57 protein-coding genes and 2 riboswitches (1 of these 59 only partly in view) are annotated in these 55,611 nt (G+C 68.2%); of the genes, 31 read left to right on the plus strand and 26 right to left on the minus strand.

The genetic code is table 11. The features are described from left to right. Positions 1-87: 87 nt before the first annotated feature. The 6 genes from VF592_RS00465 to proS form a co-directional block, all read right to left on the minus strand. Positions 88-1,908 carry a M2 family metallopeptidase gene (locus VF592_RS00465; RefSeq protein WP_331003626.1) on the minus strand — a complete coding sequence of 607 codons (1,821 nt, stop codon included), beginning with the start codon at positions 1,906-1,908 and terminating at the stop codon, positions 88-90. Between the two features lie 58 nt (positions 1,909-1,966). Then, positions 1,967-2,728, minus strand: coding sequence for an alpha/beta fold hydrolase (locus VF592_RS00470; protein ID WP_331003627.1), 762 nt, complete (start codon positions 2,726-2,728; stop codon positions 1,967-1,969). Between the two features lie 4 nt (positions 2,729-2,732). Then, positions 2,733-3,761: an aspartate-semialdehyde dehydrogenase gene (locus VF592_RS00475; protein ID WP_331003689.1), complete on the minus strand. Its 1,029-nt coding sequence runs from the start codon at positions 3,759-3,761 to the stop codon at positions 2,733-2,735. 52 nt (positions 3,762-3,813) lie between these two features. Continuing rightward, positions 3,814-6,051, minus strand: a complete 2,238-nt coding sequence (locus VF592_RS00480) for a S9 family peptidase (protein ID WP_331003628.1) — start codon at positions 6,049-6,051, stop codon at positions 3,814-3,816. 87 nt (positions 6,052-6,138) lie between these two features. Beyond that, positions 6,139-6,927 carry a polyphosphate kinase gene (locus VF592_RS00485; RefSeq protein ID WP_331003629.1) on the minus strand — a complete coding sequence of 263 codons (789 nt, stop codon included), beginning with the start codon at positions 6,925-6,927 and terminating at the stop codon, positions 6,139-6,141. A 28-nt stretch (positions 6,928-6,955) separates the two neighbouring features. Beyond that, entirely contained in the window at positions 6,956-8,488 is a 1,533-nt protein-coding gene (gene proS, locus VF592_RS00490) for a proline--tRNA ligase (protein WP_331003630.1), read from the minus strand. Positions 8,489-8,567: 79 nt separating this feature from the next. Between proS and VF592_RS00495 the strand changes: the two genes are divergently transcribed. The 4 genes from VF592_RS00495 to VF592_RS00510 are packed head-to-tail and all read left to right on the plus strand — an operon-like array spanning position 8,568 to position 12,358. Further along, on the plus strand, positions 8,568-9,473 hold the full coding sequence (locus VF592_RS00495; RefSeq protein ID WP_331003631.1) for a DMT family transporter: 906 nt from the start codon (positions 8,568-8,570) through the stop codon (positions 9,471-9,473). 32 nt (positions 9,474-9,505) lie between these two features. After that, entirely contained in the window at positions 9,506-11,260 is a 1,755-nt protein-coding gene (locus tag VF592_RS00500; RefSeq protein WP_331003632.1) for a DUF885 domain-containing protein, read from the plus strand. Next, positions 11,244-12,011: an FRG domain-containing protein gene (locus VF592_RS00505; protein WP_331003633.1), complete on the plus strand. Its 768-nt coding sequence runs from the start codon at positions 11,244-11,246 to the stop codon at positions 12,009-12,011. The genes VF592_RS00500 and VF592_RS00505 overlap by 17 nt, the downstream gene beginning before the upstream one ends. Further along, complete coding sequence (locus VF592_RS00510; RefSeq protein WP_331003634.1) at positions 12,008-12,358, plus strand: hypothetical protein; 351 nt, start codon at positions 12,008-12,010, stop codon at positions 12,356-12,358. Before VF592_RS00505 ends, VF592_RS00510 begins: the two co-directional genes overlap by 4 nt. A 2-nt stretch (positions 12,359-12,360) precedes the next feature. Here VF592_RS00510 and gcvPB read toward each other — a convergent pair whose 3' ends face one another. The 5 genes from gcvPB to VF592_RS00535 all read right to left on the minus strand — a co-directional run bounded on the left by gcvPB (position 12,361) and on the right by VF592_RS00535 (position 17,825). Further along, on the minus strand, positions 12,361-13,935 hold the full coding sequence (gene gcvPB / locus VF592_RS00515; protein WP_331003635.1) for an aminomethyl-transferring glycine dehydrogenase subunit GcvPB: 1,575 nt from the start codon (positions 13,933-13,935) through the stop codon (positions 12,361-12,363). After that, on the minus strand, positions 13,932-15,290 hold the full coding sequence (gene gcvPA, locus VF592_RS00520) for an aminomethyl-transferring glycine dehydrogenase subunit GcvPA (protein ID WP_331003636.1): 1,359 nt from the start codon (positions 15,288-15,290) through the stop codon (positions 13,932-13,934). The genes gcvPB and gcvPA overlap by 4 nt, the downstream gene beginning before the upstream one ends. A gap of 17 nt (positions 15,291-15,307) precedes the next feature. Then, positions 15,308-15,679 (minus strand): glycine cleavage system protein GcvH, encoded by a 372-nt coding sequence (gene gcvH / locus VF592_RS00525; RefSeq protein WP_331003637.1) that lies wholly within the window; start codon positions 15,677-15,679, stop codon positions 15,308-15,310. Further along, positions 15,676-16,863 (minus strand): glycine cleavage system aminomethyltransferase GcvT, encoded by a 1,188-nt coding sequence (gcvT, locus tag VF592_RS00530; RefSeq protein ID WP_331003638.1) that lies wholly within the window; start codon positions 16,861-16,863, stop codon positions 15,676-15,678. Before gcvT ends, gcvH begins: the two co-directional genes overlap by 4 nt. A 54-nt stretch (positions 16,864-16,917) precedes the next feature. Next, positions 16,918-17,019, minus strand: a riboswitch (glycine riboswitch). Beyond that, positions 17,020-17,109: riboswitch (glycine riboswitch) on the minus strand. Positions 17,110-17,183: 74 nt separating this feature from the next. Beyond that, positions 17,184-17,825, minus strand: a complete 642-nt coding sequence (locus VF592_RS00535) for a hypothetical protein (protein WP_331003639.1) — start codon at positions 17,823-17,825, stop codon at positions 17,184-17,186. A gap of 97 nt (positions 17,826-17,922) precedes the next feature. Between VF592_RS00535 and ispH the strand changes: the two genes are divergently transcribed. The 3 genes from ispH to rnhA are packed head-to-tail and all read left to right on the plus strand — an operon-like array spanning position 17,923 to position 20,275. Continuing rightward, entirely contained in the window at positions 17,923-18,870 is a 948-nt protein-coding gene (gene ispH, locus VF592_RS00540) for a 4-hydroxy-3-methylbut-2-enyl diphosphate reductase (RefSeq protein ID WP_414714113.1), read from the plus strand. Next, positions 18,870-19,820, plus strand: coding sequence for a homoserine kinase (thrB, locus tag VF592_RS00545; protein WP_331003640.1), 951 nt, complete (start codon positions 18,870-18,872; stop codon positions 19,818-19,820). The genes ispH and thrB overlap by 1 nt, the downstream gene beginning before the upstream one ends. Next, positions 19,817-20,275 (plus strand): ribonuclease HI, encoded by a 459-nt coding sequence (gene rnhA / locus VF592_RS00550; RefSeq protein WP_331003641.1) that lies wholly within the window; start codon positions 19,817-19,819, stop codon positions 20,273-20,275. The genes thrB and rnhA overlap by 4 nt, the downstream gene beginning before the upstream one ends. Here the strand turns inward: rnhA and VF592_RS00555 are convergent. After that, a complete protein-coding gene (locus VF592_RS00555; RefSeq protein WP_331003642.1) occupies positions 20,254-21,330 on the minus strand; it encodes an FAD-binding oxidoreductase in 1,077 nt (358 codons plus the stop codon). The genes rnhA and VF592_RS00555 overlap by 22 nt on opposite strands. Beyond that, positions 21,327-22,262, minus strand: coding sequence for an alpha/beta hydrolase (locus VF592_RS00560; RefSeq protein ID WP_331003691.1), 936 nt, complete (start codon positions 22,260-22,262; stop codon positions 21,327-21,329). The genes VF592_RS00555 and VF592_RS00560 overlap by 4 nt, the downstream gene beginning before the upstream one ends. Before the next feature lie 51 nt (positions 22,263-22,313). Between VF592_RS00560 and VF592_RS00565 the strand changes: the two genes are divergently transcribed. From VF592_RS00565 to VF592_RS00600, 8 genes are read left to right on the plus strand one after another with little or no spacing between them, the layout of a single operon-like run. Continuing rightward, positions 22,314-22,790 carry an A24 family peptidase gene (locus tag VF592_RS00565; RefSeq protein ID WP_331003643.1) on the plus strand — a complete coding sequence of 159 codons (477 nt, stop codon included), beginning with the start codon at positions 22,314-22,316 and terminating at the stop codon, positions 22,788-22,790. A gap of 42 nt (positions 22,791-22,832) precedes the next feature. Further along, positions 22,833-23,882, plus strand: a complete 1,050-nt coding sequence (gene cpaB, locus VF592_RS00570; RefSeq protein WP_331003644.1) for a Flp pilus assembly protein CpaB — start codon at positions 22,833-22,835, stop codon at positions 23,880-23,882. 1 nt (position 23,883) lies between these two features. Beyond that, positions 23,884-25,440, plus strand: coding sequence for a type II and III secretion system protein family protein (locus VF592_RS00575; RefSeq protein WP_331003645.1), 1,557 nt, complete (start codon positions 23,884-23,886; stop codon positions 25,438-25,440). 27 nt (positions 25,441-25,467) lie between these two features. Further along, positions 25,468-26,100: a CpaD family pilus assembly protein gene (locus VF592_RS00580; protein WP_331003646.1), complete on the plus strand. Its 633-nt coding sequence runs from the start codon at positions 25,468-25,470 to the stop codon at positions 26,098-26,100. After that, positions 26,097-27,386, plus strand: a complete 1,290-nt coding sequence (locus tag VF592_RS00585; protein WP_331003647.1) for a pilus assembly protein CpaE — start codon at positions 26,097-26,099, stop codon at positions 27,384-27,386. Before VF592_RS00580 ends, VF592_RS00585 begins: the two co-directional genes overlap by 4 nt. A 55-nt stretch (positions 27,387-27,441) precedes the next feature. After that, positions 27,442-28,416: a type II secretion system F family protein gene (locus VF592_RS00590; protein WP_331003648.1), complete on the plus strand. Its 975-nt coding sequence runs from the start codon at positions 27,442-27,444 to the stop codon at positions 28,414-28,416. A gap of 12 nt (positions 28,417-28,428) precedes the next feature. Further along, positions 28,429-29,427 (plus strand): type II secretion system F family protein, encoded by a 999-nt coding sequence (locus tag VF592_RS00595; protein WP_331003649.1) that lies wholly within the window; start codon positions 28,429-28,431, stop codon positions 29,425-29,427. 53 nt (positions 29,428-29,480) lie between these two features. Then, on the plus strand, positions 29,481-30,059 hold the full coding sequence (locus tag VF592_RS00600) for a hypothetical protein (RefSeq protein WP_331003650.1): 579 nt from the start codon (positions 29,481-29,483) through the stop codon (positions 30,057-30,059). On the opposite strand, the gene VF592_RS00605 is transcribed toward VF592_RS00600, so the two are convergent. From VF592_RS00605 to VF592_RS00625, 5 genes are all read right to left on the minus strand, one after another. Continuing rightward, positions 30,056-30,583, minus strand: coding sequence for a DUF1254 domain-containing protein (locus tag VF592_RS00605; protein ID WP_331003651.1), 528 nt, complete (start codon positions 30,581-30,583; stop codon positions 30,056-30,058). The genes VF592_RS00600 and VF592_RS00605 overlap by 4 nt on opposite strands. After that, positions 30,580-31,155, minus strand: a complete 576-nt coding sequence (locus VF592_RS00610) for a DUF1214 domain-containing protein (protein WP_331003652.1) — start codon at positions 31,153-31,155, stop codon at positions 30,580-30,582. The genes VF592_RS00605 and VF592_RS00610 overlap by 4 nt, the downstream gene beginning before the upstream one ends. Before the next feature lie 10 nt (positions 31,156-31,165). Further along, positions 31,166-33,826, minus strand: coding sequence for a pyruvate, phosphate dikinase (ppdK, locus tag VF592_RS00615; RefSeq protein ID WP_331003653.1), 2,661 nt, complete (start codon positions 33,824-33,826; stop codon positions 31,166-31,168). Between the two features lie 66 nt (positions 33,827-33,892). Beyond that, positions 33,893-36,436, minus strand: coding sequence for a glycine--tRNA ligase subunit beta (gene glyS, locus VF592_RS00620; protein ID WP_331003654.1), 2,544 nt, complete (start codon positions 36,434-36,436; stop codon positions 33,893-33,895). A 200-nt stretch (positions 36,437-36,636) separates the two neighbouring features. Continuing rightward, positions 36,637-37,512 carry a glycine--tRNA ligase subunit alpha gene (locus VF592_RS00625; protein WP_331003692.1) on the minus strand — a complete coding sequence of 292 codons (876 nt, stop codon included), beginning with the start codon at positions 37,510-37,512 and terminating at the stop codon, positions 36,637-36,639. A 154-nt stretch (positions 37,513-37,666) separates the two neighbouring features. Between VF592_RS00625 and VF592_RS00630 the strand changes: the two genes are divergently transcribed. The 8 genes from VF592_RS00630 to VF592_RS00665 all read left to right on the plus strand — a co-directional run bounded on the left by VF592_RS00630 (position 37,667) and on the right by VF592_RS00665 (position 42,597). Next, positions 37,667-37,870, plus strand: a complete 204-nt coding sequence (locus tag VF592_RS00630; protein WP_331003655.1) for a helix-turn-helix transcriptional regulator — start codon at positions 37,667-37,669, stop codon at positions 37,868-37,870. Beyond that, on the plus strand, positions 37,860-38,264 hold the full coding sequence (locus VF592_RS00635; protein WP_331003656.1) for a hypothetical protein: 405 nt from the start codon (positions 37,860-37,862) through the stop codon (positions 38,262-38,264). The genes VF592_RS00630 and VF592_RS00635 overlap by 11 nt, the downstream gene beginning before the upstream one ends. 34 nt (positions 38,265-38,298) lie before the next feature. Further along, the gene (locus VF592_RS00640) at positions 38,299-39,207 is read left to right on the plus strand and encodes a TraB/GumN family protein (RefSeq protein ID WP_331003657.1); all 909 of its coding nucleotides are present in this window, start codon (positions 38,299-38,301) and stop codon (positions 39,205-39,207) included. A gap of 118 nt (positions 39,208-39,325) precedes the next feature. Next, positions 39,326-40,000: a 50S ribosomal protein L25/general stress protein Ctc gene (locus VF592_RS00645; RefSeq protein WP_331003658.1), complete on the plus strand. Its 675-nt coding sequence runs from the start codon at positions 39,326-39,328 to the stop codon at positions 39,998-40,000. Between the two features lie 90 nt (positions 40,001-40,090). Continuing rightward, positions 40,091-40,660 (plus strand): aminoacyl-tRNA hydrolase, encoded by a 570-nt coding sequence (gene pth, locus VF592_RS00650; protein ID WP_331003659.1) that lies wholly within the window; start codon positions 40,091-40,093, stop codon positions 40,658-40,660. 160 nt (positions 40,661-40,820) lie between these two features. Continuing rightward, on the plus strand, positions 40,821-41,021 hold the full coding sequence (locus VF592_RS00655; RefSeq protein WP_331003660.1) for a hypothetical protein: 201 nt from the start codon (positions 40,821-40,823) through the stop codon (positions 41,019-41,021). A gap of 540 nt (positions 41,022-41,561) precedes the next feature. Beyond that, entirely contained in the window at positions 41,562-41,951 is a 390-nt protein-coding gene (locus VF592_RS00660; RefSeq protein WP_331003661.1) for a hypothetical protein, read from the plus strand. A gap of 40 nt (positions 41,952-41,991) precedes the next feature. Beyond that, entirely contained in the window at positions 41,992-42,597 is a 606-nt protein-coding gene (locus VF592_RS00665) for a TIGR02466 family protein (protein WP_331003662.1), read from the plus strand. On the opposite strand, the gene VF592_RS00670 is transcribed toward VF592_RS00665, so the two are convergent. Beyond that, the gene (locus VF592_RS00670; protein ID WP_331003663.1) at positions 42,581-43,189 is read right to left on the minus strand and encodes a phosphatase PAP2 family protein; all 609 of its coding nucleotides are present in this window, start codon (positions 43,187-43,189) and stop codon (positions 42,581-42,583) included. The two genes, VF592_RS00665 and VF592_RS00670, sit on opposite strands and share 17 nt — an antisense overlap. 123 nt (positions 43,190-43,312) lie before the next feature. Between VF592_RS00670 and ychF the strand changes: the two genes are divergently transcribed. The 5 genes from ychF (at position 43,313) to VF592_RS00695 (ending at position 48,113) form a co-directional block, all read left to right on the plus strand. Next, positions 43,313-44,413, plus strand: coding sequence for a redox-regulated ATPase YchF (gene ychF / locus VF592_RS00675; protein WP_331003664.1), 1,101 nt, complete (start codon positions 43,313-43,315; stop codon positions 44,411-44,413). Between the two features lie 105 nt (positions 44,414-44,518). Next, entirely contained in the window at positions 44,519-44,830 is a 312-nt protein-coding gene (locus VF592_RS00680) for a hypothetical protein (protein WP_331003665.1), read from the plus strand. A gap of 48 nt (positions 44,831-44,878) precedes the next feature. Further along, positions 44,879-46,309 carry a hypothetical protein gene (locus VF592_RS00685; RefSeq protein WP_331003666.1) on the plus strand — a complete coding sequence of 477 codons (1,431 nt, stop codon included), beginning with the start codon at positions 44,879-44,881 and terminating at the stop codon, positions 46,307-46,309. Positions 46,310-46,372: 63 nt separating this feature from the next. After that, entirely contained in the window at positions 46,373-47,596 is a 1,224-nt protein-coding gene (locus VF592_RS00690; protein WP_331003667.1) for an ectonucleotide pyrophosphatase/phosphodiesterase, read from the plus strand. 25 nt (positions 47,597-47,621) lie between these two features. Then, positions 47,622-48,113, plus strand: a complete 492-nt coding sequence (locus VF592_RS00695) for a MaoC family dehydratase (protein ID WP_331003668.1) — start codon at positions 47,622-47,624, stop codon at positions 48,111-48,113. 84 nt (positions 48,114-48,197) lie between these two features. Here the strand turns inward: VF592_RS00695 and VF592_RS00700 are convergent, their stop codons facing one another. The 5 genes from VF592_RS00700 to petA all read right to left on the minus strand — a co-directional run bounded on the left by VF592_RS00700 (position 48,198) and on the right by petA (position 52,301). Beyond that, the gene (locus tag VF592_RS00700) at positions 48,198-48,812 is read right to left on the minus strand and encodes a hypothetical protein (protein WP_331003669.1); all 615 of its coding nucleotides are present in this window, start codon (positions 48,810-48,812) and stop codon (positions 48,198-48,200) included. A 78-nt stretch (positions 48,813-48,890) separates the two neighbouring features. Beyond that, a complete protein-coding gene (locus VF592_RS00705) occupies positions 48,891-49,427 on the minus strand; it encodes an adenine phosphoribosyltransferase (RefSeq protein ID WP_331003670.1) in 537 nt (178 codons plus the stop codon). A gap of 112 nt (positions 49,428-49,539) precedes the next feature. Beyond that, positions 49,540-50,382 carry a cytochrome c1 gene (locus VF592_RS00710; protein WP_331003671.1) on the minus strand — a complete coding sequence of 281 codons (843 nt, stop codon included), beginning with the start codon at positions 50,380-50,382 and terminating at the stop codon, positions 49,540-49,542. 33 nt (positions 50,383-50,415) lie between these two features. Next, complete coding sequence (locus tag VF592_RS00715) at positions 50,416-51,702, minus strand: cytochrome b/b6 (RefSeq protein ID WP_331003672.1); 1,287 nt, start codon at positions 51,700-51,702, stop codon at positions 50,416-50,418. Positions 51,703-51,713: 11 nt separating this feature from the next. Next, positions 51,714-52,301 (minus strand): ubiquinol-cytochrome c reductase iron-sulfur subunit, encoded by a 588-nt coding sequence (petA, locus tag VF592_RS00720; protein WP_414714115.1) that lies wholly within the window; start codon positions 52,299-52,301, stop codon positions 51,714-51,716. Between the two features lie 165 nt (positions 52,302-52,466). Here petA and VF592_RS00725 point away from each other — a divergent pair, with 165 nt between their 5' ends. Genes VF592_RS00725 through VF592_RS00735 form a run of 3 tightly spaced genes read left to right on the plus strand, consistent with a single transcriptional unit; the run spans position 52,467 to position 54,385 of the window. Then, the gene (locus VF592_RS00725; RefSeq protein WP_331003673.1) at positions 52,467-52,925 is read left to right on the plus strand and encodes a tRNA (cytidine(34)-2'-O)-methyltransferase; all 459 of its coding nucleotides are present in this window, start codon (positions 52,467-52,469) and stop codon (positions 52,923-52,925) included. 27 nt (positions 52,926-52,952) lie between these two features. Further along, a complete protein-coding gene (hemF, locus tag VF592_RS00730; protein ID WP_331003674.1) occupies positions 52,953-53,807 on the plus strand; it encodes an oxygen-dependent coproporphyrinogen oxidase in 855 nt (284 codons plus the stop codon). Further along, on the plus strand, positions 53,798-54,385 hold the full coding sequence (locus VF592_RS00735; protein WP_331003675.1) for a GNAT family N-acetyltransferase: 588 nt from the start codon (positions 53,798-53,800) through the stop codon (positions 54,383-54,385). The genes hemF and VF592_RS00735 overlap by 10 nt, the downstream gene beginning before the upstream one ends. On the opposite strand, the gene VF592_RS00740 is transcribed toward VF592_RS00735, so the two are convergent. Together VF592_RS00740 and VF592_RS00745 are read right to left on the minus strand one after the other, a co-directional pair. Next, complete coding sequence (locus VF592_RS00740; RefSeq protein WP_331003676.1) at positions 54,382-55,107, minus strand: hypothetical protein; 726 nt, start codon at positions 55,105-55,107, stop codon at positions 54,382-54,384. The genes VF592_RS00735 and VF592_RS00740 overlap by 4 nt on opposite strands. Then, a protein-coding gene (locus VF592_RS00745) for a hypothetical protein (protein ID WP_331003677.1) crosses the window boundary here: on the minus strand, positions 55,107-55,611 show its 3' portion. 374 nt of this gene lie beyond the right edge of the window; 505 of the gene's 879 nt are visible here — the last part of the coding sequence; its start codon lies off the right edge, out of view; the stop codon is at positions 55,107-55,109. The genes VF592_RS00740 and VF592_RS00745 overlap by 1 nt, the downstream gene beginning before the upstream one ends.

The following is a 55,611-nucleotide window of genomic DNA, read 5'->3' on the forward strand; positions in this document are numbered from 1 at the left end:
GGGCATGATCCCGACCGGCGGCCCGACCGCTTCGAGCACTCCTTGCCCACCCGCCTCGCCCGGTCACCCCCGCGCGGCGGCAGGCCCTCACCACCCAGTCGGCTTGCCCTTGTTCTGCTGGTCCAGCCACGTCTTGAGCGGCGCGAAATAGGCCGCCATCGCCTTGCCCGACATCTGCCGTGTGCCCGTGAACGCCTCCAGCGCATCGGGCCAGGGCTTGGACTGACCCATCCTCAGCATCGCGTCGAGCCGCTGTCCGACCTTCTTGTCGCCGTAGAAGCTGCACCGATGAAGCGGCCCCGTCCACCCGGCCTGCCGACAAGCCGCCTCGTAGAACTGGAACTGCAGAACGCGCGCGAGGAAGTAACGCGCATAGGGCGTACCGGCCGGGATATGGTATTTCGCGCCCGGATCGAACCGCGTCTCGTCGCGCGCGACCGGCGCCGCGACACCCTGATAGCGCAGCCGGAGCGCGTCCCAGCCGGCCTGATAGTCCGTCGGCTTGATCGCGCCCGAATAGACGCCCCAGCGCCACTTATCCATCATCAGCCCGAACGGCAGGAACGCGATCTTGTCCAAGCCCTGGCGCAGCAGCAGGCCGATATCCTTGTCGGCGCTCGGCACGCGCGCGGCGTCGAGCAGGTCGATGCGCACCAGGTAATCGGGCGTGATCGACAGCGCGACGAAGTCCCCGATCGCTTCGTGGAAGCCGTCGTTCGCGCCGTTCTTGTACAGGAAAGGCTGCCGGTTATAGGCCCGTTGATAGTAGTTATGACCCAGTTCGTGATGGATCGTCACGAAGTCGTCGGCATTGACCTTGGTGCACATCTTGATGCGCAGATCCTCGACATTGTCGATGTTCCAGGCCGATGCGTGGCAGATCACCTCGCGGTCGGCGGGTTTCACGATCTGCGACCGGGTCCAGAAGCTGGCGGGCAACGGCGCGAAGCCCAGCGACGAGTAGAAGCCCTCGCCCGCGCGGACCATCTTGACCGGGTCGTACCCCTTGGCGACCAGCAACTCGCCCGTATCGAACCCCAGATCGCCCGCGCCCGCCGGCGCCACGATATCGTAGATGTTGCCCCATTCCTGCGCCCACATATTGCCGAGCAGGTCGGCGCGGATCGGGCCGGACCTGGCCTGGACGGCCTCACCATATTTGTCGCTCAATTTGGTCCGCACATAGGTGTGGAGCGACTTGTAGAGCGGTTCCAGATCGGCCCAGATCGCGTCGACGGCCCGCTCGAACTCGGCGGGCGGCATGTCGTACCCCGCCCGCCACATCGCGCCCGTGTCGGGGAAGCCCAGCTCGCGCGCGCCCTCGTTCATCAGCCCGGCCGACTTGGCGTAATCGGCCCGCAGCGGCACGCCGACATTGTCGTGCCAGCTCGTCCACATCTCTTTCAGCTTAACGGGGTCGCGCAACTCGCCCATCGCCGCCTCGATGTCGGACCCGTTGACCGGCTTGCCGTCCAGCGTGCCCTTGCCCTTACCATAGGTCGACGTCATCCGCGTGCCGATGGTCGCGAGCTCGCCCGCCGCGCCGGGGCGCGACGGCGCCGGGCTGGTGATGCCCCCGCGCAGGATCTCCAGCTTGCGCCGGGTGTCGGCCGACAGGCCCGGTGTTCTGAGATGCCGCGCGGCCTCCAGACCATAGCGCACCGACACTTCCAGGATCGCCCCGCCCGACTTGGCCGCGAGCGCATCGGTATCGTCGGTGAGGTAGGTGGCGTTCACCCACGCCACCCGCGCCGAGTCGACCGACATGTCGGCCAGCGTCTTCTCGGCCTGCGCGACGAACGCGTCGGCGGCGGCCGGGGTCATGGCGGCGGGAGCGGCCTGAGGCCGGGCGAAAGCCGGGGTGGCGATCGCGCAGGCGAGGGCGAGGAGCGACGTGGCGCGGATCATCGGGGTAGACTTTCTACAGGATTGTTCCCGGCCCGTTCTCGCGAACCCGCGCCGCCTGTCAAGCCGCCAGAAAGTCCGCCATCGCCCGTCCCAGCTCGAGCTTCACCACCGCGCTCATATGGCCGCCCGGCACCTCGACATGGCGGGCGTCGGGCAGGATGTCGGCAAGCGCCGCCGCCGATCCGTTGTCGAAATCCTCGATCCCGCAAAGGACGAGCGCGGGTTGCGCGACCCGCTCCAGCACGTCGCGCGGCGTGTCGGTGAAGGTATCGAGGATGCCGAGCAGCGCGACCGGGTCGCCGCCCGTCGTCTTCAGGAACGCCTCGGCCAGCCATTCGGGCGACCCGCGTTCGTGCTTGCCCAGATCGGTCAGGATATGACGGAAATGCCCCGCGCGCCGTCCGGTGTCGAGCAGCCCCTCCAGCCCCATGCCGGAGAATATCACGCGCCGCGGCGTCGCCCCCGTCGCCAGCATCCGCGACACCGTCCGCGCGCCCAGCGAATAGCCGCCCAGATCATAATCGGTCAGCCCGAGATACGCGACGAGCGCATGCCCGTCGCGCGTCAACGCGTCGGGCGGATAGGCGGCGGCCCCGTGCGGCTTGTCGCTTTCGCCATGCGCCCGCAGATCGGGCATGATCACCCGGAAACCCCGACCCGCGATCGCGGCGGCGTGGCCGTAGCGGATCCAGTTCGTCCGGGCGTCGGAGAAATAACCGTGGAGCAACACGACCGGCCGGCCCTCGCCCAGCTCCCGCCAGGCGATCCGCACCCCGTCATAACTGTCGAAGAAGCGGGTCTCGCCAGGCTCGGCGGTCATGGCCTCACGCCGCCTTCTGCAGATGGCGTCGCCCGAGCAATTCGGCGATCTGCACCGCGTTGAGCGCGGCGCCCTTGCGCAGATTGTCGCTCACGCACCACAGCGACAGTCCGTTCTCGACCGTCGGGTCCTCGCGCACGCGGCTGATATAGGTCGCGAACTCGCCCACGCACTCGACGGGCGTGATGTAGCCGCCGTCCTCGCGCTTGTCGTAGAGCATGACGCCGGGCGCCTCGCGCAGGATGCGCTGCGCGTCCGCGGCGGAGATCTCGTCCTCGAACTCGATGTTGATCGCCTCCGAATGGCCGACGAACACCGGCACGCGGACACAGGTCGCGCTGACCTTGATCTTCGGGCCCATGATCTTCTTGGTCTCGACCACCATCTTCCATTCCTCCTTGGTCGACCCGTCGTCGAGGAAGCTGTCGATATGCGGGATGACGTTGAAGGCGATCTGCTTGGTGAACTTGGTCGGGGTGGCGGGGTCGCCGACGAAGATGTTGCGGCTCTGCTCGAACAGCTCGTCCATGCCCGACTTGCCGGCGCCCGACACCGACTGATAGGTCGCGACCACCACCCGCTTGATCCGCGCGAAATCATGGAGGGGCTTGAGCGCGACGACCATCTGCGCGGTCGAGCAATTGGGGTTGGCGATGATGTTGCGCACCCGGTAACCCTCGATCGCGTCGGGGTTCACCTCGGGCACGATCAGCGGCACGTCGGGGTCCATGCGATAGAGCGACGAATTGTCGATCACCGTGCAACCGGCCTCGGCGAAGCGCGGCGCGTACAGCTTGGTCGCCTCCGATCCGATCGCGAACAGCGCCATGTCCCAGCCGGCGGGATCGAAATGCTCGATATTCCTGACGGTCAGCATCCGGCCCGTGTCGCCATATTCCATCTGCTCGCCCTGCGAGCGCGAGGAGGCGAGCACCGCGATCTCGTCGGCCGGGAATTCACGTTCGGCGAGGATGTTGACCATCTCGCGCCCGACACTCCCGGTCGCGCCCGCGACCACGATCCTGTAACCCATCATGCTTCTCCGTTCGGCGCGGGACCTAGGCGGCGGCCCCGCCGCGCGCAACCTACCCGGCGGGCCTGTCCTTCACCTCGCGGTTGAGGAAGCGCAGGATCGTGCCCCATAGATGCTCGCCCACGCCCGGCCCACCGACGCGGTGCGTCTGACCGGGATAGAGCATCATCTCGAACGGCACCGCCCCCGCCTGCATCCGCGCGGCGAAGGCGGTCGTGTTGTCCAGGAACACATTGTCGTCGGCCATCCCGTGGATCACGAGCAGCGGATCGCGGATCTTGGCGACATCGGCCAGCGCGTTCGATTTCGCATAGGCCGCGGCGTCGGTCCGCGGGTCGCCCATGTAACGCTCGGTATAATGGGTGTCGTACAGCCTCCAATCGGTGACCGGCGCCCCCGCCACCGCCGCCGCATAGACGCCCGGATCGGCCTGGAGCATCTTGAGCGACATATAGCCGCCATAGGACCAGCCATAGGTGGCGATCTTGGACGCCTCCACAAAGGGCAGCGTTTTCAGATACCGCGCCCCGGCAAGCTGATCGGCGACCTCGACGCTGCCCATCGCGCGGTAGAGCTGGTCCTCGAACGCCTTGCCGCGGTTGTACGAGCCGCGATTGTCGATCTGGAACCAGATCCATCCCCGATCCACCAGATATTGCGGCAACGCGCCGCGCCAGCCGCGCGTGACCTGCTGTCCGGTGCCGGGCCCGCCATAATGCTGGAAGAAGACGGGGTATTTCCTGCCCGGCTCCATCGGCGGCGCGATCATCTCCCAGTGGAGCGTCGACCCGTCCGCCGCCTTTATCGTCCCGAACTTCGAGACGCTGTGGCTGGCGAGATAGGGATGATAGGGATGGCCGGCGACGACGGCGTTCTCGTTGATCCAGGACAGCCGCTTGCCGCTCGAATCCGCGAGGTAGACCTGGGTCGGCTGGGTCGGGCTCGACCGCGAAACGATCAGCCGCTCGGCCTTGCCGTCCGCCACGACCGAATGGGTATGGCCCCGCTCGGTCAGCCGCGCCGGCTCGCCCGGCCGGGCCAGGTCGATCGCGTAGAGATGCTGTTCGAGCACATCGTCCCTGTTGCCCGTGAAGAACAGCCGCCCGCGCGCCTCGTCCACCGCGACCAGCCCGGTGACGACCCATTCGCCCCGGGTGAGCTGGGACCACTTGCCGTCCGCCCAGCGATACAGATGCCCGTACCCATCGCGTTCCGACCGCCAGATCAGGCTTCCGTCTTTCATCGGCCGATAGGCGTCGGACAGATTGACCCAGCTGCGCGCGCCGGACTTCTCGCTGAACAGCAAAGTCGACCCGCCCGTGGCGGGGTCGACGCGCAGCATGTCGAGCCGCTTCTGGTCGCGCGTCTGGCGCTGGACCAGCAGCGCCGATCCGTCGGGCAGCCAGTCCACCCGCGCCAGATAGATGTCGGGATCGGGACCCAGATCGACCTTGACCCGACCGCCCCCGTCCGGCCGCATCACGTGAAGCTCGACCAGCGCGTTGGGCGTTCCCGCCGCCGGATAACGCTGTTCGTAGGTGCTCGTCCCGCTCGCCCCGATCGACGCGCGCACTGCGACCTTGACCGGCGCCTCGTCGAACCGCTCGACCGCGATGAAGCGTTCGTCGGGGGACCACCAATAGCCCGTGCGCCGGTCCATCTCTTCCTGCGCGACGAATTCGGCCTCGCCGAAATGCACGGTTCCCGCGCCCTCCGTCGTCAGCGCCTTGGCGGCGCCCCCCGCCAGCGGCTGAACGTGGAGATTCTGGTTGCGCACGAAGCTGACATAGCGCCCAAGCGGGCTCACCACGGGGTTGAGTTCGCCGCCGGGCGTGTCGGTCAGCCGACGGACCTGCCCGTCCAGCCCCGCCAGATACAGATCACCGTCGAGCGGCACCAGGATCGACCGCCCGTCGGGTGCCCAGTCATAGGCGACGATGCCGGTCTTGCCCGTCAGCGACCGGTCGCGCTCGCGCTGCATCTTCTCCGCCTCGCTCAGCGCGGCGCCCGTGCCGACCTTCTTGGAGTCGACGAGCATCCGCGACCGGCCGGTGCGGGTGTCGAGCGCCCAGAGGTCGAACCGCTCCTTCTCGTCCGCGCGGTTACGCACCGATGTCAGCAAGGTTCCGTCAGGAGACAGCCGCAGTGATTGCGGCTGGGTGCCCGACAGATCGGGATTGGCGAACACGCGCTTGAGCGTCAGGTCGCCGGGCCTGGCGGGCACCTCGTCAGCGGCCATCGCCGCGCCCCCCACGGTTGCGAGCGCCATCCCGATCAACCATCCGCGCATCCATATCACCTTCCGCATCCATCGCGGCGACGGACCTAGCGTAGGAGGCGGCCGACGCACTAGCCCTCTCGCACGAGAGCCCGCCGACTATCCCTCCGGCCCGGATGCCCCGTCCAATGCCGCCCGCGCCATGCGCTCCACCTCCGGGTCGAGCGGGGGCGGGGTCATATCGACCCGCGGCTCCAGCCGGTCCGCGATCGCCGTCAGCGCCGCGATCCGCGCGGCTTTCTTGTTGTTGCCGTCGATCACCGTCCAGGGCGCCGCTTCGGTATCGGTCCGCGCGAACATGTCGCCCAGCGCCTCCAGATAATCGGCCCGCTTGGCGCGGTTGCGATAATCGTCGGCGCCGGTCTTCCACCTTTTCCAGGGATGCTCCAGCCGCGCACGCAATCGTTCGTCCTGCACCTTGGCCGTGACATGGACGAACAGTTTGACCAGCGTCACGCCGTTCGCCGCCAGCCCGGCCTCGAACGCGTTGATCTCGTCATATCCGCGGCGCCAGTCCGGTTCGGCCGCATAGCCCTCGACCCGCTCGACGAGCACGCGACCATACCAGCTCCGGTCGAACACGGCGATGTCGCCCGCGCGCGGCAGCTTGGTCCAGAACCGCCAAAGGAACGGCCGCGCGCGCTCCTCCTCGGTTGGGGCGGCGATCGGATGGACCTCGAAATGGCGTGGATCCCATTCGGCCGTCAGCCGCTGGATGACGCCCCCTTTGCCCGCCGCGTCCCAGCCTTCGAGCATGACGATCGCCGGGCGGCGGTGGACGATATGGGCGACCTGGATCCGCGCCAGCCGATCCTGCACCGCCGCCAGATCGTCGGCATAGTCGCCCTTGTGCTTTTTGCCGCGTTCGAACTTGCCCAGATCGATCATGTCGCGTCGCCCTTCCCTCGCCCATGCCTCAATAGGAACGCCCGACCAGCACACGCTCGACGGCCGGCTCGCCCGTGAACACACAGGGGCCGTCGTCGCAGCCGGTCTGTCCCAAGGGCGCGTTGCGGATAGTGAGCTTCAGCGTCTTCAGCCGCTCCACCACCGCGTCCAGCGCCACGCCCGTCGGCCTGGACCATCGCACATCAACCCAACCCGGATTGCGCCGACCCTCGGCGAAATGCGCCGCCACCCCGGCCCAGTCCTCGACCGGCACGATGTTGGCCCGCAACCGCTCGGTCGCCTGGGCGTGAAGCGTCGCCTGGATATTCTCCAGAAGTGCCGCGACGCCCTCGACCAGCTCGCCCCGCGCGATCACCGCGCCGTCGAGCTTGCCGTCCGCCCGGTACAGCCGGTCGCGGCGCACCACCGACACGTTGCCGCCCGCCACGTCGCGGCCCCCGACCTCGACGATGACGGGGGCCCCCTTCTTGACCCAGCCCCAGCGCTTGGCGGCCGCCTTGGCGGGCTTCACGTCGAGCAGCGCGCGCACCGGCTCGCCCAGCGCGCTCTGCCCCGCCAGCGCCTCCCGCAGGTCGCGGCAATAGGTCAGGATCGCCTCGTCCTCCGGCCCGTCGCGCAGCATCGGCACGATCACCACCTGCCACGGCGCGATGCGCGGCGGGCAGCGCAGCCCGTCATCGTCGCCGTGGACCATGATCACGCCGCCGATCATCCGGGTCGACACGCCCCAGCTCGTCGTATTGGCCAGCTCGAACTGGCCCTCCGCGTTCTGGAAGCGGATATTCTGCGCTTGGGCGAAATTGGTGCCGAGGAAATGGCTGGTGCCCGCCTGGAGCGCCTTGCCGTCCGCCATCATCGCCTCGATCGAATAGGTCGAGACGGCGCCCGGAAACCGCTCGTTCTCGGGCTTCTCGCCGGCGACGACGTGCAGCGCCAGGCATTCCTCCGCGAAGGCGCGGTACACCTCCAGCATCCGCAAGGTGTGCTCGCGCGCCTCCTCGGCCGAGGCATGGGCGGTATGCCCCTCCTGCCACAGGAACTCGGATGTCCGCAGGAACATGCGCGTGCGCATCTCCCAGCGCACGACATTGGCCCATTGGTTGATCTTCACCGGCAGGTCGCGCCACGACTGCACCCAGCGCGCGAAGGCGGCGCCGATCACCGTCTCCGAGGTGGGCCGCACGACCAGCGGCTCCTCCAGCTTCGCCTCGGGATCGGGGACGAGCCCGCCCTTGCCGTCGGAAATCAGCCGGTGATGGGTGACCACCGCCATCTCCTTGGCGAACCCCTCCACATGCTCCGCTTCCTTTTCGAAATAGGAGAGCGGGATGAAGAGCGGGAAATAGCAATTGTCGTGCCCCGTCGCCTTGATGCGGTCGTCGAGCAGGCGCTGGATGCGCTCCCAGATGCCGTAACCCCAGGGCCGGATCACCATGCACCCGCGCACCCCCGATTCCTCCGCCAGATCGGCCTCGGCGATGACGGCCTGATACCAGGCGGCGAAGTCCTGGTCGCGGGTGACGGTGAGCGCGTGTTTCATGGCGGGAGCGGATAGCGGGGGTCGGCCTGTCCGTCACCCCCGGCTAGGCGGGCCGAGCGCGCGGGCCTATGCGAGTCCGATGCCCGGAACCCAGGACCGCATCGCCGCCGCCATCGGCCTCCGGCTCATATCGGTCGCGTTGTTCGGTTTCATGAATGCCGGCATCAAGCTGGCCGAGGCCGGCGGGGCGGCGCTGGTCGAGATCCTGTTCTTTCGCCAGTTCGGCGCGGCCCTGCTGATCACGAGCGTCATCGCCGCAGGGCCCGGCCTCCGCACCGTGCGCACGCCGAGGCTGCGCGCCCACCTGCTGCGCGCGGTGGTCGGGCTGAGCGCGATGGTCTGCTTCTTCTCGGCGATCATGGCGCTGCCGCTGGCGGAATCGACCGCGATCGGCTTCACCATCCCGATCTTCGCGACCATCCTGGGCGCGCTGGTGCTCCGGGAGCCGACGGGGCCGTGGCGCTGGGGCGCGGTGATCGGCGGTTTCGTCGGCGTGTTGATCGTCACCCGGCCGGGCATGGGCGACCTGCCGCTATGGGGCGCCGGCATCGGGCTGCTCGGCGCGTTCCTGACCGCCAACATCTCGATCCTGCTGCGCCGGATGGGGCGCACGGAGTCGACGAGCACCACCGTCTTCTGGTTCTCCGTCCTGTCGCTGCTCCCGCTTGGCTTCTTCTACGCCTTCGCGGCCCGGTCGCACCCGCCGTTGGTCTGGGCGTGCTTGCTGGGCGTCGGCTTTCTGGGCGGCGCGGCGCAGTTCGCGATGACGGGGTCGCTTCGGCTGGGACCGGTGTCGGTCGTCTTGCCGATGGATTATTCCAGCCTGTTATGGGCGACGATGCTCGGCTGGCTGCTGTTCGACGCACTGCCCGCCCCCGCGACCTGGATCGGCGCCCCAATCATCATCGCCAGCGGCCTGGTCATCGTCTGGCGCGAGCGGGTCCGGCATCGCCGAGAGACCGCGACGGCCACCGCCCTCCCTTGAGCCGCGCCCGGGGATACGCCACGCTGCGGCCGATGCGCCATCTCCTTCCGCTCGCCCTCCTTCCACTCACCCTTCTCCCGGCCGCCACCCCCCCGCCGTCGGAGGATGCCGGATTCGCCGCGATCTGGCAGGCGGAATGGCGGTGGCGTGTCGCCGAACGCATCGCCGACGATTATCCGACCGCGGTCAACGCGCATCTGCCCGATCCGTCGGCCGCGGCCCATGCGCGGCGCGCAATCCATTGGGCGCGGGTATCGCGCCGGCTCGACGGCGTCGCGGAGTCCAGGCTTTCGCCCGGCGCACGCATCGATTTCCAGGTATACCGCAACCAGATCGCGACTTTCCTCGACGAGGAGCGATTCCGCGAATGGGAAAAGCCGGTCAACGGCGACAGCGCCTTCTGGTCCGACCTTCAGGGCGTCGCGCGGGGCGGCTTCGCGCGCGGCGAGGTCGATTATCGCGCTTATCTGACGCAGCTTGCCGACCAGCCCCGCTATATCGACGCGCAGATCGCCAATTTGCGGGCCGGGCTCGCGCGCGGCTTCACCCCGCCCGCGATCGTCATGGCGGGCCGCGACCGCCCCGTCGCCGCGATCGCCGACGCCGCCGACCCGAGCGCGACGGTCTATTACGAACCGTTCGCGAAGCTCCCGGCGACGATCGATGCGTCGCTGCGTCGCGATCTCCAGTCGAAAGCCCGGCGCGTGATCGCCGAGGCGGTGATCCCCGCCCACAAACGCCTGCTGACCTTCCTGCGCGAACGCTATTTTCCGGGCCTTACCGGGGCCATCGCGGCCCATGCCTATCCCGACGGCCCGGCCTATTACCGGTCCCGCATCCGCGCCTTCACGACCTTGGACCTGTCGCCCGACCAGGTACACGCCGTCGGGCTTGCCGAAGTCGCGAAGATCAGGGCGGAGATGGAAGTCGTCCGACGCGAGGTCGGGTTCGCCGGGAACCTGTCGGCGTTCCTCGGCCATCTGCGCACCGATCCGCGCTTTTACGCCAAAACACCCGACGAATTGCTCAAGGAAGCGGCGTGGCTCGCCAAACGGTTCGACGGCATGGCCGATCGCTGGTTCGGCCGCCTTCCCCGCGGACGCTTCGCGATCCGGCCGGTGCCGGACGACATCGCGCCCTTCTACACCGCCGGCCGGGGCGGGGCGGGCGTGTATCTGGTCAACACCTACGACCTGCCCGCGCGACCGCTGTTCCAGCTGCCCGCGCTCACGCTCCACGAAAGCGCACCGGGGCACTCGTTCCAGATCTCGCTCGCGGCGGAGAACAAGGAGCTTCCGCCCTTTCGCCGGAACAGCTACATCTCCGCCTTCGGCGAGGGTTGGGCGCTCTATACCGAGCGGCTCGGCGACGAGATGGGCTTCTACCGCGACCCGTATGAGCGGTTCGGGATGCTCAGCTACCAGATGTGGCGCGCGGCGCGGCTGGTGATCGACACCGGCCTTCATGCCAAGGGATGGTCCCGTGCCCAGGCGCTCGCTTATTTCCGCGACAACACCGCCCTGTCGGAGCGCGAGATCACGACGGAGGTCGACCGCTATATCGGCTGGCCGGGGCAGGCGCTGAGCTATTATCTCGGCCAGCTCGCCATCCAGCGCGCGCGCGCCAAGGCGGAACGGGCGCTAGACCCCAAGTTCGACATCCGGGCCTTTCACGACACGGTGCTGGCGCTCGGCTCCGTCCCGCTCCCCGTGCTGGAGGCCCAGATCGACCGCTTCATCGCGGAGGGTGGCAGAAAGCCTTACGGAGAAGATGATCGTGGCACCTGATCCCGACCTTATCGCGGCTCGTTTGCGGCGCTGGCGAGCCTTTCTCGAATGGGTCGATCAGCATAGCGACTCCGCATGGGTTTTTCGCGGCATGGGCGATGTCGATTTTCGCCTGCTCCCCTCCATCGGACGCGTTCCCAACTATTCGCTTGCGCGAGAACGATCCGTGCTGGCGGGTTTTCGCCGCGCCGTCCCGCTTCACCAATCGGACAATGGCTTCAGAGATTGGGAGTACCTCGCCCTCGCGCAGCATCACGGCGTGCCCACACGCCTTCTCGACTGGTCGACCAACCCGCTGGTGGCCGCGTACTTCGCGGTTTCCAGCACCGCGGGCCCACGCGACGTTAAGATGGATGGCGCCACTGTTTCCGCGATACCGGAGCGATCGGCCGTCGCCTGCCGCATCGTCGCCATCCGTGTACGACGTGCACAGATGCTGGATATAGAAAGCGGGCGTGATCCCTTTTCGGAGACTCAGGTACGGTTCCTTCAACCACGGGCGATTTCAAGCAGGATTGGGTCGCAAAGCGGGCTCTTCAGCCTGCATCCTCAGCCCAATGAAAGCTGGAACGCGCCGCTCGGTAAAAGCGAGCACGTCTTCGACATCATAGGCGAGTTCCGAGACTTCTTCGTTCGCCGATTATTCTACCTTGGCGTAGACCCGCTCTATATCATGGGGGGGCTGGACGGGCTCGGAGCCCGCGCCGCATGGCAGGCAGCCAAGGGCGTACGTGTAGGAGTGATCTCATGACGGCAGTGCTACTGACAGCGGAGCGTGACGTGGTGAGTGAGGTCGTGGACGCGATCAACTCGCTAAATCAGGATGAGCTGGATGAACTAGGAGCGTGGCAGCCGCTTTCGGATCTATCGTCGCGAACGCAGTTCGAAGCGATCGATGGCGATCCCGACAGCGTAATCGTCGACGCGCCGGGTAGATTTCAAGCGATCGCGACGGTGTATGTGATGCTCGTCTATGGCTCGTCGCGCGATGAGGAAGCGATGAGCGACGAGTATGTCGCGACCGTGCAAGGCCGGGTTTTAGATAACGACGTCGTCATCGATACGGTCAAGGTGGATACGACGCCGTTCTACGAATGATATCATTCCGCCGCTTGCGCCAGCGCCGGCTCCTTCCAGGTCAGCACCGGCCGCCGGGCGGCCTGCGTTTCGTCGAGCCGAGCGCGGGGCGCGAAATGGGGCGCGGATTTGAGGCTCGCATCACCCGCCTTGGCGCGTTCCGCGACCGATCGCAGCGCGCCGATGAACTGGTCGAGCGCGGCCTTCGACTCGGTCTCGGTCGGCTCGACGAGCATCGCGCCGTGGACGACGAGGGGGAAATACACCGTCATCGGGTGGAAACCCTCGTCGATCAGCCCCTTCGCGACGTCGAGCGTCGAGAAGCCGTCGGCCAGATTGTCGTCGGAGAACAGCGCCTCGTGCATGCACGGCCCCGAGGCCGCGAAGGGCGCGTCGAGCACGTCCTCGAGCGAGCGGAGCACGTAATTGGCGTTGAGGACCGCATCCTCGGCCACCTGGCGCAGTCCGTCGGCGCCGTGGCTCAGGATATAGGTGAGCGCGCGGGTGAACATCCCCATTTGCCCGTGGAACGCCGTCATCCGGCCGAAGCTGTCGGGATGACGATCGTCGACCGTGCCTTCCTCCACCAGGGTGATATGGCCGTCCGCATGGCGTTCGGTGAAGGGCAGCGGCCCGAACGGGCTCAGCGCCTCGGACAGCACCACCGGCCCCGATCCCGGCCCGCCGCCACCGTGCGGGGTCGAGAAGGTCTTGTGGAGGTTGATGTGCATCGCGTCGATGCCGAGATCCCCCGGCCGGACCCGCCCGACGATCGCGTTGAAATTGGCGCCGTCGCAATAGATATAGCCGCCCGCCGCATGGACCGCGTCGGAGATGCGTTTCAGGTCGCGCTCGAACAGCCCGCAGGTATTGGGGTTGGTGATCATCACCGCGGCGACATCGGGCCCCAACCGCGCCTCCAGCGCGGCGGTGTCGACGCGGCCGTCTGCCGCCGCCGGAATATCCTCGACGGTGAAACCGGCAAAGGCCGCGGTGGCCGGGTTGGTGCCGTGCGCCGATTCGGGAACCAGCACGACCTTGCGATGGCCCTCGCCGCGCCTTTCGAGCGCCGCCTTGATGCACAGCATCCCGCACAACTCCCCATGCGCGCCCGCCTTGGGGCTCATCGCGACGCCGTGCATGCCCGTGAGCTCGATGAGCCACACCGCCAGCTCGTTGATGACCCCCAACGCGCCCTGGACCGTGTCGACCGGCTGGAGAGGATGGACGTCCGCGAAGCCCGGCAGCCGCGCGATCTTCTCGTTGAGGCGCGGATTATGCTTCATCGTGCACGAACCGAGCGGGAACAGCCCCAGGTCGATCGCGTAGTTCTGGCGCGACAGACGGGTATAATGACGCACCGTCTCCGGCTCCGACAGGCCGGGCAGGCCGATCGGGTCCTGCCGAAACAGCTCGCCCAGCTTGTGCGGCCCGGCCTTGGGCGCGGCCAGATCGACCCCGGTGGTCCGGTCCGACCCGATCTCGAAGATCAGCGCTTCCTCCAGCATCAGCGCCTTGTTGCCCGTGAAGGTAGGGGCGGCATCGCCGCCGCCGACGGGCGTGCTCGGACGCCAGCCGCTTTGATTGATCGCGTTCATGCCAGCACCTCTTCCAGCGCGGTCGCCAGCGCTTCCACATGATCCTCGGTCGTGGTCTCGGTCACGGCCACGACCAGCCCGTTCGCGAGCGCCGCGACGCCCGGATAGAGCCGCCCCAGCGACACGCCCGCCAGGATGCCGCGATCGGCGAGCGTGCGCACCACCGGCCGCGCCTCGACCGGCAGCTTCAGCGTGAATTCGTTGAAGAAGGCGTAATTGACCAGCTCGACGCCCGGCACCCGCGCCAGCCGCTCTGCCGCGTCGACCGCGCCCAGGTGGTTCGCCATCGCCAGCGCGCGCAGCCCCTTTTCGCCCAGCAGGGTCATGTGGATCGAGAAGGCGAGCGCGCAGAGCCCGGAATTGGTGCAGATGTTCGAGGTCGCCTTTTCGCGCCGGATATGCTGCTCGCGCGTCGACAGGGTCAGCACGAAGCCGCGCCGTCCGTCGGCGTCCACGGTCTCGCCGCACAGCCGCCCCGGCATCTGGCGGACATATTTCTCCTTGCACCCGAACAGCCCCACATAGGGTCCGCCGAACTGGAGCCCGACACCCAGCGACTGGCCTTCGCCGACGACGATGTCCGCATCCATCTCGCCCGGCGACTTGAGCGCGCCGAGCGCGACGGGCTCGGTGACGACGACGATCAGCAGCGCCTTTTTGGCGTGGGCGGCGGCGGCCAGCGCGGACAGGTCGGCGACGCGGCCGAGGATGTCGGGATATTGGACGACGACGCAGGACGTGTCGTCGTCGATCCGCGCCGCCAGATCTTCCACATCGGTCTGCGCGACCAGCGCCGGGTCGGCCAGGTCGAGCAGGTCGCCGGTATATTTGGCCATCGTCCTGGCGACGGACACGTAATGCGGGTGCAGCCCGCCCGACAGCAGCGCCTTGCCGCGCTTGGTGATCCGCCGCGCCATGCCGATCGCCTCCCAGCAGGCGGTCGAGCCGTCATACATGGACGCGTTGGCGACATCGGTCCCCAGCAGGCGCGCAACCTGCGTCTGGAACTCGAACAGCATCTGCAGCGTGCCCTGCGCGATTTCGGGCTGATAGGGCGTGTAGGCGGTGAGGAACTCGCCGCGCTGGATCAGGTGATCGACCGAGGCGGGCACATGGTGGCGATACGCGCCGCAGCCCAGGAAGAAGGGCACCTCCCCCGCGACCACGTTCCTGCGGGCGAGCGCGGTCATGTGCCGCTCGACCGCCATCTCGCCCGCGTGATGCGGCAGGCCGTGGACCGGGCCGTCGAGCCGGGCGGCCTCGGGCACGTCGACGAACAGGTCGTCGATCGACGAGGCGCCGATCACCGACAGCATCGCGTCCCGGTCGGGCTGGGTCAGGGGAAGATAGCGCATCGAGTCGTTCCTAATCGTCAGAGCTTGGCGACGAACGCCTCGTAGCTGCGCTCGTCCATCAGCTCGTCGAGCTCGCTCGGGTCGGACAGGGTGATGCGGAAGAACCAGCCCTCGCCCTCGGCATCCGAGTTGACCAGCGAGGAGTCGTCGGCGAGCGCGCCGTTGCCCTCGATCACCGTGCCGCTCGCGGGCGCGTACACGTCGGAAGCCGCCTTGACCGATTCGACGACGGCGGCCTCGTCGCCCTTGGTCAGCTCCTTGCCCTCCTCGGGCACGTCGACGAAGACGATGTCGCCGAGCTGGCTTTGCGCATATTCGCTGATCCCGACGGTGCCGATCTCGCCATCGACGTCGATCCATTCATGGTCTTCGGTGAAGTAACGGCTCATTTGGGACCTCCTGCGCGGACATAACGGTGGGGAATGAAGGGCATGGGCGTGACGGTCGCCCGGTGCAGCTTGCCGCGCTGCGCCAGAGTGACGACCGTGCCGGGCACGGCCATGGCGGACGGCACATACGCCATCGCGATCGGACGGCCGAGCGAGGGTGCAAAGCAGCCGCTGGTAACCCGCCCCACCTCACTCGCCTCGTCATCGACGACGGCGGCGCCTTCGCGCACCGGCTGGCGGCCCTCGACAAGCAGGCCGACGCGCTTGACGATCGCGCCCTGCTCACGCTCAAGAAGGATGCGGCTCGCGCCCGCGAAATCGGCGGCCTCGCGGCGGCGCTTCGACAATGCGAAGCCGAGATCGGCCATGACCGGCGAGGTTTCGGGATCGAGATCGTGACCATAGAGCGGGAGCCCCGCCTCCAGCCGCAGCAAATCGCGGGCGCCTAGACCGACCGGCTTGACCTCAGGCTGCGCCATCAGCGCGTCCGCCAACAGCTCGACCTGATCGCTAGGCACCGAGATCTCGAAGCCGTCTTCGCCGGTGTAGCCCGAGCGGCTGATCCAAAGCGGCGTACCTTGCCAGTCGAAGGCGGCGGCGGTCATGAATACCAGTTGCGCCACACCCGGCACGAGCCGCGCGAGCGCGTCCACCGCGCGAGGCCCCTGGAGCGCGAGCAACGCCTGGTCGTCCATCAAGTTGATCGTCACCTCGTCGGGCAGGTGATCGAGAAAATGGGCAATGTCGTCATATTTGGTCGCGCCGTTGACGACGACATAGATGCCGTCGTCGCGCCGGGTCACCATCAGATCGTCGAGGATGCCCCCGCTGTCCGAGAGCAGCAGCGAATAGCGCATCCGGTTCGGGCCCAGGCCGGTCACGTCGCCGGGCAGCACCGCCTCCAGCGCGCGGTCGGCGCCGTCGCCGGTGAAGAGCAGCTGGCCCATATGGCTGACATCGAACAGCCCAGCATTCGCGCGCGTCCACAGATGTTCCGCCAGGATGCCGTCATAGTGGATCGGCATCTCGTACCCGGCGAACGCGACCATGCGCGCGCCCTGGCGTCGGTGCCACGCGTCGAGCGGCAGCAGCTGGGGCGCGAGTTCGTCAGGCTGTTCGTCGCCGCTGAACTCGGTTCCGCGCGCGCCATGTTCCGTGGGGCCGCCATGCACTGCTTCGCTCATCGGCTCGCTCCGCTCTAAGGACAGATCATGAGCGGAAAGTCCCGCCCGCGATCCGGTTCCCCCTCTGTCACGGAACCTGAGAGCTTTCACCCGGACGAGCCGAGCTTACACCTTCGGTGGCGACCGCCGGGGCGGGCGCGCTTTCCAGAGTGTCGATCGGCCCGCGCGGTCCCTGGTGCCTGAGAGATTCCGGGGTGGTTGCTCCTTCGGCGGCTGCTGGAAGCAGCACTCTCCCGCGTGCGCCCATGCCGGTCGCCCGGCATTGACGCGCCGGCTCTGGCGGGGCTCGGCGAGCGTGTCAACGCCCGAGCCGTGGCGGATCAACGCGTGGCGTTGTAGCGCAGCTGCTCGTCGGTGAGCTGAAAGCCGACCAGCGCCTCGAAGCTGGCGGACAGCACGGCCTGGCGAACCTCGGGCTGGGTCAGCGGATCGACCGCCGCGTCGGCATCCCCCGCCTTGCGACGACGCGTGAGCTGGGTCCGTATCTCGGCGGGGAGTGTCGCGGCGGAGCGACTGACATAGGAGGTCGCCTGCGCCCGCGCGGTCGCGCGGGTCTGCCCAGCCGCGAAGTCGATCGCGACCCGGCCGATGCGCTTGGCGGTCACCGCGCTGCCACCGCGCACGATCGCGATGTAATAAGGGAGCACGACCTGACGCGCACCCTCGCCCCGCGCCCGCCGCGCGAGCACGTCGAAGGTCACGGTCGTGGTGATTTGCTCGCCCGCCTCGTTGCAGGCCGAACGCACATTGGTCAGCACGGCCGACACGTCGACGGCCGCCTGATCACGGCTGGCGGGCGGATCGAACAGGGTCACGTCGCCCGTCCCTGCGGCGACGCCGACGGTCGGGCAGGCGGAGCGGACCGCGCTGATGCCGCCGGTCGCGTCGATCTCGCCGGTCCGCGAACATCCGGCCAGGGTCAGCGCCGAGACGAGAAAAGCGGCGGCAATCGGTGATTTCACGAGACGGGAACCCTTTTCGGAACAGGCCGCAGGCGGCAGCAAGCACCATAGGAACCGGCTTTCGCGCGCGCAAGCAATGGCGTAGGGCGCGACTATCGTGACCAAGCCCATCCTGCAGCTCCTGATCGCCGCGCCCCGCGGCTTTTGCGCCGGCGTCGACCGTGCCATCCGCATCGTCGAACTCGCGATCGAGAAGCACGGCGCCCCCGTCTATGTGCGCCACGAGATCGTTCACAACCGTTTCGTCGTTGACTCGCTGCGGGCCAAGGGCGCGGTGTTCGTGGAGGAGCTGGACGAGGTTCCCGACGGCGCCTCTGTCGTCTTCTCGGCGCACGGCGTGCCGAAATCGGTGCCCGCAGCCGCGCAAATGCGCGCGCTCGACTATCTCGACGCGACCTGCCCGCTCGTGTCGAAAGTGCATCGTCAGGCCGAGCGGCTGGTCGCGGCGGGACGCCACATCATATTCATCGGCCATGCCGGGCATCCCGAGGTCATCGGCACCTTCGGCCAGGTGCCGACGGGAACGATGACGCTCGTCGAGACGGTCGCGGACGCGATGGCGCTGCAGGTCGCCGACCCGGCCAACCTGTCGTTCCTGACGCAGACCACGCTGTCGGTCGACGATACCGCCGAGATCGTCGCGACGTTGCACCGACGCTTTCCGGCGATCGACGCGCCGCGCGGCGAGGACATCTGCTACGCCACGTCGAACCGGCAAGCCGCGGTCAAGGCGATCGCCGCCCGATGCGACGCGGTGCTGGTGATCGGGGCGCCCAATTCGTCAAACTCGGTCCGGCTGGTCGAGGTCGCCGAGCGGGAGGGCGTGCGCGCGATGCTGATCCAGCGCGCGTCCGAGCTGGATTGGGCCTTTCTGGACGGCGTGGGCACGTTGGGGATCACGGCCGGCGCGTCCGCGCCCGAACTGCTGGTGCGCGAGCTGGTCGAGCGGCTGGGCGAGCGGTTCGAGGTGATCGAGCGCGAGGAAGAGACCACGCGCGAGACGATCGCCTTCAAGCTGCCGCGCGGGCTCGAAGCCGCCGCCTGATGGCGGTATACACGCACGTCTCGGCGGAGGCGCTGGCGGGGTTCCTGGCGCGCTACGATGTCGGGGAGCTGACATCCGCTAAAGGGATCGCGGAAGGTGTCGAGAATTCCAACTACATGGTCGACACGACCGGCGGCCGGTTCTTTCTGACTTTGTACGAAAAGCGCGTGGACGAGGGCGACCTGCCCTTCTTCTTCGCGCTGCTTGACCATTTGTCGACGCGGGGGCTGCCCGTGCCCCGGACTTTGCGCGACCGGGACGGTGCGGCGATTCAGACTCTCGCGGGGCGACCTGCCTGTCTGATCGAGTTCCTGACAGGCGTGTCCGTGTCGCACCCGACGCCGGGACAGGCGCACGCGGTAGGCGCGGCGATGGGGCGGATGCACCAGGGCATGGCGAGCTTCGATGGCGTGCGCTCCAATCAATTGGGCGTGTGGAACTGGCGTCCGCTGCTCGACCGCTGCGGGACGGGAATGGACGCGATCGAGCCGGGGCTCCACGCGCGGGTGGACATGGCGCTGGAGCGGGTGGAGACCGGCTGGCCCGCGACATTGCCCGTCGCGACGATCCACGCCGATCTGTTCCCCGACAACGTCCTGATGCGCGGTAACGAAGTGACCGGGCTGATAGACTTCTATTTCGCGTGCACGGAGATACGTGCATATGACCTGGCAGTGATGCATTCGGCCTGGGCGTTCGACGCGACGGGTACGCGCTACGATGCGGAGGTCGGGCGGGCGTTGATCGACGGCTATGATGAGGCGTTCGGGCTGAACGCGCGAGAACGCGCCGCGCTGTCGGTGCTGGCGCGGGGAGCCTGTATCCGTTTCCTGCTGACGCGGGCCTGGGATTGGCTGAACACCCCGACCGACGCGGTCGTGACGCGCAAGGACCCGCTCGCCTATCTGCGCCGGCTGGATCGATATGAAGCGGAGGATATGTTCGCGTGACCGTTGAGAAGCTTGCAGAGGTGGAGATCGCCACCGACGGCGCGTGCAAGGGCAATCCCGGTCCCGGCGGCTGGGGCGCGCTGATCAGGGCAGGCGGGCGCGAGAAGGAGCTATCCGGGGCGGAGAATCCGAGCACCAACAACCGCATGGAGCTGACCGCCGCGATTGAGGCGCTGAACGCACTCACCCGCCCCTGTTCGGTCAAACTATCGACCGACAGTCGGTACGTGATGGACGGGCTGACTAAATGGATTCACGGGTGGCAGCGCAATGGCTGGCGGACGGCGGACAAGAAGCCGGTCAAGAATGCCGAGCTTTGGCAGGCGCTGCTCGCGGCCGCCAAGCCGCACCGGATCGAATGGCTCTGGGTGAAAGGCCATGCGGGGCATCCCGACAACGAACGCGCGGACCGGCTGGCGAGCGACGCCGCAAGTCAGAAACGGCCGGGGGCGTAGCGTTCCGCGTGAAGGCCGGGCGCCACGCTCCCGTCCAGGATGAGCGCGGCGCAAAGCGCCGCCGCGGCGGGGGCGGTCTGGATCCCGAAGCCACCTTGGCCCGCGCACCAGAAAAAGCCGGGCTCCTGCGGGTCGAAGCCATAGGCGGGGAGCCGGTCGGGCGCGAAGGACCGCAGCCCCGCCCATTTGCGCTCGACCGCCGCGACACGCCAGTCGACCACGCCTTCGAACCGGTCAATCGCGATCGCCACGTCCAACTCGTCGGGCGCGGCGTCGCACGGATCGGTCGGCGTCTCGTCATGCGGGCTGAGCCAGAGGCGTCCGCCCGCTTCGGGCTTGAAGTAGAAGCGCCCGGCAATGTCGGCGACGTGCGGGAGATCGGCGGGCGCTCCCGGATCGGTGCGAAGTTGCGCGATCGTGCGCCGATAGGAGCGGATTCCGAGCGGGCGGACGCCCGCGCGCCGGGCGACAATGTCGGCCCAGGCGCCCGCCGCATCGACGAGCAGCGCCGCCTTGATCGGCCCGGCGGGCGTGTCGATCCGCCAGCCGCCATTCTCGCGGCGTGCGGCCTCGACTCCGGCATTGGTCATGACTCCGGCGCCAGCTTGCCGGGCAACGGCCAGACGATCGGCATGGAGGCCGGCCACGTCGATATAGGCACAGCTCGGCTCCAACACGCCGAGCGTCCATTCGGCACGCAGGCCCGGTATGATGGCGGCGGGATCGACGGCGGTGAGCGTCACGTCGGATCCGGCAAAGGCCTGCAGGAGATCATCGACCGCGGGCGCGTCCTCCGCCCGACCGATATGGATCGACCCGAGCGGTTGCAGGAACCCGCCAACGCTTAGTGTCGGCCCCGACAGGGTGGTGAGCGGCTGGACGCCCGGGCCGCCGTAAGTTTCCGACCAGAAGGCGGCGGAGCGCCCGGTCGCGTGATAGCCGGCCACCTCCTCCGATTCTAAGAGCACGACGCGGGCATGGGGCGCGAGTTCGGCGGCGAGGCTGGCCCCGGCGATGCCGGCGCCGACGATGGCGATATCGTACCCATGCGTCACACCGGTGCGTGCCGATCGAGAAACCCATCGATCGCGGCGAGCGCGCGGTCGCGGACGGGATCGACTTCGCGCAGGATTTCATGCGCGGACTGGGGACCGAAGCGCAGCAGTTCGCCGCGAGGCAGGCGTTGGGCGATGCGGACGGCGGCGCCTGGATCAACGAGCCCGTCGCGATCGGCGACGAGCGTCAGGACGGGGACGGCGAGCGCGTCCAGGCGCGGATCGGCCCCGAGCGCCGCGGTCGAAGCAAACGCCTCGGCGAGCCAGGCCCAGCTGGGCGGGCCGAGGCGGATCTGCGGGCTTTGTTCATACCACCACGCCTCGTCGGCATAGCGATCGCGGTCGGCGGTCAGGAGGCACTGCCGGCTGACCAGCGAGGCGGGACGTTCGTTGCCGCGCCAGGCCGCGCGCGCGGGGTCGCCGCGACCCGCGAGAAAGCGCGCGAGCCGCCCGCCCCAGCGCGCGCCGAGCGGCGAGCGCAGCCCGAGCATCGGCGCGACGAGCACCGCCGCGTCCGACGTGACGGTGCCGTCGACGAGCGCGCGGAGCAGCAGGTGCCCCCCCATCGAATGGCCGATCGCGACACTTGGGCCGGCGGTTCCGGCACTCTCGCGCCAAAACGCCGTCAGGTCGCTCAGATAGGGCGCGAAGCTGCTCGCATGGCCGACATGCGGGTCGGGCGACAGCCGGCCGGAACCGCCCTGCCCGCGCCAGTCGAAGGAGGTCACCGACCAGCCGCGTGCGTGGAAATGCGCAAACGTCTCCAGATATTTCTCGATCACGTCACCGCGCCCGCCCTGGAACAGCAGACGGCCCCGCTTGCCCGGCGAGCGCCAGTCGAAGCGGCGTATCCGCCAGCCATCGGGGGCCAGCCAGTCGGACAAGGTCGCCTCGTCCGGTAACCGGCGGCGGTAGCAGGCGGGTGCGGTCATACCGACCATGGTTACGATTTCGAAAGCCCCCCCGTCTAGCGTGGTCGACGGATGGACTGGAATTCTATCATGCTCTCGGCGCTGCCGGTCCTGCTGGGGGCGCTGCTCCTGTCGGCGGGGTTCGAGGATGTGCGCATCCGCGAGATCGCCAATTGGAAGAACGCGGCCATCGCGCTGCTCGCGCCGCTCTGGTGGTGGGCGTGCGGGCTGGCCTGGTGGCCCGACGTCGTGCTGCAGATGGGCATCGCGCTGGCGATCTTCGGGCTGTTCGCCGGGGCGTTCGCAATGGGGATGATGGGCGGCGGCGACGTGAAGATGATCGGGGCGCTCGCCTTGTGGTTTCCCTTCGCCGCGCTGTCGCAGTTGCTGGTCACCATGTCGCTCGTCGGCGGGCTGATCACGATCGCGCTGATGGTCGAGCAGCGGTGGAAAAAGGGCGAGGTAGAAGTGCCTTACGGGGTGGCGATAGCGATCGCCGGCCTTCTCGCGCTACGCGAACCGATCCTTAACCAGATCGCGCATACTTAATGTCGATGCAACCGACCGCGATCCGAAAGGCACGAGTGAAGCATGGATAGTCGCAAGGTCCTCCTGTTGGCGGGCGCCCTGATCGTCGCGGTTCTTACCGCGCTGATGGCGCGCAGCCTGATGATGGGAAGCTCCGCTCCCGACGTGTCGGCCGCGCCCATGGCCGTCAAGATCGACGGGCCGGAGGTGCTGGTCGCCACGCGCCCGCTGCCGGTCGGCACGATCCTGGACGCCACGGCGCTGAAATTCCAGCCCTGGCCCAAGGAGCTGGTCGACAACGCTTATTTCATCAAGGAGCAGACCGATCTGGCGTCCTTGCTTGGCACGGTGGTCCGCAACCCGGTGACCGCCGGGCAGCCGGTCACCAAGGGTGCGTTGGTCAAGCCGGGCGATCGAGGCTTCCTGGCCGCGGCGCTGGGGCCGGGCATGCGCGCGGTGACCTTTCCCGTTTCGGGAGCCAATTCGGTCGCAGGCTTCGTATTCCCCGGCGACCGCATCGACCTGGTGCTGACGCAGCAGGTCAAGGGCGGCGGCGATGGTGATCCGCTGAAGGTGTCCGAGACGATCATGCGCAACGTCCGCGTGCTCGCCACCGACCAGCGTACCGACAACCAGACGGGCGAGGACGGCAAGACCGTGGTCACCACCTTCAACACCGTCACGGTCGAGGCCACGCCCAAGATCGCCGAACAGGTGGCCGTGGCGCAGACGATCGGATCGCTGTCGATCTCGCTTCGGTCGATCGCGGACGACCGCGCCGAGCTTGAGGAGGCGATCGCCAGCGGCGCCATCAAGGTGCCCGACAGCGCCGACCTCGCCAAAAATCCGGCGGCGGAGCGCGACATGATGCTGCGCGTCGCCAGCCAGCCGCAAACGGGCAATCCCACCTTCGCCACGGGCGCCGACGTGTCGCGCTTCCAGCGCCGCAGCGTGCCGTCCAGGCCCGCGGGCCAAGGCGCGGGCACCACCATCTCGGGACCGACGACGGTCGTCGGTCCCGCCGTTCAGCCCGGCACGCCCGTTGTGTCGGGACCCGTCGTGCGGATCGCGCGCGGCAACACTGTGACCGTCGTTTCGGTCGGGGGGAAGTAGGATGCGCACTGCGTCGATAACGGCCAGGTCGCTGGCCACCATCATGGCGGCCGCGATCCTGGCGGGTGCCGCTCCGGGCGGCGCGAGCTCCGCCGGGGCCCAGGGTCCTGCCGCGAGCATGACGGCGGGGGCCACGGTGGTCCAGGTCGGGACCGGCCGGGGGCGGCTGATCACGCTGGCCCGCCCGATGAGCGACCTGTTCGTCGCGGACGACGGCATCGCCGACGTCCAGGTGCGATCGCCCACCCAGCTCTATGTCTTCGGCAAGAAGCCGGGCGAGACCACGGTGTCGGCGACGGCCAAGGGCGGCGCGGTGTTGTTCCAGGCAAATGTCCGCGTCGGCAATAATTTCGACTCGCTGGGCGGGATGCTGGCGCTGGCGATGCCCGAGGCCAAGATCGTCGCGACGCCCATGAACGGGCTGGTCCTGCTGACCGGCACCGTCGCCGCGCCCGAAGACGCCGCCGAGGCCGAACGCCTGGTCCAGGCGTTCGTAGGCGACTCGACCAAGGTGCTATCGCGCCTCAAGACCGCCACCCCGCTCCAGGTGAACCTGCAGGTGCGGATCGCGGAGGTGAGCCGCAGCTTCGTGAAGAACATTGGCATGAACCTGCAGAGTCGAGACAGCACGGGCGGGTTCAAGTTTGGCATCGCGCAGGGCCGAGGTGCGGGTACGCAGTTCATTCCCGGCGGCGCGCTTTCGACGGGCTTCACCTCGCCTTCCGCAAGCGGGGTGACGAAGGCGGGCATCGGCACCACGCTCGGCCTCGCGGGGAATCTACTCGGCCTCGACTTGCTCAGTGCGATCGACCTGGGCGAGACGATCGGCCAGGTGTCGACGCTGGCCAATCCTAACCTGACCGCCTTGTCGGGTGAGACGGCGACCTTCCTGGCGGGTGGCGAAATTCCGATCCCGCTGAGCCAGGGTTTGGGCGCCGTATCGGTCGAGTTCAAGCAATATGGCATCAGTCTCGCCTATACGCCCACTGTCCTGTCCGACGGGCGCATCAGCCTGCGCGTCCGTCCGGAAGTGTCGCAGATCACCTCGGAGGGCGCGGTCCAGATCAACGGCACCACCATCCCCGCGCTCAGCACCCGGCGCGCGGAGACGACGCTGGAGCTGGGATCGGGCCAGAGCATGATGATCGCTGGACTGCTACAGAACAGCCACAACAACTCGGTCGACAAGACACCCGGTCTCGGCAATCTGCCGGTCCTGGGCGCGCTGTTTCGGTCCACCAGCTTTCGGCGCAACGAGACGGAGCTGGTTATCATCATCACCCCGTATTTGGTAAAGCCGGTCAACAACGCCGCCGACATCGCGCTGCCGACCGACGGCTACAAGTCCGCGAGCGATCTGCAACAGGCGTTGCTGGGGCGGATCGACGGTGGCCAAGGAGGTCACCGCCCGGTGCCGACTGTGGCCGGTGCCGCTGACGCGTCGCCTGCGATCGGCGTGGCCGCCCCGGTCGCGCCGTCGCCGCTCGTCGGTCGCCGGCCCACCCCATCGCGTTCGCGCCCCGATAAGCGCGCTGTCGCGCCGGGCTTTTCCAACTGATCACGCCGCATGCGAGGACCTATCCCCATGACCAGACGTTCCCTTCTACTAGCGGCCGCCAGCGCCGCCCTGTTGCTCGGCGGGTGCATGGGCACGGAGAACCGTGGCCTCGAATCGGTTCATCAGCCGGTCGTGGACCGGTCGGACTACGCGCTTGACCTGCAGGTCGCAGGCGAGATGTTGGCGCGGGGCGAGCAGGCACGACTTGCCGGCTGGTTCGACGCCATGCGGCTGGGATATGGCGACCGGGTCTCGGTCGATGACGGCGACGAAGGCCTGGGCGCACGCGCCCAGGTCGGCGGGATCGTCGCGGAATATGGTCTGCTGATCGCCGACGCCGCGCCCATCACCGCCGCGCCCGTCACGCCGGGCACGGTGCGCGTCCTGGTCAGCCGGATGCAGGCATCCGTGCCGGGTTGCCCGGACTGGACGCGCGACGCATCGCTCGAAATGAGCGGCAACACCTCGTCCAATCAGGGCTGCGCCGTGAACAGCAATCTTGCCGCGATGATTGCCAATCCGGCGGACCTGGTGCGCGGTCGGACCGGCGCGGGCGCACTCGACCCCGTGCTATCGTCCAAGGCGATCGACTCCTATCGCAAGGCGGCCCCCACGGGTGCCGGCGGCCTCAAGGGCCAGAGCGCGGGAGGTGGCAAATGAACGCACCCTGGAAACCCGCCGGGGCGGGCACGCGCGAACCGTTCATGGCGTTCGTGTGCGACGACAATACGGTCGACTCGGTCCGGCCGATCACGCTGGAACTCGGCTGGAACCCGGACAAGGTCAACAAGGGCGGTCTGCGGAACGCGGTGCAGACCCTGTCCGTATCGGCGAGCCCGCACATCCTGTTCGTGGATCTGTCCGAGTCCGGCGACCCGCTGGGCGACATTAATTCCCTTGCGGAAGTTTGCGAGCCGGGCACGGTCGTGATCGCGGCGGGCCAGGTCAACGATGTACGGCTCTACCGCGACCTGGTCGCCAGCGGCATCCAAGATTACCTGCTGAAGCCGCTGTCGCCGGACATGATGCGCGACGCGTTCAGCCACGCCCAGGCGATGCTCAATTCACCGCGCCCCGTCGAGGTCGGCGTCGAGCGGCCGCATTGCTCGACCGCCGTGATCGGCACGCGCGGCGGCGTGGGGGCGTCGACGCTGGCGACCTCGCTCGCCTGGCTGATTTCGGAAAAGGAGGGGCGCTCGACCGCGTTGCTCGATCTCGACGTGCACTTCGGCACGGGGGCGCTCGCGCTCGATCTGGAGCCGGGGCGCGGGCTGACCGACGCGATCGAGAATCCGAGCCGGATCGACGGCCTGTTCATCGAGCGCGCGATGGTGAAGGCGTCCGAAAAGCTGGCGGTGTTGTCGGCCGAGGCGCCGATCAGCGCACCGGTGTTGACCGACGGCACAGCCTTTTATCAGTTGCAGGAGGAGATGCGCGCCGCCTTCGAGGCGACGGTGGTCGACCTGCCGCGGGCGATGCTGGTTCTTCACCCCCATCTGATCAACGATGTTCAAGTGGCGGTGGTCGTCGCCGAACTGACGCTGGCGGCGGCGCGCGACACGATCCGCATCCTGTCCTGGATGAAGACGAACGCGCCCAATACCCAGGTGATCGTCGTCGCCAACAAGCTTCACCCATCCGCGCAGCTGGAGATCAGCCGAAAGGACTTCGAGGGATCGATCGAACGCAAGATCGACGTGGCGATCCCGTTCGACCAGAAGCTTGCCTCGCAGTCGGCAAAGCTGGGCAAGCCGATGGCGGAGGCGGGGCGGAACAGCAAGACGGTCGCCCCGCTGCTCGAACTGCTGGCCCAGGTCGTCGGCGCGGCCGAGACGCAGGCGGAAAACGTCAAGCCGGGCAAGGCGAAGGACATGAACGGCGCGAAAGGCGGTTCGCTGCTCGGGAGCCTGAAGGGCATGATGTCCAGGAAGACGGACAGGAAGTGATGCCGACCCGTCGGTCGCACCGCGACGACGAAGGCCAAGGGGATAGGCGCGCACGATGGAACTGATGCCGATCTTGATGGTGGCGCTGGGCGCGGCCTCGGTGCTGGGGATGGTGGCGTTCGCCTTTGCGGGCCCATCCACGCAGCGCGCCCAGACGCGCCGGCTCGCGGGTGTCCGGGGCCGACACGGCGACGCTCGCGTGGTCGCGCTCGACACCCAACTGCGCAAGATCACCAACGCGCGGGATACCCGGATGGACCTGGCGATCGGCCGCATCCTGCCCAACCGCGCCATTCTGGCGAAGCGGCTGGCGATGACCGGCAAGGACTGGACGGTGGGCCAGTACGGGATGGCGAGCGCGGGTATAGCGGTGGTGGTGGCCGGGCTTTCGGCGCTTCAGGGGCTGCCGATCCTGCTCGCGTTGATGCTCGGCTCCGCATTGGGCATCGGCATCCCGCACTTCACCGTCAGCATCACGATCAACCGCCGGGTCGGCAAATTCACGACGAAATTCCCCGACGCGATCGAGCTGCTGGTTCGTGGCCTTCGGTCGGGTCTGCCGATTTCCGAGACGATCGGCGTCGTCGGCCAGGAGGTCGCCGGGCCGGTCGGCGAGGAGTTCCGCGCGATCGCCGACAAGATGAAGATCGGGCGATCGATGGACGCAGCCTTGCAAGAGACCGCCGATCGGCTGGGCACGCCCGAGTTCCAGTTCTTCGTCATCACCATCGCGATCCAGCGCGAGACGGGCGGCAATCTGGCCGAGACGCTCGCCAACCTAGCCGAGGTGCTGCGCAAGCGCGCGCAGATGAAGCTGAAGATCGCCGCGATGTCGTCCGAGTCCAAGGCATCGGCCTACATCATAGGCTCGCTGCCCTTCATCGTGTTCGTGATGATCTACAACATCAACCAGGGTTACATGATGCAGTTCTTCATCGACCAGCGGCTGATCGCGACGGGGCTGGGCGGCATGGTTTGGATGGCGATCGGCGCCGCCATCATGGCCAAAATGATCCGGTTCGAGATTTAAGGACGCGTGACGATGGGCGAGGGACAAGGACCGACGCTGCTGGGCGTCGACGTGATGTGGGCGGCGACGTTGCTGGCCACCGTCGCCACGCTCGCGGTGATGCTGGCGCTCTACGCGGCGGTGACCGTGCGCGACCCGATGGCCAAACGCGTCAAGGCGCTCAACGACCGGCGCGAGCAGCTGAAGGCGGGCATCACCGCATCAACCAAGCGCCGCGCCAAGCTGGTCCAGCGCAACGAGACCACCGACTGGATCCGCGGATTCCTGCAGGGCATGAAGGTCCTGCAGGACGACCAGGTCAAGGCCGCGCAGATCAAGCTGGCACAGGCCGGCATACGGTCCAAGGAATGGGCGGTGGCGGTCATCTTCGGCCGGCTGGTCCTGCCGATCGTGCTGGGCGGCGCCATGGCGTTCTGGGTCTATGGCACGGACGCGTTCGCGGACTGGACCACGCTCAAGCGCTATGGGCTGGTCGCGGGCAGCCTGATCCTATCCTACAAGGCACCCGATCTTTTCCTGAAGAACAAGATCGGCAAGCGATCGGATGCGATCCGCAAGGGGCTGCCCGACGCGCTCGACCTTCTCGTCATCTGCGCGGAAGCCGGGTTGACGGTGGATGCGGCGTTCCACCGCGTCGCGAAGGAACTGGGGCGCGGCTATCCGGAGCTGGGCGACGAGTTCACGCTGACCGCGATCGAACTGGGCTTTCTGACCGACCGTCGGACCGCGTTCGAGAATCTGGCGACCCGGGTCGACCTCGACGCGGTGAAAGGCGTGACGACGACGATGATCCAGACGGAGAAATACGGCACCCCCCTCGCCTCGGCCTTGCGTGTGCTGTCGGCCGAATTCCGCAACGAGCGCATGATGCGGGCGGAGGAAAAGGCCGCGCGACTGCCCGCGATCATGACGGTGCCGCTGATCCTGTTCATCCTGCCGGTGCTGTTCGTGGTCATTCTGGGGCCGGCGGCCTGTTCGATCTCCGACACGATGACGAGCGGCGCGCTCTAAGGGGCAACCCGGGGCCGTGTGGATCGTTGGGGTTCCGTAACGGGAGAAAACCGATGTTCACGACGCCTTCGGAATGGGTCGCGCTCGCGTTGGCGCTGCTGGGTGGGCTGCTGCTCGGGCTGGCGCTCGCGTCGCGCGGGCGCAAATGGCAGCAACGCTATGTCACCGAGCGCGACGCCCATGCAGCGTCGCGGCGCGACGCGGAGTCGCGCGTGGCGGGTTACGATGCGCGCATCCGCGAGCTGGAGGCCAGCCATGCACGGCTTTCGCAATCCGAGACGCGGACCGCCGAGCTCGAACGCGAACGCGAAAGCTATGCGGCGGAGCTGGCGCGGGAGCGCGAGGCGGTGTCGCTCGCCCATGCACGAACGGCTGAGCTGGAGCGCGAGAGCAGCCGGCCCGTCCAGGCCGATCCGCGCATCGCCGAGCTGGAGCGCGACCGGGTGTCGCTGGCGCGGGCGCAGGCGCGGATCGCCGATCTGGAGCGGGAGAATGCGCGGCTGAGCCAAACGGCTTCGGCGAGCGGGCAGCCGGCGATGCCCCTTACCCGGCGGGTGATCGGCGACCGGCCCAAGCGCGACTGGTTCGACTGGGGCCCGGGCTCGGACCCCCGCGCCCACCCGCGCGGCTAGACCCCGAGGATCCGGCAAGTCGCCGCGCGGCGGGCGCGATCGAGGGGCGCGAAGCGGGCGCGGTCCTCGACCAGGACGCGCAGCAACGCGATGCCGCGGGCGCCGTTCACCCGCACGACCTGCGCGCCCGCGGGCACGGGCTGGTTTTGGCCGGCGATGAAGATGCGGACCGGGCCGTCGCCCGTGTCGCGATTGTTGCGGACGAACGCCACGTCGGTGCGGGCGTCGAACACGGACAGGGACCAATAGGGTGCGGACAGCGGCGGTATGACGACCTCGACCGGCCCCGGAGTCAGGTCGAACACGCAGGTGGAATAAGCCAGGTCGGGGCTGGGCCGCACGATCGCGCGCGATGCGGCCGTGGCGAGCGGGGCGTGGGTCATGGCGTTGAAGCGGCCGACGCTCACCACGCGCCGGACCGCGGCCGCCATCAGGAAGCGCGGAGCGTTGACCAGCGCCGCCCGGTAGATGCCATAGCCGAGCAGGATGCCGATCAGCACGGGGAGCAGCCAGCGGCGGATCACGCGCAGGCCTCCCGCACGATCGCCGGGAGCGCCGCGCGGGGCGGGTTGGCCCTGCCCTCGCCCGCCGGTAGATAGGCGCGCAGGGTGAGTTCGAAACGGTCGAGCCCGCCGGTCGGAAGCCAGCGGCCGGGCCGGCGGTCGGGCGCGGCGATGACCGTCCAGCGGGCCAGCTCGGGCGTGGTCAGCGCGGCGCTGCCGATCGAATAGACCTTCGCGTTGTTGGCGACGAGATAGCCGTCCGGGTCGTAAAGCGTCAGACTCCACCAGCGGGCATCGGGCGCGGTGCCGGTGATCCGGTAGCGGCAGCGTCCATCGAGCGGGCGGCCGGCATCGTCGAGCGCGGCGGTATAGTAGCGCGCCTCGCGGGCGGGGAGCGCCAGCAGACCGCGCAGCGCGACAACGGCGCGGGTGCGGGGGCTGGCATCGGCCGTGCCGAAATCGGTGCCGGTCGCCCAGGGGCCGATCCGCTCCGTCGCGCCGAACGCGCCCGCGCGCACCGTCTGGATCGCGGCGCCCAGGCCGAGCGCGACCCCGCCGACGGCGCAGATCGCGTAGCGGAGCCCGGCGCGCATCCCCGCCGCCTCAGCGTCGCAGGGCGGCTTGGGCGGCGGCGAGGCGGGCGATGGGGACGCGGTAGGGCGAGGCCGACACGTAATCGAGCTTTACGCCTTCGCAGAAGTCGATGCTGGCCGGGTCGCCGCCATGTTCGCCGCAGATGCCGAGCTTCAGGTCGGGGCGGGTCGCCCTGCCCCGTTCGGCCGCGATCTCGACGAGCTCACCGACCCCCTCCACGTCGAGGCTGACGAACGGGTCGCGGGCGTAGATGCCCTGTCCGACATAGTCGCCCAGGAATCGCGCGGCGTCGTCGCGGCTGACGCCGAGCGTCGTCTGGGTCAGGTCGTTGGTGCCGAAGGAGAAGAATTCGGCGCCGCGCGCGATGTCCCCGGCGCGCAACGCGGCGCGGGGAAGTTCGATCATCGTGCCGACGAGATAGTCGAGGCGGCGGCCGCGCTCGGCGAAAACCGCCTCGGCCACGCGGTCGACGACGGCCTTCATCAGGTCGAGCTCGCGCGCGGTGGCGACGAGGGGGATCATGACCTCGGGGATCGGCGCGTCCCCGGACTTCTCGGCCACGTCGAGCGCGGCCTCGAAGATGGCGCGGGCCTGCATCTCGTAGATTTCGGGATAGGTGACGCCCAGACGGCAGCCCCGGTGACCGAGCATGGGGTTGAATTCGTGGAGCTCGGCGGCGCGGCGCTTGAGCAGGTCGACCCCGACCCCGGCGGCGGCGGCGACATCGGCGAAATCCGCTTCCTCCGTAGGCAGGAATTCGTGCAGCGGCGGGTCTAGCAGGCGGATGGTGCAGGGCAGCCCGGCCATGACCTCGAATATCTCGGCGAAATCGGCGCGTTGTTCGGGGAGCAGCTTGGCGAGCGCGGCGCGGCGGCCGGCCTCGTCGCTGGCCAGGATCATCTGGCGGACCGCGGTGATGCGGGCGGCCTCGAAGAACATGTGCTCGGTGCGGCACAGGCCGATGCCCTCCGCGCCGAAGCCGCGGGCGGTGCGGCAGTCGGCGGGCGTCTCCGCATTGCAGCGGACCTTCATGCGGCGGGCGGCGTCGGCCCATAGCATCAGCGCGCCGAAATCGCCCGACAGTTCGGGCTCGACGGTGGCGACGGCGCCGACCATCACCTCGCCACTCGTGCCGTCGACGGTGAGGAGGTCGCCTTCCGCTACCTCCCGGTCGCCGACCCGCATGACGCGGGTCTTGAGGTCGATCGAGATCGCGCCCGCGCCCGAGACGCAAGGGCGACCCATGCCGCGCGCGACGACGGCCGCGTGGCTGGTCATGCCGCCGCGCGCGGTGAGGATGCCGCGCGCGGCGTGCATGCCGTGGATATCCTCCGGGCTGGTCTCGGTACGGACCAGGATCACCGCGTCGCCGGCGGCGCTGCGCTTCTCGGCGGTGTCGGCGTCGAACACCGCGAAGCCGCTGGCCGCGCCGGGGCTGGCCGGCAGGCCGCGGGTCAGCACGTCGCGCGGCGCGTCGGGATCGAGCGTGGGATGGAGGAGTTGGTCGAGCGCCGAGGCGTCGACGCGCAGCACCGCCTCCGATTGGGTGATCAGCCCTTCGTTCGCCATGTCGACCGCGATCTTGAGCGCGGCCTTGGCGGTGCGCTTGCCGCTGCGGGTCTGGAGCATCCACAGCGCCCCGCGCTCCACGGTGAACTCGATGTCCTGCATGTCGCGGTAATGGCGTTCGAGCGTGTCGAACACGGCGGCGAGCTCGCCGTAAACCTTGGGCATCGCCTCCTCCATGGAAGCGGCGCGGGCGCCCGCGTCCTCGCGGGCCCGGCGCGTCAGATATTGCGGCGTGCGGATGCCCGCCACCACATCCTCGCCCTGGGCGTTGATGAGGAACTCGCCATAATAGGCGCGGTCGCCCTTGGCGGGGTCGCGGGTGAAGGCGACGCCGGTCGCGCTCGTCTCGCCCATGTTGCCGAACACCATCGCCTGGATGTTGACGGCAGTCCCCCAGTCGGCGGGGATGTCGTTGAGGCGGCGATAGACCTTGGCGCGGTCGGACTGCCACGATCCGAAAACGGCGCCCACCGCCCCCCAGAGCTGGTCATGCACACCTTGCGGAAAGGGCCTGTTCCACTGGGCCTCGACGAGCTGCTTATACTCGGCGACGAGTTCCTGGAGGTCGGCGGCCGACAGTTCGGTGTCGAGGGTGAAGCCGCGATCCTCCTTGGCGACCTCCAGCGCTTCCTCGAAGCTGCCATGATCGAGGTCGAGGACGACATCGGCGTACATCTGGATGAAACGACGATAGCTGTCCCAGGCGAAGCGCGGGTCGCCGGACGCCCGGGCCAGGCCCTGTACCGTTTCGTCGTTGAGGCCGAGGTTCAGGACGGTGTCCATCATGCCCGGCATCGACACGCGCGCGCCCGAGCGGACGGACACGAGGAGCGGGTCCGCCGCGTCGCCGAAGCGTTTGCCCGTCACCTGCTCGATATGCGCCAGGCCGGCGGCGACCTCTTCGCGCAAGCTGTCGGGGAAGCGTTCGCCCTCGTCATAATAGCGGGCGCACATCGCGGTCGAGATCGTGAAGCCGGGCGGCACGGGCAGGCCGATCGACGCCATCTCGGCCAGGTTGGAGCCCTTGCCACCGAGCAGGTTCCGGTCGCCCTTGCCGCCGTCGGACACTCCGCCGCCGAAGCGGTACACATATTGCGTCATCGTCGCCCCCCTGCCCGGCCGCGCCGGAAGTTCAATGGAAGTTCAGGCCGAAACGCTCGAGTGCGATCAACCCTCGATCCGCGAGAAATCCGCGACGTTGTGCACCGCGGCACGAACGCGGGCAAGCAGGGCGAGCCGGGCCGCGCGCTTCGCGGGGTCGGGATCGTTCACCGTCACCTTGTCGAAGAACGCGTCGATCGGCGCGCGAAGCGAGGCCAGCGCGGTCATCGCCGCTTCGAAATCCTCGCGCGCGATCGCGGCGGTCGCCATCGGCTCGGCCGAGTCGAGGGCGGTCGCGAGCGCAGCTTCCTCGGGTTCGGGCGTGTAGGACAGCGGATTCTGCTCCCTCCCCCCGCTTGCGGGGAGAGGGGCCGGTTCCGAAGCAGGCGTCCGGTCCTGCCCCTCTCCCCGGAGGGGAGAGGGAGATGCGATCCAGCCTTCCTTCTTCAGGATGTTCGCGGCGCGCTTGTAGCCCGTGAGGAGGTTGGCGCCGTCCTCCGTGCCGACGAAACCCTGGAGCGCGCGGACGCGCGCGAGGAGGCGGACGAGATCGTCCTCGCCCCCGAGCGCGAACACCGCGTCGATCAGGTCGTGGCGGACGCCGGCTTCGCGTTGCTGGACCTTGAGGCGGTCAGCGAAGAAGTCGAGGATCTTCTGCTCGACCCACTTAAAATCCAATATAGTAAAATATGCAGTCTCATCAGCACCGAGTTCACCATACTTAATCTTCTCACTACTGAATGCCAGCTCAAAATCTTTCCACCGCTCCTCAGTATCAAACCACAAAGGGTGAGCAACGTACTCGTCTGTTTCAACTCCGTTCTTTACGCCGTCAAAACGCTCCATCCAAAAGCCGATAGCGCCGAAATCGTCGCTCGATAGAGTTCCCTCTATCAGATCGTCTCGATCACGATAAAAGCCGGATGCGCTCATCCCCCCATGAGGTGGTCGAGCAGCATGAGCGCGGTAGAAGATTTCTAAGGCTTTCGAGATTGGCAGCCGAATCGATTGAGACGAGAGCATCGAGACGACCCCCAACGCAGATCGCCTAAGTGCGAAGGGATCTTTGGAACCCGACGGTAGCTGGTACGCGCCAAAAAAGCCGAACAAGCTATCCAACTTGTCCGCCAGGCTCACCGCCACCGTCACCGGCGCGGTCGGGACGGCGTCGCCCTGCCCCACCGGCTTGTAATGATCGCGGATCGCAGCCGCGACGGCGGGGTGTTCGCCTTGGGCGGCGGCGTAATAGCCGCCCATCAGGCCCTGGAGTTCGGGGAACTCACCGACCATCGCGGTGACGAGATCGGCCTTGCAGAGGCGGGCGGCGCGTTCGGCGAGGTCGGCCAATTCCTCCCCGGCACGGGGAGGGGGACCGCCAGCCACAGGCTGGTGGTGGAGGGGGCCCACCTCTCCAAGGGACGTACCCGTCGAGGGGTGGGCCCCCTCCACCAGCTTCGCTGGTTCCCTTCCCCGTGCCGGGGAGGAATTGGGAACTATCCCCTCCTCCACCAGCCAGCGGGCGAGCTTGGCGACGCGGTCGACCTTGTCGGCTACCGTGCCGAGTTTCTCGTGGAAGACGATGCGGTCGAGCTTTTTGGCCTGTTCCTCGAGCGGGACCTTCAGGTCCTGGTCGTAGAAGAAGCGCGCGTCGGAGAGGCGGGCGGCGAGGACCTTGCGGTTGCCCTCGACGATGCGCGCGCCGTCGTCGTCGGCGTCGATATTAGCGGTGCAGAGGAACGCGTTCGCCAGCTTGCCGTCGGCATCGTGGCAGACGAAATATTTCTGGTTCACGCGGGCGGTGAGCTGGATCACCTCGGGCGGGACCGACAGGAAGTCGGCGTCGAAACGGCCGAGCAGCGGCACGGGCCATTCGGTCAGCCCGGCATTCTCGGCGAGCAGCGCCTCGTCGCGGACGAGCGTCAGCCCGGCCTTGTTGGCGAGGAGCGTCGCGCCGAGGGCGATGGTCTGGGCGCGCTCGGCGGGGTCGACGACGACGTGGCAGGCGCGCAGCTTTTCGACATAATCATGCGCGCCGCCGAGCGTGATGGGACCCGGATGATGGAAGCGGTGGCCGACGGTCGCGGCGCCGGCGGGGATGCCGGCGACCTGGCAGGGCACGATCTCGTCGCCGAACAAAGCGACAATGCCCTGGAGCGGGCGGACCCAGCGGAGCGACTCTGTGGTGGTGGAGGCGGCGCCCCAGCGCATCGACTTGGGCCAGGGAAAGGCGCGGACGATGGCGAGAACGGCGGCGCCGAGCAGGTCGATGGTGGCGCGGCCGGGCCTGGTCGTGACCGCGTAGAACACGCCGTCGCGCTCGGTCAGCTGGTCGCGGGTCAGGCCGGTCTTGCGGAGGAATCCTTCGAGCGCCTGGGGCGGGGCGGACGCGCGCGGGCCCTTCACTTCTTCGCTCGACGCGGGGATTTCGGCGGGGAGGTCGTGGGCGATCAGCGCCAGGCGGCGGGGGGTAGCGTAGGTGACGATCGCGCCGGGGACGATGTCCGCTGCGGCCAGCTCGGCGACGAACAGCCGCTGAAGGTCCTCACGCGCCTTGGCCTGCATCCGCGCGGGAATCTCTTCGGAGCGGAGTTCGAGGAGGAAATCGGGCATTTATGCGTGAGCTGCCAGGATGAACAAGGGTGGTTCACGCGAAGGCACGAAGGCGCGAAGAGAAGGACGATCGAGACAGGCATGAGCGCTCGCGAGCGCCCGCCGGAGGCGCCCGATCATTGCGCTACGCCCGAGATCGCCGCGGTCGATCGAAGTGATCAGCGCCTTCGCGCCTTCGCGCCTCCGCGTGAACATCTTCTTCACGCCGCCCACCCGTTCTTGGTCATCCACGCCGCGCAGGCGCCCTTGGCCAGGTCGCGGACGCGGCCGATATAGGCCTGGCGTTCGGCGACCGAGATCACCCCGCGCGCCTGCAGCAGGTTGAAGGTGTGGCTGGCCTTGATCGCCTGTTCATAGGCGGGGATCGGGAGCGGCACGGCGCGGTCGAGGCAGTTCTCGGACTCGGCGGCGGCCTTGCGGAACTGGTCGAACAAGGTTTCCGTATCGGCGACCTCGAAGTTCCAGGTCGACATCTCGACCTCGTTCTTGTGGAACACGTCGCCATAGGTCACCCCGGCGTCATTGAACGCCAGATCGTACACGCTGTCGACGTCCTGGATGTACATGGCGAGACGTTCGAGCCCGTAGGTCAGCTCGCCCGAGACGGGGCGGCAGTCGAAGCCGCCCATCTGCTGGAAATAGGTGAACTGGGTCACCTCCATCCCGTCGCACCACACCTCCCAGCCCAGCCCCCAGGCGCCGAGCGTCGGCGATTCCCAATCGTCCTCGACGAAGCGGATGTCGTGGAGGAGCGGGTCGATGCCGATCGCGGCGAGGCTGCCAAGATACAGCTCCTGGAGATCGGGGGGGCTGGGTTTCAGGATGACCTGATATTGGTAATAATGCTGAAGGCGGTTGGGGTTCTCGCCGTAGCGGCCGTCGGTGGGGCGACGGCAGGGCTGGACGAAGGCGGCACTCCAGGGATCGGGACCGAGCGCGCGCAGCGTCGTCGCGGTGTGGAACGTCCCCGCCCCCATTTCCATGTCATAGGGCTGGAGGATCAGGCAGCCGCGATCGCTCCAGTAGCGGTGGAGCGCGAGGATCATGTTCTGGAAGCTGAGCGGGGCGGTCACGATGCCCGGCGCTTTGGCGAACGCGCCGGGGGCGGTCAAGCGCGGCGAGGACGCGGGTAGGACAGGCGAACGCGACTTCGTGTCAGTGATGCTTGACAGGTCGGCGACGCGCGATTAGTCAGGTGTCCATGACATACCGACAGGCAGGACTGACCCCGTGAAGAACCGGCTCAAGGTTTTGCGCGCGATGCGCGACTGGAGCCAGGCGGAGCTGGGCGGGCGGCTGGGTGTGTCGCGCCAGGCGGTGAACGCGATCGAGACGGGCAGATACGACCCCTCGCTCCCGCTCGCGTTCAAGCTGGCGCGGCTGTTCGATATGCGGATCGAGGAGATATTCGATGACGGGGGGAATGATGGCTGAAGAGTGGCGCGCGGAGATGGCGACCGCCCGCAAGCGGCGCATGGCCGCGTGGATCGGATCGCCGATCCTGATCGTAGCGGGGCTGGCGATGCTGCGCCTGGGCCTGACCATTGCACCGGGCGGCGTGCGCTGGCTGGTGCTGGCCGCCGGGGGCGCGGCGGCGATCGGCGGGTTCCTATGGGGGACGATCTTCTATCTGCGCGTGGTGGACGAGCAGGAGCGCGAGGCGAACCTGTGGGGTTGTTACGTGGGGATGTGCGTTTATCTGGCCTTGTTCGCGATCCACACCCTGTTCGAGGGACTGAACCAGCCCCCGCCCTTCGGCCATTTCGCGATCTTTTCGGCGACGATGGTGACGGTGATGGGCGTGTTTCTCTGGCGACGCGGTCGTTGACCCGGGCCGACCACGGTATCGGAAGGAATGAAGGATGAACTTGGTGCTGAAATCGAGCCTGACCGCGCTGGGCCTCATGCTGGCTCTCCCCGCCTGCGCGCAGACCGCGCCCAAGCCGGTCGTGGCGGCCGTCAACGATGCCGATCCCGCCTTGTGGGTGGTCAAGGACGCGGACACGACGGTGTATCTGTTCGGGACGGTGCATGTGCTCAAACCCGGGCTGACCTGGTTCGACGAGGCGGTCAGGACCGCGTTCGATCGGTCGGACACGCTGGTGCTGGAGATGATCGAACCCGATCCCGCCGCCATGCAGAAGATCGTCATCGCCAAGGGGCTGTCGACATCGGGGCCGACGCTGACCGAGCAGCTGCCCCCGGCCAAGCGCGCGGCCGTCGCCAAGGCGCTGACCGATGCGGGGCTGCCCCAGGCGGGTTATGACCGGATGAAGCCGTGGCTGGCGGCGATCTCGGCCACGGTGGGGCCGCTGGGCAAGCTGGGCTATGACGCGGCGAACGGGCCGGAGAAGATCCTGACCAAGGCGGCACGCGACGCGCGCAAGCAGGTGGTGGGGCTGGAGACGGCGGAGCAGCAGCTGGGGCTGTTCGACGGGCTGTCGACGCCCGCGCAGATCAGCTTCCTGACGGCCAGCGTCGACGAGCTGTCCAAGATGCCCGGCGAGATGGAGAAGATGGTGGGCAGCTGGTCGCGGGGCGACCCGGCGGCATTGGCGGCGATCATGAACGACAGCCTGGAGAAGACGCCGGAACTCGCCCGCATCCTGCTGTTCGACCGGAACAAGAGCTGGGCCGGGTGGATCGGCGAGCGCATGGCGCGGCCGGGAACGGTGTTCGTCGCGGTCGGTGCGGGGCATCTGGCGGGCAAGGAGGCGGTGCAGGCGCAGCTCGCCCGGCGCGGGCTGAAGGCGGAGCGGGTCAGCTACTGACCCGACCGGGCGCCGCGACTTGCGAAAATCGCCGGTCACGGCTACACGCCCGCGCTTCCGCTCCATGGTCATCCCTGGAGGCGTGGGCGGAAGCATACATTTTTCTCGGAGTACCAGCATGAGCGACCAATTGACGCTCGCAGCCGAGACGCGTGACCGGGTTGGCAAGGGAGCCTCCCGGGCGCTGCGTCGTGATGGCCGCGTGCCCGCCGTGATCTACGGCCAGAAGCAAGAGCCGATCTCGATCCACCTCGAAGCCAAGGCGCTCGCCAAGGCGCTGTCGACCGGCCACTTCATGAACTCGGTCGTGATGATCGAGGGTGCCGGTTCGGGTGCAATCCGCACCCTGCCCAAGGACGTGTCCTTCCACCCGGTCACCGACCGCGCGGTTCATGTCGACTTTCTGCGCATCTCCGAGCACGCCACGGTCACCGTGTCGGTGCCGGTCGTGTTCACCGACGAGGACGAGAGCGCCGGGATCAAGGCGGGCGGCGTGCTGAACGTCACGCGCCACGAGGTCGACCTGATCGTCGACGCGTCGGACATCCCGACCGAGATCGCGATCTCGCTGGCCGGGCGCGAGGTCGGCGACTCGATCCACATCTCCGACGTGACGCTCCCGTCGGGCGCAACCCCGGCGATCACCGACCGCGACTTCGCGATCGCCACCATCGTGCCGCCGACGGTGCCGACCGCCGCCGACGACGCCGCCGACATCGAGGCCGGCGTGCCGACGCTGGACGAGTCGCTCGACGCGACCGGCGACGATGCGGACACGCCCGACCAGGGTTGAGCCGGGCCGTCGGGTTCTATCTGGCGGGTTCGCATCGGGGCAGGGTGGCGGCGACGCTCCCCTGCCCCTTTTTCTTGTCGGGAGTTCGACATGCAGATCTGGGTGGGGCTCGGCAATCCGGGACCGAGCTATGCGATGCACCGGCACAATGTCGGCTTCATGGCGGTCGACGCGATCGCCGAGGTCCATGATTTCGGGCCGACCAGAAAGCAGTTTCAGGGCTGGGTGCGAGAGGGACGGATCGGCGGCGAGAAGCTGCTGCTGCTGAAACCCGCGACCTTCATGAACGAGAGCGGGCGGTCGATCGGCGAGGCGGCGCGCTTCTACAAGCTGGGCGTCGAGGCGCTGACGCTGTTTCACGACGAGCTCGACCTCCAGCCGTTCAAGGTCAAGGTGAAGCGCGGCGGCGGCGCGGCGGGGCATAACGGGTTGCGATCGACCGACCAGCATCTGGGACCCGATTATCGCCGGGTGCGGATCGGCATCGGTCATCCGGGGCACAAGGACCGGGTCAACGGCCATGTGCTGGGGTCCTATGCCAAGGCGGAACTCGATCTCCTGTCCGATCTGCTGGGGGCGGTGGCGGCCGAGGCGGCGTGGCTGGCGGCGGGCGACGATGCCAGGTTCATGAACGAGGTCGCGCTACGGCTGCAGGATTAGGAATGCGAGTTAATCGCAATACTTAGTCTCTGCACCAATATTGAGAGTTAGTCGCAGCTTGAGTGAGAGTTGTTCGCAAAAGTTGTTTGTTGTTGTTTCGGGAACTCTTGCGAGCTACTTCCGTTTCGAGCACCAACTCTCTCAACGACAGGAGCATCCCATGGGCCTCACGACCGCCGGAACCGCCGCTTGCGGCAAGTGCCGCTATTTCGACACGGCCTCGACCGAGTCGACGAGCGCATCGCTCGGCCTGTGCCGCTACAACCCGCCGATCGGCCAGCCCAGCGCGGACAGCCACGGCGTCTGGCCCAAGGTCGAGACGAACGATTGGTGCGGCCATTACGAGCGCGCCGACGCGTAAGCGTTCGCCGCTGGGTTACCGGCCGGAGCCGGGCGTGGGACATGGCCCGCGCCCGGCTTCTTTCGTTCGGGGGCAGCGATGACAGGCGGGTGTACCGCGCTCCACGCTACCTGGAGCGGATCGACATCTTGTTTGGTAATTTATTGCGGTTCACGCGACGACGCGAAGGCGCGAAGAAGGTGCCCGAGCAGCATTAGGGCTTGGTCGCTCCCGCCGGTCAGGTGCCCCGCTGCCACGGCAGGATCCAAATCTTCGCGCCTCCGCGTCTTCGCGTGAACATCCGCGACCGACGATAATATCCGGCGGACGACTCGAACGGATGGCGATCAGGCTGGGTCACGTCTGCCTGCCCTGCTCGCCTTCCGGCGAAGGCCGGGGCCTGGTCGAGATGGCCCATGGCGAAGGCGTGATTCGCTCTGCACCCGTATCGTGACCGAGTCCCGGTGTGAGGATGGGCATCCTCGGCTTAGGACGAAAGGATTGACGGTCTGTCCCGAACCAGTTAGTGAGAGGCATTCTCATTAGCGGGTGTCACCTGCCATGTATGACCTGATCGATCGTTCCGTCTCGGACCTCCCCAGCCTCGACCGTCGCCTGCTCGGTGCGACGCGGGCTTGGGTGCATCAGCTGACGACGGCGGGCGCTGGCACTCCGGCGGCGGCCGATGCGCTGGGCGGCGGGTCGGGCGCGTTCGATGCGGCGATGCGTGCGCTGGACGAGGGATCGACCGACACATTGGTCTTCGAGCGGCCGTGCCAGGCGCTGGTGTCGGAGACCGAGGCGGTGTGGCTGGGCATCTGGCGGCTGGTGCGCGCCGACCGGCTGGGCGCGGCGCAGGCAACGCTCGCCGCGTTGGCCGATGGCGCATCGGCGCGGATGATCTTGGGGGCGATGGTACGCGCGACGGTGGCGCTCCGCTCGGCCGCCTGACGGCGTTGCGTGCCGGCGCCGGGCGTGCTTGGGCGCGGTGATGACGGTTACCGCGCTCTTCCCCACCCTGCTCGATCAGGACGCACTCGGCGACGACGCGCTGACCGCCGAGCTCGAACATTCGGTACGGACGCTGGCGGAGGACGACGGCGCCGGGCGGCGCTGGTGCCGCGAACATGGCTATCGCGGCTATACCTCCTATGCGTCGCTCGACGACCTGCCCCGGCGCGATCCGGCCTTCGCCGACCTGAAGCGGCACCTGGACCGCCGCGTGGCGCGCTTCGCCGAGGCGTGCGCGTTCGATCTGGGCGGGCGCAAGCTCAGGCTCGACAGCCTGTGGGTCAATCTGCTCAAGCCGGGCGGGCATCACGGCGCGCATATCCATCCGCATAGCGTCGTGTCTGGGACGCTCTACCTCGCGCTGCCGCCGGGATCGGGGGCGATCCGGTTCGAGGATCCGCGGCTGGGCCTGATGATGGCGGCTCCCCCCCGCCTCGTCGATGGGCCGGCGGCACTCGCCACCTTCCGCACTGTCGCGCCCGAGCCGGGGACGTTGCTGCTATGGGAGAGCTGGCTGCGCCACGAGGTGCTGTCGCATATCGGCAAGGGCGAGCGGATCAGCGTCAGCTTCAACTATCGGTGGTAGCGAGCCACGCCTCCGTCCGGTCGAGCAGACGCGAGCTGAGCTGTTCGGCCGCCCAGCCGATCACCGCGCCGACGACGATGTCGCTGACGAAATGCTTGGCGCGGGGCACCTGGATCGCGGCGATCGCGATGCTGGCGACGAGCCCCGCCGCGCGTGACCCCGGATAGTCGCGCGCCAGCGCCTGCGTCACCGCCAGCGTGCCCGCCGTGTGCCCCGAGGGGAAGGAGGAGAGTTCGTGCTCGTGGCTGTCGCCCGGCTCCATGCGGTACTCGTGGTCGAGCGCCTGGTCGGGCCGGGTGCGGTCGATCGATCGCTTGATCAGGTTCTTGATGTCGGTCGCCAGCGAATGGGCGGCGAACATCCGCACGCCGTTGCGGGTCAGGCGCGGATCCCTGCGCGCCAGCCCGACCGCCGCCGCCCCGAGCGTCAGCGCGCGGAGCGGCGGCTGGTCGCCGATCTCGCTCAACCAGCCTGCGGCCTTGACGAGCGGGCGGTCGCGGTGATCGTCGATCGCGTCGGTGACCGCGAGGTCGACGCGCTCCACGGCGTCGGCGGCGGATTTGGCGGCGGTGATCGGATCGATGTCGGGCATGTCCGGCTCAACCGGCGAGCGCGCGGCCTTGTTCAATCGGTTCGACCGATTTCCACCGGGGTGGCAAGCGCGCGCGCTTGGTTCTAGGGCGGCGGCGACCAACTTCGTTTCCAGGAACACGCAATGGGTTTTCGCTGCGGCATCGTCGGCTTGCCGAACGTCGGCAAATCGACGCTCTTCAACGCGCTCACCGAGACCGCGGCCGCGCAGGCCGCCAATTATCCCTTCTGCACGATCGAGCCGAACGTCGGCAACGTCGCGGTGCCCGACGAGCGGCTGCAGAAGCTGGCGGCGATCGCCGGGTCGGCCAAGATCATCGAAACGCAGCTCAGCTTCGTCGACATCGCCGGGCTGGTGCGCGGCGCGTCCAAGGGCGAGGGGCTGGGCAACCAGTTCCTGGGCAATATCCGCGAGGTCGACGCGATCGTCCATGTCCTGCGCTGCTTCGAGGACGGCGACGTGACGCATGTCGAGGGCAAGGTCGATCCCGTCGCCGACGCGGAGACGGTCGAGACCGAGCTGATGCTGTCCGACCTGGAAAGCCTGGAGAAGCGCGTCCCCAACCTCGTCAAGAAGGGCCAGCAGGGCGACAAGGAGGCCAAGATCGGCGCCGCCGTGCTGGGCCAGGCGCTGGAGCTATTGCGCGCGGGCAAGCCGGCGCGACTGGTCCAGCCCAAGGATGTCGAGGAGGCGCGCGTTTTCGCCCAGGCGCAGTTGCTGACGGCCAAGCCCGTCCTCTATGTCTGCAACGTCGGCGAGAGCGAGGCGGCGGAGGGTAATGCGCTGTCCGCCCGGGTGTTCGCCAAGGCCGCGGCCGAGGGCGCGGAGGCGGTGGTCGTGTCGGCGGCGATCGAGGCGGAGATCGCGACCATGCCGCCCGAGGATCGGGGCGAGTTCCTAGGCGAGCTTGGGCTGACGGAGACGGGGCTCGCCCGCGTGATCCGGGCCGGGTACAAGCTGCTCCATCTGCTCACCTTCTTCACCGTCGGTCCCAAGGAGGCGCGCGCCTGGACCGTGGAGGTCGGGGCCAAGGCGCCGCAGGCGGCGGGCGCGATCCATTCCGATTTCGAGCGCGGCTTTATCCGCGCGGAGACGACGGCGTTCGACGATTTCGTCCGGCTGGGCGGCGAGGCCGGAGCGCGCGACGCGGGCAAGCTGCGCCAGGAGGGCAAGGACTATGTCGTCCAGGACGGCGACGTGATGCTGTTCCGGTTCAACGTGTGAGGCGGGGCATACACGGTGGCGTCGCCGATGCAGGCGGGCTTTCTCGGCTTCCTGCCCGGATCGGTCGGGTTCCTTTGGCCGCGTTGGTCGGCTAGATAGCCGGGGATGCTCGCCCGGTTGATCCTGTTCCTGCTCGCCTTCGCCTTGGCGGCACCGGTCGCGACGGCGGCTTGCCACGCGCGGAGCTCGGAGCATCATGCCGCCGCGCCGTCGCATCACGGATCCGCGCCGGTCGAGCGCGACGAGGGGATCGCCCCCGCCACGGCGTGCGTCGGCTGCGTGCCGCCGTCGAACTGGACGCCTGGGCGCATCGGCGCGTCGGTGCCGGTGGCGGTCTTTCCGGTGTCGTCACCTGTCCACGCGCTCGTGATCGGGCGGGACGCGCCGCCTGCCCTGCCCCCTCCGCGCTTCGGGTGATCGCGCGGGCTTCGGCCCGTTCCTTTCCCCTTAGTTTCGGAAATCATCATGACCAGGACGACCCTGCTCGCCGCGAGCGCGGCGGCGGCGCTGTTCGCCGTTCCGGCGGCGGCGCAGCACCAGCATCACGCACCTCCCTCGCCCATACCGGCGCCCGCGCCTGCCCCGCACGATCAGGGCGCGATGGCTCACGACCAGTCCCGCGCGCCGCTCACCCCTGCCATGCCGACGGACGAACCTCCCTCGGCGCCCGACCATGCTGCGATGGACCATAGCGCCATGGGGCACGGGTCGACCGCCACCGCCATGTCCATGATGATGGGCATGGGCCGGGACGATTACCTCACCGGCTCGGGCACCGCGCGGCTGCCCTATCTGGAGGCGCCGATGCGCGGGACGATGGTTCATGCGGGCGCGTGGATGCTGATGGCGCATGGCTATGCCTGGGGCGTGTATGACGACCAGGGCGGGCGGCGCGGCGATGACATGGCGTTCATCACCTCGATGGCGATGCTGATGGGCGACCGCGACATCCCTGGTCCTTGGGGCGACCGCGTCCATGTCCAGCTACGCGCGATGGGGAGCCTGGAACCCGCCATGGGCGCGCGCGGCTATCCTAACATCTTCGCGGTGGGCGAGGTGGCGAACAACCGGCCGCTGGTCGATCGCCAGCATCCGCACGACCTGTTCATGGAGCTGTCGGCGCGGGTCGATTATCGGCTGGGGGGCGGCGACAGCCTGTTCCTCTATGGCGGGCCGGTGGCGGAGCCGGCGCTGGGGCCGAGCGCCTTCGTCCACCGGGCGTCGGCGCGCTACCTGCCGCTGGCGCCGATCACGCATCACTGGTTCGATTCGTCGCACATCACCTATGGCGTGGTGACCGGCGGCTATGCGGCGCCGCGCTGGCAGATCGAAGCGTCGGCGTTCCGAGGGCGCGAGCCCGACGAGCGGCGGTGGAACATCGAGGCGCCCAAGTTCGACAGCTGGAGCGTGCGCGCGAGCTGGACGCCGAGCCCCGCCCTGGCGATGCAGGTCAGCCATGGGCGACTGAAGAGCCCGGAGGAGTTCCACCCCGACGAGGACGAGGCGCGCACCACCGCCAGCATCCATTATGCGACCGGGCCGGTGACGACGACCTTCGCCTATAGTCGCAAGGACCGGCTCCCCGGCCCCGTGCTGCCCGCTTGGCTGGCGGAGGCGAGCTGGGAGATCGACGCGCGTCACGCCGTGTTCGGACGGCTGGAGCATGTCCGGGCCGACGAACTGTTTCCCGACGAGGACGATCCGCTCCACGACCGGCTGTTCGACGTGACCAAGCTGGAGGCGGGATACGCCTATCGCTTGCCGATCCTGGGGCCGCTGGGCGTCGCGCTGGGCGGGACGGTGGCGGGGTATCTGAAACCCGATGCGCTCGATGCGGCCTATGGGCGCAACCCGGTGAGCTGGACGTTGTTCTCGAAGCTGGTGCTCGGCCTGTGAGGCGACATGCGGGTGCCATGAAGCGGGTCTATCGGACGGCCTTTCCATGGGAGCGATGAGCACATGAAATCCCTGCTGGCGGCCGCCGCGCTCCTGCTGTCGGGGTGCGTGGCGGGCGCTTCCCCACCCGCCACGATCGCAAATGTCGAGCGACGCCCGCCGGTGACCATCCTGGTATCGATCGACGGCCTGCGGCCCGACTCGCTCGGGCGGGGCGACACGCCGGTGCTCGACGTGTTAGCGACGGCGGGAGCCGCCGGAGCGATGCGGCCGTCCTTCCCGGCCAACACCTTTCCCAATCATTATACGCTGGTGACGGGGTTGCGCCCCGATCGGCACGGGGTCGTCGACAACACGATGGAAGATCCCGCGCGGCCGGGTGTCCGCTTCACCATCGGCGACCCGAAGCAGAATCGCGACCGGTTCTGGTGGGAGGGGGCGGAGCCGATCTGGGTGACGGCGGAGCGCGCCGGGATACGGGCGGGTACGATGTTCTGGCCGGGCACCGAGGCAGCGATCGGCGGCGTGCGGCCGAGCGTGTGGGTGCCGTACGTGGCGGATATCGGCAGCGCGGAGCGGGTACGCTTCGTGCTCGACTGGCTGCGCCGACCCGAGACGGAACGGCCGCGCCTGCTGACGCTGTATTTCGACCAGGTCGACAAGGCCGCGCACGAACAAGGCTATGGCTCCCCCGAACAGACGGAGGCCACGCGCGAGATCGACGCGCAGATCGGCGTCTTACGCGACGGGCTGGCCGCGCTCGGTCAGCCGGCCAATCTGGTGGTCGTGTCCGATCACGGCATGGCGCCGGTCCCTCCCACCCACTTGATCGACCCGGCCGATATCGCCGACGAGGCGATCATGCGAACGGCGCAGGGCGGCCCGATCCTTTATGCCTGGCCCAAGCCGGGCGCCGAGGCGGCGGTGGCCGCCCGGGTGCTGCGACCCCGCGCGCATCTGCGCTGCTGGCGACGCGGAGAGCTGCCGGCGCGGTTCCGGTTCGGGCGACATCCGCGCGTGCCGCCCTTTCTGTGCATGGCGGACCTCGGCTGGCGTTTCGCGGTGCCGGGTGGGCGGGCCTATCTGAAGGGCGAACATGGCTATGACCCCGCCGAGCCGTCGATGCGCGCGATCTTCATCGCCAACGGCCCCGCATTCCGCCCGGGCAGGCGTGTGGCGGAGTTCGACAATGTCTCGGTCGCGCCGCTGCTGCGCCGGCTCATCGGGCTGCCGCCCGCGCCGGGGCTGGACGGGACGGCCGCGCCGTTCAACAAGGTGCTCCGGTGACGGGCTTCGCGCGACAGGAGATCGGATGCAGTATTTCGAGGATATCGAGGTCGGGGCGGTCGCCCGCTTCGGCAATTACCAGGTCACGCGCGAGGAGGTGATGGAATTCGCGGCGCGTTACGATCCCCAGCCCTTCCACCTGTCGAACGAGGCGGCGGCGGCGACCCATTTCGGGCGGCTGTCCGCCAGCGGCTGGCACAGCTGCGCGATGGTGATGTCGATGATGGTCGAGAATTTCACGGCGAACCGCCAGGCCGGGCTGGGGTCGCCGGGCGTCGACGAGCTGCGCTGGCTGAAGCCCGTCTATCCGGGCGACACGCTGCGCTGTGAAACCGAGGTGCTGGAAAAGCGCCGGTCCGAGAAGCGGCCCGAAATGGGCATCTTCCGAAGCCGCATGACGGTGCGCAACCAGCATGACGTGTCGGTGATGACGTTCATCTCGACCGGGCTGGTATCGACGCGGCCGGACGGCGCAGCCAGCGGCGTCGAGGCCGACGTGGAGGCGCACCCTTCATAAGGGTGCGCCCGTTCCCGCGCGCCGTCGAACGCGCCCGAGCCGCGCCCGAGTGGCGCGCTCGGTCGCGCCTGCGGCGAGCAGCGCTCAGTTCCGGATCGCGCGCCGATTCTCACGGCGTAGCTGCCGCGTGTCCTGACGCCCTTCGCGCCGGAACTGGCGATTGTCGGTGCGGCGTTCGGCCCGGAACTGATCGCGGGTGACGGTGCCGGCGCGGAGTTCCTGACGGTCGCCGCGACGGTCGGCGCGGAACGCCTGGGTGTCGGCACGACGGTCCTGGCGATAGTCGCGGGCATTCTCGCGCACCTCGCGGCGGTCCTCGCGATATTCGGCGCGACCGCCAGGATAGGTGTTCGGGTTGGCGCGGTTCAGCGCGCGCGCACCGGCAAAGGCATTGCCGCGGCGGCCTTGGAAATAGCGCTGCTGATCGGCGTTCCAGCGATAGGGGCGCCGATTGCGGTCGAACACGTACACGCCGGTGCCGGGATAATAAAAGTCGTTATACCAGCCTCCACCGACACCGGCATAGCCCAAGCCGCCATAGCCAAAGCCGTCATAGCCGTATCCATCGTAACCATAGCCGGCGGCATAGGGCGATCCGTAGCCAAGCCCCAGGCCGCCATAGCCATAGCCGTCGGTGCAGGCGCCCGCGCCCAGCCCCAATGCGATCGCGCCCAATGCGATCCCGATCCGCTTCAACATGGCACGTTCTCCCATACGAGGGCGGGCAAGCACGCGCCCGCGAACAAGCCTAGAACGAGCACGGCCTGTCGCGGTTCCTCAATGGCCGGGAAAGCTTACCAGTGAGGTCACGTCCACCCCGTCTGCGCGCAGCGCATCGGCGCCGCCGAGATCGGGCAGGTCGACCAGGAACTGCGCCTGGACCACCTCGGCGCCCGCGCGGCGGAGCAGGCGGACGGCGGCGCGGGCGGTGCCGCCCGTCGCGATCAGGTCGTCGACCAGCAGCACGCGAGCACCAGGCGCGCAGGAATCGGCGTGCATGGCGATCCGGTCCTCGCCATATTCGAGCGCATATTCCTCCGCGATCGTAACGCCGGGCAGCTTGCCGTCCTTGCGGATCAGGAGAACGCCGGCGTGAAGCGGGATGGCGAGCGCGGCGGCGAACAGGAAGCCCCGCGCCTCGATCCCGGCGACCAGATCGACGGGACCGATGGCGGACGCGGCCATGGATTCGACCGACATGGCCAGACCCTGGGCGTCGAGCAGCAGGGTCGTGATGTCGCGGAACTGGATGCCGGGCCTGGGGAAGTCCGGGATGGTGCGGATCAGCGCGGCGAGGTCGGGATTGGCGGTCACTGGCGCTGTCCTTCGCTCTCTCGGGCGGGAGCGGCCGGGGTGGTTCGACGCCTGCGCGCCTCCCGCAGGCCTATCCCCTGCTCCTCCCACCACCGGGAGGAGCGACGCCCGCTCAATGCTTCATGTCGGCCCAGACATTCTTGTACGCGCCATAAGCCAGGAAGCAGAAGATCACGATGAACAGCACCGCGGCGAGCCCGGCCGCGTGGCGACGCTCGAGATTGGGCTCGGCGGTCCAGGTCAGGAAGGCGGCCACATCGCGCGCCATCTGGTCGACGGTCGACTTGGTCCCGTCCGAATAGGTGACCTGCCCGTCCGAGGCGAGCGGCGGCGGCATGGCGATGTTGAGATTGGCGTAATAGGGGTTGTAGTGGAGCCCGTCCGGCGTCTTCGCATCGGGGAACTTCGCCACCACCTCCGCGGGCTGCTCGCGATAGCCGGTCAGCAGCGAATGAATATAATCGGTGCCGTCGTCGCGCGCCTTGACCATCAGCGACAGATCGGGCGGCAGCGCGTTGTTGTTGGCGGCGCGGGCGGCGACCTCGTTGGCATAGGGCGAGGGGATGCGGTCGGAGGGGAGGTTCTTGCGCGTCGCGGGCTCGCCCGTTTCCTCGTTGATGCTGGGCTGTTCGACCGGCCATTGCTGCGCGATCGCCTTCACCTCGGCCTCGTTATAGCCGATCTGCTCCAGGTCGCGGAACGACACGAGCCGCATCGAATGGCAACCCGCGCAGACTTCCTTGTAGACCTGGAAACCGCGCTGGAGCTGGGCACGGTCCCATTTGCCGAACACGCCGTCCGACGAGAAGCCGGCCGGGCGCGGCTCGAGGTGGAACTCGTGGCTCGCGGACTCGGGCGCGGGGGTACGGACCGCGTCGATGATCGTCGAGACGAGCCCGATCAGCAGCACGGCGATGAAGCCGAGCCCGATCAGAAAAGCGATTTTGCGAACCATGGGTGTGTGACAGTCCTGATAGATCGGATCGGGCTATGCGACGGCTGCGGTCCGGGCGGGGCTGGTGCCCCCATGGCGTGCCAGCACGGCGTCGGTGATCGAATTGGGCATGGGGCGCGGACGCTCCAGCCGCGACACGATCGGCAGATAGACGAGGAAATAACCGAAATAGATCGCGGTCGCGATCTGCCCGAGGATGACGTTGCGCGCGCTGGCCTCCGCACCGCCGACATAGCCGAGCAGCAGGATCGCGAAGAGCAGCACCAGCAGCCCCCAGCGCACGGCCGGGCGGAAATTGGCCGAGCGCACCGGGCTGGTGTCGATCCAGGGGAGGAAGAACAGCAGCAGGATCGACCCGAACATCGCCAGCACGCCCCACAGCTTCGCCGGCAGGATGAAGTCGACGGTGAAGGACTTCAGGATCGCGTAAAAGGGCAGGAAATACCATTCGGGAACGATATGCGCGGGCGTCGAAAGCGGGTTGGCCGGAATGTAGTTGTCCGGATGGCCGAGCAGATTGGGCGAGAAGAAGATCAGCAGCGCGAAGATCAGCATGAACACGCCCAGCCCGACGCCGTCCTTGGCGGTATAATAGGGATGGAAGGGCACGGTGTCCTGCGGCCCCTTCACCTCGACGCCGGTCGGGTTGGACGAACCGGGGATGTGGAGCGCCCAGATCTTGAGGATCACCACGCCCGCGGTCACGAAGGGCAGCAGATAATGGAGCGAGAAGAAGCGGTTGAGCGCCGAATTGTCGGGCGCGAAGCCGCCTAGCAGCCAGATGCGCAGCGTCTCGCCGACGACGGGAATGGCCGAAAAGAAGCCGGTGATGACCTGCGCCCCCCAGAAGCTCATCTGACCCCAGGGCAGCACATAGCCCATGAAGGCGGTCGCCATCATGAGCAGGAAAATGGTCACGCCGAGCAGCCACACCATCTCACGCGGGGCCTTGTACGACCCGTAATACAGGCCGCGGCCGATATGGATGTAGACCACGGCCAGGAACATCGACGCGCCGTTCGCGTGGGCGTAGCGCAGGAACCAGCCCGCATTGACGTCGCGCATGATACGCTCGACCGAGTCGAAGGCGACCGTGCCGTTGGCGGCGTAGTTCATCGCCAGCGCGACGCCCGTCACGATCTGAATCAGCAGCGCGGCGCCCGCGAGAACGCCGAAATTCCAGAAGTAATTCAGGTTGCGCGGGACCGGATAACCGGCGCCGATCGCGTTATAGGCCAGACGCGGAAGCGGCAGCTTCTCGTCGAGATATTTCATCAGGGGAGCGCGCGGCTCGTATTGCTTGGCCCAGGGAAAGCTCATGATCTGCTACCTCAACCGACGGTCAGGACAGTGTCGGAATTGAACTGGTATTCGGGAACCTGAAGATTGGTCGGCGCGGGCCCCGAACGGATCCGGCCGGCCGTGTCATAGGCCGAGCCGTGGCAAGGGCAGAAATAGCCGCCGAACGGCCCTTTGTTCTCGCCCTCGCCGGCGCCCAGCGGCACGCAGCCGAGATGGGTGCAGACGCCGAGCGTCACCAGCCAATTCTTTTTGCCTTCCTTGGTCCGCTCGGCGAGCGACTGCTTGTCGCGCAGGTCGCCCAACGGCACCGCGTCGGCGGCGGCGATCTCGGCCGGGGTCAGGTTGCGGACGAACAGCGGTTGCTTGCGGAACTGGGTCTTGATCGCCTGGCCGGGGGCGATCTTGGACACGTCGACCTCGGTCGAGGACTGGGCCAGCACGTCGGCGGCCGGGCTCATCTGGTTGATGAGCGGCAGCACGATCGCGACGGCGCCCACCCCGGCAAAGGCGACGGCGGCGACGTTGATGAAGTCGCGACGGCGCGGATCGGGCAGGTCGCCCTTGGCCGCCATGACCGGCGACTCGCCGATCGGAAGCTGGTCTTCAACAGTCGCCATTCAAAACAGCCCTTGGATGTCTTCGGACGAGCCCGACGATTGGCCCGCGATGGAGGATGTCCGGCCCGTTCCACGCACGGACCGTCGTGGCCGGCCTGATAGCCACGGGAAGCCGCTTTTGCCAACTACCTTTTACCGGAGAGGCACCTTGCGTTACCGGCCGCCATGCGCATCGCCCTGTTCGAACCCGATATCGCGGGCAATGTCGGCACGATCCTGCGCCTGGGCGCCTGTCTGGACGTGGCGGTCGACCTGATCGAGCCGATGGGCTTCCCCTGGGGCGACCGGGCGCTGCGCCGCGCCGGGATGGACTATGCCGGGATGGCCGACGTCCGGCGCCATGCCGATTGGGCGGCGTTCCGGGCCGCGACGACGGGCCGGATCGTGCTGGCGACGACGCGCGGCGCGGTGGGTCTATGGGATGCCGCCTTCCGGCCGGACGACGTGCTGCTGCTCGGGTCGGAGGGGCGCGGCGTGACCGAGGAGGTCCATGCCGCCGCCGCCCTGCGCGTCGCGATCCCGTTGCGCGCGGGAATGCGGTCGCTCAACGTCGCGGTGGCCGGGGCGATGATCGCGGGCGAGATGATGCGCCAGCTTCGCGCGGTTCCGCTCCCCTCGACTTGACGCCGGGGCTGTGGATAGAAGGCGGAGATGCCCGACCTCCCCACCCCGCTTGATCCGCAACAGGCCGCCGCGCGCGCCTGGTTCGAATTGCTTCGCGACCGCATCTGCGCCGAGTTCGAGGCGGTGGAGCGCGAAGCCGGGTCGGACGCGCGGTTCGACTATATCGGCTGGGATCGCGTCGACCCGTCGGGCGAGCCTGGCGGCGGCGGGGTACGCGGGGTGATGAAGGGCCGCGTGTTCGAGAAGGTCGGGGTCAACGTCTCGACCGTCGGCGGCACGTTCGACGGCGAGTTCGGGCGCACGGTCCACGGCGCGGGCGACGATCCGCGCTTCTTCGCGACCGGCATCAGCCTGGTCGCGCACATGGCCAATCCCCATGTGCCCGCCGTTCACATGAACCAGCGCTTCCTGGTGACGACCAAGCGCTGGTTCGGCGGGGGCGCGGACCTGAACCCGCCGCTGCCGATCGCGGAGGACACGGCGGACTTCCATGCTAGCCTCAAAGCGGCGTGCGACCGGCACGACCCGGACTATTACCCCCGCTTCAAGACCTGGGCGGACGAGTATTTCTACATTCCCCACCGGCAGGTGCACCGGGGCGTGGGGGGCGTGTTCTTCGACCATCTGGAGGGCGGGTTCGACGCGGATTTCGCCTTTGCCCGCGCGATCGGCGAGGCGTTTCTCGACATCTATCCGCGGATCGTGCGGCGGCGGATGGCGACGCCCTTCAGCGGTGCGGACATCGCCGCGCAACGGGTGTGGCGCGGGCGCTATGCGGAGTTCAACCTGGTCTACGACCGGGGGACGTTGTTCGGGCTGAAGACCGGCGGCAATATCGACGCGATCCTGATGAGCCTGCCGCCGGTCGCCAATTGGGACTGATCCCCGTCCCGGCCGACCATGTCGGGACGGTGGTGACGACGCTGGAGATGCGGGTCCGGCCCCTGCTCGGCCCAATCCCGCCCTCCCCGCTTTGCCTGGAACGGTGGCGCGCGCCCGATCCCGCCCGGTATCGCGCGCTCTTTCGCCGGGTGGGCGAGCCCTGGCTCTGGTATTCGCGGCTGACGATGGACGACTCCCGGCTGCTCGCGATCGTCCATGACAAGCGGGTGGAGGTCTTCGCGGTGCTCGACGGCGCGGGCGCCGAGGTCGGGCTGCTCGAACTCGACCTTCGGCACGAAGGAGTCACCGAGATTTCCTATTTCGGACTGGTGCCCGAACTTGCCGGGCGGGGTCATGGGCGGTGGTTGATGGCCCGCGCATTGGACCTTGCGTGGCGATCGGGGACCGGGCGGATATGGCTCCACACCTGCACGCTCGACCATCCCCGCGCGCTCGGCTTCTACCGGGCCCAGGGCTTCGCGGCGACGGGGCGGACGCTGGAGACCTTCCCCGACCCGCGCCTGGCGGGCATCCTGCCGCGCGACGCGGCGCCGCACATACCGTTGCTGGGCGGCTAGCCGAGCCGGCGATAGGCGCTGACCGCGATCAACACCTGCGCGATCCCGGCGAGCGTCGAGGCGATCGCCAGGCCGGCCGCGCTCACGACGTTCGCAAGGACGCTCGTCCCGGCCATGTCCAGCATCGCGAAAGGCTGGGCGAGGATCATGTTGCCGAGCAACGAAGTCCCGGCGAGCGCCATGAGGGGCAGCCCCGCGCCGCGGCTGAGGACGAAGGAGCGCGCCACCGCTCCCATCGCGCTCACCGGGCGCTCGGCGACCAGCACCGGCCCGACGAGCATCGCGCGTCCCATGACATAGAGGCCCGGCAGGACCCAGAGATAGAGTCCGGCCGCCGTCGGGATCGCGACGAGCAGCAGGGCGAGCAGATAGCGCGGCAGCAACAGGCCCGCGCGTCGAAGCGCGGTGCCGATATCGGGCGCATGGTGGTCGAGATAGGCCGATTGGAGCGCCGCGGTGCCGAAGGTCGTGATCCCGAAGACGAGCAGATACCAACCGCCATGGGCCCGCGCCCAGCCGGTCAGCGTGGCGGCCCAGGCAAGCGCCTCCGCCTCCGGCGACCCGGCGCCGGGCGTCGGCGCGGCGGGCCAGCTCGGCACGAGCAGCGCCAGCGCGAAGGCCGGGAGAAAGAGAAAAGGCCCCGCGACGCGGAGGACCCAGTCCCGGTCGCGGCGGAACAGGCCCCACGCCTCGGCCAGGACGGGCTGGATCGCGATGGGCATCAGCGGGCGGGGTGCGCGTCCCCGATCGGCGTCCCGTGCTCGTGCGCGGTCAGACGCCGGTAGAGCTGGGCGGCAAAGGCATAGGCGAGAACGCTGAGCGCCGTCGCGACCAACGCGCCGACGACCGCACCGATGAAGCGCGCCACCCCGCTATTCCCCGCGCCCAGGATCAGCCGGAACGGGATGAACGTCACCCACTCCGCCGCGCTGGTCGCGACCGTCAGAACGATCGCGTACAGGACCAGGACGCCGACCAGCTTGAACCCGAGCCCCCGTGTGAGGCGGAAGGCCCGACCGATCGCGCGCAGGCCGAGTCGCTCGTGCAACACCGTCGGAAGCAGCGGCATCAGGCGCGCGAACAGCCACAACAGGACGCCGAGCAGGAAAAGCGAGTAGAGAAGAATGAACAAGCCGCTGCCCCGGCCAAGGTTCGACACCCCACCGGGCTGACCCATGGTGGTCATGTCCACACCGGCCGCGGCCAGCACCGCGATGACGGGCAAG

The organism is Sphingomonas sp., from assembly GCF_036388435.1.
In the GTDB taxonomy this organism is placed as follows: domain Bacteria; phylum Pseudomonadota; class Alphaproteobacteria; order Sphingomonadales; family Sphingomonadaceae; genus Sphingomonas.

Bases quoted from the DNA above. Each gene is read 5' to 3' on its own strand.
- hemF (WP_331003674.1), top strand. From the start codon at position 52,953: ATGCCCGACCTCCCCACCCCGCTTGATCCGCAACAGGCCGCCGCGCGC.
- VF592_RS00610 (WP_331003652.1), bottom strand. From the start codon at position 31,155: ATGCGCGCCGGGCTCCGCTACGCGATCTGCGCCGTCGGCGGGGTCGCG.
- VF592_RS00680 (WP_331003665.1), top strand. From the start codon at position 44,519: ATGCTCGCCCGGTTGATCCTGTTCCTGCTCGCCTTCGCCTTGGCGGCA.
- VF592_RS00645 (WP_331003658.1), top strand. From the start codon at position 39,326: ATGAGCGACCAATTGACGCTCGCAGCCGAGACGCGTGACCGGGTTGGC.
- VF592_RS00510 (WP_331003634.1), top strand. From the start codon at position 12,008: ATGACGGCAGTGCTACTGACAGCGGAGCGTGACGTGGTGAGTGAGGTC.
- VF592_RS00495 (WP_331003631.1), top strand. From the start codon at position 8,568: ATGCCCGGAACCCAGGACCGCATCGCCGCCGCCATCGGCCTCCGGCTC.
- ychF (WP_331003664.1), top strand. From the start codon at position 43,313: ATGGGTTTTCGCTGCGGCATCGTCGGCTTGCCGAACGTCGGCAAATCG.
- VF592_RS00585 (WP_331003647.1), top strand. From the start codon at position 26,097: ATGAACGCACCCTGGAAACCCGCCGGGGCGGGCACGCGCGAACCGTTC.
- gcvPB (WP_331003635.1), bottom strand. From the start codon at position 13,935: ATGAACGCGATCAATCAAAGCGGCTGGCGTCCGAGCACGCCCGTCGGC.
- VF592_RS00595 (WP_331003649.1), top strand. From the start codon at position 28,429: ATGGGCGAGGGACAAGGACCGACGCTGCTGGGCGTCGACGTGATGTGG.
- proS (WP_331003630.1), bottom strand. From the start codon at position 8,488: ATGAAACACGCGCTCACCGTCACCCGCGACCAGGACTTCGCCGCCTGG.
- VF592_RS00580 (WP_331003646.1), top strand. From the start codon at position 25,468: ATGACCAGACGTTCCCTTCTACTAGCGGCCGCCAGCGCCGCCCTGTTG.
- VF592_RS00500 (WP_331003632.1), top strand. From the start codon at position 9,506: ATGCGCCATCTCCTTCCGCTCGCCCTCCTTCCACTCACCCTTCTCCCG.
- petA (WP_414714115.1), bottom strand. From the start codon at position 52,301: ATGGCGACTGTTGAAGACCAGCTTCCGATCGGCGAGTCGCCGGTCATG.
- VF592_RS00660 (WP_331003661.1), top strand. From the start codon at position 41,562: ATGTATGACCTGATCGATCGTTCCGTCTCGGACCTCCCCAGCCTCGAC.
- VF592_RS00590 (WP_331003648.1), top strand. From the start codon at position 27,442: ATGGAACTGATGCCGATCTTGATGGTGGCGCTGGGCGCGGCCTCGGTG.
- VF592_RS00725 (WP_331003673.1), top strand. From the start codon at position 52,467: ATGCGCATCGCCCTGTTCGAACCCGATATCGCGGGCAATGTCGGCACG.
- VF592_RS00575 (WP_331003645.1), top strand. From the start codon at position 23,884: ATGCGCACTGCGTCGATAACGGCCAGGTCGCTGGCCACCATCATGGCG.
- thrB (WP_331003640.1), top strand. From the start codon at position 18,870: ATGGCGGTATACACGCACGTCTCGGCGGAGGCGCTGGCGGGGTTCCTG.
- VF592_RS00655 (WP_331003660.1), top strand. From the start codon at position 40,821: ATGGGCCTCACGACCGCCGGAACCGCCGCTTGCGGCAAGTGCCGCTAT.
- cpaB (WP_331003644.1), top strand. From the start codon at position 22,833: ATGGATAGTCGCAAGGTCCTCCTGTTGGCGGGCGCCCTGATCGTCGCG.
- VF592_RS00685 (WP_331003666.1), top strand. From the start codon at position 44,879: ATGACCAGGACGACCCTGCTCGCCGCGAGCGCGGCGGCGGCGCTGTTC.
- VF592_RS00565 (WP_331003643.1), top strand. From the start codon at position 22,314: ATGGACTGGAATTCTATCATGCTCTCGGCGCTGCCGGTCCTGCTGGGG.
- VF592_RS00480 (WP_331003628.1), bottom strand. From the start codon at position 6,051: ATGCGCGGATGGTTGATCGGGATGGCGCTCGCAACCGTGGGGGGCGCG.
- ppdK (WP_331003653.1), bottom strand. From the start codon at position 33,826: ATGACGCAATATGTGTACCGCTTCGGCGGCGGAGTGTCCGACGGCGGC.
- VF592_RS00465 (WP_331003626.1), bottom strand. From the start codon at position 1,908: ATGATCCGCGCCACGTCGCTCCTCGCCCTCGCCTGCGCGATCGCCACC.
- VF592_RS00700 (WP_331003669.1), bottom strand. From the start codon at position 48,812: ATGTTGAAGCGGATCGGGATCGCATTGGGCGCGATCGCATTGGGGCTG.
- VF592_RS00665 (WP_331003662.1), top strand. From the start codon at position 41,992: ATGACGGTTACCGCGCTCTTCCCCACCCTGCTCGATCAGGACGCACTC.
- gcvPA (WP_331003636.1), bottom strand. From the start codon at position 15,290: ATGCGCTATCTTCCCCTGACCCAGCCCGACCGGGACGCGATGCTGTCG.
- VF592_RS00690 (WP_331003667.1), top strand. From the start codon at position 46,373: ATGAAATCCCTGCTGGCGGCCGCCGCGCTCCTGCTGTCGGGGTGCGTG.
- VF592_RS00740 (WP_331003676.1), bottom strand. From the start codon at position 55,107: ATGCCCATCGCGATCCAGCCCGTCCTGGCCGAGGCGTGGGGCCTGTTC.
- VF592_RS00695 (WP_331003668.1), top strand. From the start codon at position 47,622: ATGCAGTATTTCGAGGATATCGAGGTCGGGGCGGTCGCCCGCTTCGGC.
- VF592_RS00715 (WP_331003672.1), bottom strand. From the start codon at position 51,702: ATGAGCTTTCCCTGGGCCAAGCAATACGAGCCGCGCGCTCCCCTGATG.
- pth (WP_331003659.1), top strand. From the start codon at position 40,091: ATGCAGATCTGGGTGGGGCTCGGCAATCCGGGACCGAGCTATGCGATG.
- VF592_RS00635 (WP_331003656.1), top strand. From the start codon at position 37,860: ATGATGGCTGAAGAGTGGCGCGCGGAGATGGCGACCGCCCGCAAGCGG.
- VF592_RS00475 (WP_331003689.1), bottom strand. From the start codon at position 3,761: ATGGGTTACAGGATCGTGGTCGCGGGCGCGACCGGGAGTGTCGGGCGC.
- gcvH (WP_331003637.1), bottom strand. From the start codon at position 15,679: ATGAGCCGTTACTTCACCGAAGACCATGAATGGATCGACGTCGATGGC.
- glyS (WP_331003654.1), bottom strand. From the start codon at position 36,436: ATGCCCGATTTCCTCCTCGAACTCCGCTCCGAAGAGATTCCCGCGCGG.
- VF592_RS00670 (WP_331003663.1), bottom strand. From the start codon at position 43,189: ATGCCCGACATCGATCCGATCACCGCCGCCAAATCCGCCGCCGACGCC.
- VF592_RS00560 (WP_331003691.1), bottom strand. From the start codon at position 22,262: ATGACCGCACCCGCCTGCTACCGCCGCCGGTTACCGGACGAGGCGACC.
- VF592_RS00600 (WP_331003650.1), top strand. From the start codon at position 29,481: ATGTTCACGACGCCTTCGGAATGGGTCGCGCTCGCGTTGGCGCTGCTG.
- VF592_RS00640 (WP_331003657.1), top strand. From the start codon at position 38,299: ATGAACTTGGTGCTGAAATCGAGCCTGACCGCGCTGGGCCTCATGCTG.
- VF592_RS00505 (WP_331003633.1), top strand. From the start codon at position 11,244: ATGATCGTGGCACCTGATCCCGACCTTATCGCGGCTCGTTTGCGGCGC.
- gcvT (WP_331003638.1), bottom strand. From the start codon at position 16,863: ATGAGCGAAGCAGTGCATGGCGGCCCCACGGAACATGGCGCGCGCGGA.
- VF592_RS00485 (WP_331003629.1), bottom strand. From the start codon at position 6,927: ATGATCGATCTGGGCAAGTTCGAACGCGGCAAAAAGCACAAGGGCGAC.
- VF592_RS00470 (WP_331003627.1), bottom strand. From the start codon at position 2,728: ATGACCGCCGAGCCTGGCGAGACCCGCTTCTTCGACAGTTATGACGGG.
- VF592_RS00710 (WP_331003671.1), bottom strand. From the start codon at position 50,382: ATGGTTCGCAAAATCGCTTTTCTGATCGGGCTCGGCTTCATCGCCGTG.